This window comes from Actinomyces sp. HMSC075B09 (assembly GCF_001812395.1).
GTDB classification, from domain to species: domain Bacteria; phylum Actinomycetota; class Actinomycetes; order Actinomycetales; family Actinomycetaceae; genus Gleimia; species Gleimia europaea.
In genome coordinates this window covers 591,245-648,915 of the sequence record NZ_KV808731.1, presented here as the reverse complement: position 1 = coordinate 648,915, position 57,671 = coordinate 591,245, and the positions used below count along the sequence as shown (strand labels likewise).

Sequence of the window (57,671 nt, the reverse complement as noted above, 5' to 3'; positions counted from 1 at the left end):
ACCAGCACTACCAGCAGAGTGGTTCCCGTACCCAACTGGCTCATATCAAAGAAAACGAATCCGCCGATCAGAATTAGAATCTGCATAAGCAACACAACGATACCGGTCGAAATTGATTTACCGATCGCCCACGCCATAGGACCATTCGGTAGCGATCTGGCGCGCAACAAAACCCCGGAACTACGTTCCATCATCATCTCCGAGGTCAGCTGAATGATGATTAGCATCGAGAGTCCCGCAGTCATCGAAATGACCATGTACCTGCCGAACGAGGTCCCGATCTGCTCCATGACTTTGCCGTCTATCCCTTTGCTCACACCTAAAATCACCAGGGGTGTGAAGAATAGATTGAAGATAGCTGCGCCCAGTAGGTTTATGCGCATCTCGGCCTTCACATGCATGCCGATCATTTTCAAGAATCCAGACACTTTCACAGCGCGCCTCCCGTCGCCTCGGCTGGTTTCACTTCCGCCGCATCGTTATTTCTCTTGTCCTCGACGAGGGCAAGGTAGGCATCCTCTAACGTGGGCCGCGAGATTGAAAGGCCGGTTATAACGTCTAGATCCAGCGTTTTTACAAACGTTTCCACCTGATTGGTAGCGTGAACAAAGCGTTTGCCGTCTTGTTTCCACGTAATCTGTGCGGGTTTTGCAAGCTGGTCACTAAGTTCAGGTACGCTGGCATCCGCGATGAGCTTGCCGTCTTTGATAATGAGGATGCGCGACGCCAGTTTTTCAGCTTCATGCAGGTCATGAGTTGTTAGCACAACGGTTGTCCCAAGGTCTGCGGAGGCACTCACTATGTCATGGATCATCGCCTTCGCCTCCGGGTCGAGGCCGGTGGTTGGCTCATCGAGCAAGAGCAGGTTGGGCTTGGAAATCATTGCGGCGATGAAGTCTACGCGCCGGCGTTGGCCGCCAGATAGAGAACCCATTTTCGCTTTTCTTTTATCCCCCAGACCCTGGCTTGCCAACAGCTCGAACGGGTCATACGTGTCTGCACCGATACTTTCATGTGCGTATTGGATCCACTTCAGGTGCTCTTCGACGAGCCACTTTTCGTGATCTTTCCAGTGTTGTTGCACGAGGCCGATCCGCGTCCATTCACGGGCAGAAAAATCAGTCGGATGCTTTCCGAATACTCTTATGTCACCCTCGTCTGGCCGAATGGAGCCCATGAGGGTTTCGACGAAGGTTGTTTTACCAGCGCCGTTTGGGCCGAGGATAGCTACAACCTCTCCCCGGCTGATCGACAGGTCAATGCCACGCAGGGCCTGCACTTTCCCGTAAGCGAAATGCAGACCGTGCGCTTCTATCAAGGCAGCCATGCACCCTCCAAACAATCTATATAACTTACAGCTCTAAATATAGCACTTCTACTATCTTTGACAAGATCTCAGCTACTTTGCTTTTAGTAATTGAAACTTCTACACCTACAAACCTGCATAACCACACCTATCTAACCTCCAGCCACTCGCGCTTCCATGCCTGCTTTGCAATAGTGGAAGCATGAGTGTTCGCCGCAATAACGACGTGTTTGTCAAAACTGATTCATCAAACCCAGATGCACCGGAACTGGAAGCGCTGGGTTTGCAGTGGCTTGGTGAAGCCATGGAGTTTGGTGGAGCACACGTGGTGCCCGTCGTCAGCGTTAAAGATGGAGAAATCTCGACGAGGGCGGTGCAAAGCAGCTCGGTCACGCAGGAAGCGGCGTTCCAGTTTGGTCGAGCTTTGGCACTAACACATGCGCAGGGAGCGAACTACTACGGGCAGGCTCCCCTGGGCTGGGAAGGTCGCGGCTGGATGGGGATGGCTAACCTGTCATTCACCAGGCCCGGAGAATACTGCACGTGGGGCGATTTCTTTGCGCAAGAACGCATCTTGCCACACCTTCCAGCAGTCATTAACAATGGAGCGATTCCGCGCGGATACATGCGGGTTGTTGACCAGGTGTGCGAACGCCTTCGCGACGGCGATTTTGATGCTCCCGAGCCCGCCCTCGTCAAAACACCTGCTTCCAGGATCCACGGCGATCTTTGGAGCGGCAACGTGCTGTGGTCGCGCTCTGACCTACTTGATTGGGCGCCTGCAAATGCCGGACTCGGCACCACGCACCAAGATCTACCGGGCACCGTTGGAGTGTTGATAGACCCAGCCGCGTGCGGAGGTCACGCGGAGAAGGATCTGGCTGACCTAAGCGTCTTCGGCCAGCCCTACCTGGGTGACATTTACGCCGGTTACGAGGCCGAATCTAAACTTGAAGCCGGTTGGCAAGAACGCATTGGTTTGCATCAACTTCACATTTTGATAATCCACGCAGAGCTGTTCGGCGGTTCTTACGGGGACCAGGTGATAGCGACCTGCAAACGCTACGTATAACCGCAAGCCCCTGGGAACAAGGCGCGAAAGCGTAAGAAGCAAGCACTACTGCGAGCACTCACACGCCGTCAATCTTAAACCACTAAGACGGAGATTAGGCAATACAGACGGTGCCCTGCTCTCGCGAGCAGAGAGCTATTAGAAACGACAGGCAAACAGCTAGCCAAACATTTGAACAGACGTCAGACACTCGGGAGAAGATCCAAAACTCTGCTCAGAGGAGTGACCTGGCTCACCTTGTTTACCCATTGTTAACGCGTTAGACACTTAATTTTCACATTAGTCGTGTTCATTTCTGTCCTCCCAAGCTGGAAAACTCGTTAGAAGAACTGCACATTTTGGTCAGCAAAACACGTCTGAGCAGCATTTTTGATTTTACCTACTCAATTTGGCTGTAATCTGGGGCCCTTATCGGTTAACAAAGAGGTTTTAAAAAATGGATAAGACAATTTTCGCTCACCGCGGCGCCAGTGCCATCGCTCCCGAGAACACCATGGCCGCTTTCAAGAAAGCAGTCGAGGCCGGCGCCACCTGGATTGAGACAGATGTGGACGTCCTGAAGGACGGAACACCAATCCTCATTCATGATTCGTCTTTGGATCGCACAACGAACAGGTCTGGTAGCTACTACGACCTCACGGTTTCTGACTTGGATGACATTGACGCAGGCTCCTGGTTCTCCCCCGAGTTCGCGGGCGAAAGAATCCCCACGTTAGCGCAGCTCGTGGCATTCATGAACGAGACGGGCCTTAACGCGAACATCGAAATCAAGTCGAACGAGGCCGGAGCGCAAATGAGCCTCCAACTGGTTGACGCGATTTTAAAAGAACTCGAAGCCCTAGATGGTCCGCAGGTGATCATCTCTTCGTTCAACCACGTACTGTTGAAAATCTTCAAGGACAAGGCGCCCCAATACAGCGTGGGCGCACTGTTCGTGGCCGAAAACCTGTGGGATGACTGGAAGTCCATCCTCGAGCTCGTGGGAGCCGACTACATTCACCCTGACGACTCCACACTGACCCGCGCTCAGGTGCAGGCGTTCCGCGAGGCCGGATACGGGGTGAACGTGTGGACGGTGAATTCCCCCGCACGAGCAAATGAACTTTTCAACTGGGGCGTGACCGGTATTTTTACCGACGTCGCACACCAGATGTTAAAGAAGTAAACCCATCTAAATTCAACTACTAGAAAGAAATACAAATGGAAAGTGCAGCAGCTTCTGGAAAGAAGAGCCGCCTCCCGGCATTTTTGCGCCGCGGCAAGGCCGCCCCGTTCCTAACGGTGGTAATGGCCGGTCAGCTAACGTACTCCGCATTTGAGGCGTTCAAGGGATCGCTAATGATCCCACTGACCAACGTCCTTGGCATTTCGATTGGTCAGTTCGGTATCCTCATGGGCTGGCTAGGTATCGCAATGTTCCTTTACGTGCCAGGAGGCTGGGTGAACAACCGCTTCACCATCCGACAGCTCCTGGTCGCCTGGTCCGCGTGGCGCTGCGCTACCGCGCTCATCCTCTTCTTGATTCCCGGTCTTAACTTCAACGTAATGATCGCGATCGCGATTTCGTGGGGTGTTTGGGACGCCATCGGCTGGCCCGCAGTGGTTAACGGGGTTGCGTTTATTTCTAAGGACGAAGATCAAGAGGGTCGTGGCCTTGCAATGGGTCTGCTTGAGTCGATCCGCCGCGCCGCTGAGTTCTTGATGAACCTCATCGTTGTTGGTCTGCTCGCAGTATTTGCAGACCACGCCACCAGCGTCATGCGCATCATGGCAATCCTGTACACGGTCATTCTGATCCCGCTGATCTTCGCAATCCTTCGTTGGGTGCCTAAGAACGCTGTTGCGCAGGCTGAAAGCGAAAGCGATACGCAGAACAAGGCTGCTCTGCGCGGCCTTATTCACGTTCTTGCTCGCCCGCGCGTTTGGGCTGCTGGCATTGCCGCGCTGTGCGTCTACTGGTCGTACGTCAACCTGATCTACTCTTCCGCTCCGTACCTTTCCCTGGTGTTCAAGGCAACGGATGCGCAGGCTGGCGCGTTCGGCATTTTCAACACGGGCCTCGTCGGCATTTTCGCAGGCCTGGTAGCTGGTCTTCTTGCGGATTACGTATTCAAATCCTCCACTCGCATGATGGCCGTGGCACTAACCGTTACGGCTATTGGTTCGATCGCGATCTTCATGCTTCCGCCTACCAACATTTGGGCTGCAATGGGTCTGCTATTCATCATGGCGTTCGGCGTATTCATGGGTAAGGCAGTTATCCTCGCCCCGATTGCCGAGTTGAACCTTCCTGACGAGATCAACGGCTCCGCAATGGCTGTAGGCTCATTCCTCGCTTACGCTTCGATCCTGTGGGGCAACCCCACCACGGCTGGCCTGGTGGATCGCGCAACCGAGGCGGGTAACCCCGCGGCTGGATACCAGCAGGTGTTCATGATTACCGTGGGCGCTTCGGTTGTAGGCGCGCTTGCTGCGTGGGCGTTGGACTACACCAATAGGCGGATCGCACGCAAAGCTGAGGTAGCTGCGTAAACGACCACTTGAGTTTGTCCACTAAGAGGGGCGCTTGGCATCAGCCGGGCGCCCCTTTGCTTGCCCGAAGCCAGTGCTGATTAATATGCTGGACAATTGAATAAGCACCCAGCCGATGGGTCTCACCGAGTGGGTGCTTTGGCGCGCTCGAAGGGATTCGAACCCCCAACCTTCTGATCCGTAGTCAGATGCTCTATCCGTTGAGCTACGAGCGCATTGGTTGTTACCTGAACAAGTTTAGTGGGTATTCCGGCAAACAACCAAATCAACAGGTTGTCATACTCGCCACAGTCCAAGCGGCAGGCGAACCGTTACTTGACGATATCGATCCCCAACGTCGCCGAGGCATCCTGAACCCCACCAACATTAGTTACGTTCGTGAAACCTTTCTGCTCCATGATCGCTACAGCCTTGCCGGAGCGCTGACCGGAACGACAGTAAACGGAGTAAGCCCCATTAGGATCCAGAGAGGCAATGGCGTCCTCGAACCCCGGATCAGTAACGTCAATGTTCACCGCGCCTTCCAAGTGGCCTTCCGCATACTCTGCCGGCGTGCGCACGTCCAAGATGGTGCCAGCTTCAACAACGCTTTCCATGGTTATTCCCTCATTTTCTTTCGTTTCAGTCTGACTATCCCCAGCGCATCCAGCTAAAGCGAAGGCCGCGAGCGACACCGCGAGCGCCTGGGCAACCAACTTCTTCACGCGATTCTCCAATACACAGATGCGGAAATGGTCGTTTAACAAAAGCTTGCCGGTATTAACAACAGTTGTCTAGTTGGACATCAACGACACAACGCTGAAAAGTCGCGCATTAAATGCGAAAAGTACACCCTTTCTGTTTAGTAGCATTAAACGGCAAGTCCGGTCAGGACAACCTCCCAACCGGCTGGCCAAGAGCAAAACGCCTTTAACAACGCGCGCGCAACCGGAGGTGCCGAAGGCATGCGTTGCCGCTGTTATAAAGACGTACATATTTGCCTCAGCACGAAGTGAATAAGGAATCTCAAAGAGACTAGGAATCTTATGGTGAAGCTCAAACGCTTTGCGGGTGGGATTGCGGTAGCCGCTGCGGGCGCCCTGATTCTAACCCCGCTCACCCCGGCGCCGTCCCTGGCAACCCCAGCGGGCGACAACGTAGTAATCAACGAAGTTTACACGCGCGGAGACAGTGCCGACGGCACGCTTCGTGACTTTGTTGAACTGTACAACCCAACGACTGAAGCGATCTCGCTTGACGGCATGTCACTTCAGTACTTCAGCAAAAAGAACCTAACTGCCACGAAAGCCAGCGTCTCTCCTTTGCAAGGAACGATTGCTGCCAAAGGATACTTCTTGGTTGCTGGAAACTCGGCAGACAAGAATGGTCAACACGAAGCGTTCCAAAAGTACGATCCGGACGCTCAGGGCAACTTCAGCCTTGCCGGAAATGATGGAAGCGTCATCCTGGCAGAAGGCACTGAGGCTCTAACGGTTGCGGGAGATACTTCCGCAGACGCAAATGTAATTGACGCCTTTGGGTGGGGCGCCACAAAGGTTTTTGAGTTCGCTGCAAATGCAAACAAGTCAAAGGGTGACAAATCGTTCCAACGCGCGAACGGTGCGGACACTAATGACAACACGTCCGATTTCTCGGTATCCACTGCTACCCCGCAAAACAGCAAGGGTACGGTTACCCCTGAAGAACCTACCAACCCGCAGACACCAGAGCCGTCTGATCCGCAAAACCCCGATCCGGTAGCAAACATCGTTTCGATTGAGGATATTCAGGGCACCGGACCAGCCTCAACGATGGTGAACCAAACGGTGACCACCCGTGGCGAAGTCACCGCGATCTACCCCACCGGCGGTTTCAACGGCGCTTACATTCAGTTCAACGGCACCAACCCGGACGCTTCGGACGCGGTCTTCATTTACTCGAAGGACTTCGCTAAGCAGTTCCAGATTGGCGATTTTGTTGAGGTCACCGGCAAGGTAAGCGAATACCAGACCAAGGGTGCTACAACCTCTTCCACGCAAATCTCCGCTACCTCCTTCAAGAAGATTGATCGTCCCGAGGGTGTGGAAGCAATCCAGCCTCTAGAGCTCGAAGCGGCACCAGATACTGAGGAAGGCCGTGAAGCTCTCGAAGGCATGCTTTTGCAGATCACCAAGGCTCATACGGTTACTGATAACTACGGAACTAACCGCTACGGCACAGTGCTACTCACCACGCAGGACAAGCCGCTACGCCAACCTTCTGACGTTTACCATCCGGCAAGTAATCCCAACGAGATTGGGGCGCTCGAAGCTGCTAACAAGGCCTCTATTATCGCTCTCGATGATGGCCAATCTACGGATTACACCAATTTCAAGTACCCGAACCACCTCATTCCGGTTCCGTATTTGAACGTAAATGACCCGCTTCGCGTAGGCTCGAAGGTCACCATCAAGAAGCCGGTGGTTTTAGACTTCCGCTTCCAGTGGAACTACCAGCCAACCGAGCCGGTGAATGTTAAGGGCGTGGACAACACCGATAAGTGGATTGACATCACCAACAATGAGCGGCCGGCAGCCCCGGGTGATTTCAGCGAAGCCGGCGCTAACCTGACCCTCACCTCTTTCAACGTCCTGAACTACTTCACCGACCTGGGTGAAAACGAAGCAGGTTGTAAGTACTACCGGGATCGCGAGGCTCGGCCTGTGACCGCCAACTACTGCAATGTTCGCGGCGCATACTCCAAGGCTGCTTTCGAACGTCAGCAGGCAAAAATTGTTGCCGCTATTAACGAGTTGGATTCCTCCATCGTTGGCTTGGAAGAGATTGAGAACTCAGCTAAGTTCGGTCACGATCGTGACGAGTCGTTGAAGCAACTCGTACAAGAGTTGAACAAGGCGGCAGGTGCCGACAAGTGGACTTTTGTGCCTTCCCCTAAGGACGTTCCTGCAGACGAGGACGTCATCCGCTTGGCCTACATCTACCAGACGGCAGAGGTAACCCCCATTGGAGATTCTTCGATCCTGATGGGTAGCGAATGGTTCACGGGTTACGCTCGCGAACCGCTGGCCCAAGAATGGCAGGCACTTGACGAGGGACAACCGGTTGGCACCAAGTTCGTAACCGTTGTTAACCACTTCAAGTCGAAGGGTTCCCTTGCGAAGAAGTTCGAAAATGACGAGGACGAGTGGCAGGGCAACAACAACCTGCTCCGCATCGCGCAGGCTCAGGAAGTCACCAATTGGGTGGCCGCTCAGTTTGCCGGCAAGCCAACCATTCTGCTTGGTGATCTGAACTCCTACTCTAAGGAAGATCCGGTTCTTACCATCGAGGAGGCCGGCTACACTTCGGTTGCTGACATGTTCAACGTCCAGAATGCTTCCTACCTGTTTGGCGCACGCGTCGGCTCGCTTGATCACGGCCTCGCAAATGATCTTGCGAAAGATCTGGTGGTCGGAGCTGACGTTTGGGACGTGAACGCGATGGAGCCGCTGGCATTCGAATACTCGCGTTACAACTACAACGTGAAAGCGGATCAGCTGTTCGACCTGACTCCGTATCGTTCGTCTGACCACAACCCACTCAAGATGGGGCTAAAAACGTTCGAGAAGATGCCAGAACCCGGCGATCCCGGTGAGGACAGGGTTGTGACCCCTGCTGCGCCGGAGTTCATCAATCCGTCTGCCTCTGATCCGGCCTCGTGCACGGTTAAGCCGTTCGCAACGGTTAAGGACATGGAGGGCGTGAAGTACACGGTTACCGTGGACGGCAAAGAACTCAAGGCTAACGCCGAGGGCAAGTTCGTCTACCCCTACGGCAAGACGATCATCGTCAAGGCCGAGCCGGTAGACGGATTCACTTTCGCACCGAACGCTAAGACCGAATGGTCTTGGACCGCAATGATGAACGACAAGTGCAACACGGGTGTAAGCAAGCCACTGGCCAAGACCGGTGTGGACACCGGGTTGCTTGCCCTCTTCGCCCTCGTGCTTGCAAGTGCTGGTATGGGTGCAGTTCGCGCTTCACGAGTGAAGTGACTCCACCTCACCAGTCAGCGTTATAGCAACTGAACAAGCAGTCCCCCCGATGGTTTAACCATCGGGGGGACTCACTTATCTAAGCGGCCCGTGATTACAGGACGAGGCCGAACACCGGAACCGCCAGGGCGTAAGTCGTGATCGTGATCAGAACGATGCCGATCAGGTTCAGCCACAGGCCGCCCTTCACCATCTCGCCGATCTTCACATAACCAGAACCAAACGCGATGGCGTTCGGAGGCGTTGCCACGGGCAGCATGAACGCGCAGGTCGCAGCAAGCGCCACTGGGATGGTTAGCAGCATGACGTTCTGAGGTGCGCCATCCGTGAGGCCGATGCCCACGGCCACACCACCGATGATCGGCAGGAACGCGGCTGCGGTTGCGGTGTTGGACGTGAGTTCGGTGAGGAAGATGATGAGCGCAGTAATCGCAACAACAATGAGCAGGGTCGGCAGCACCGATAGCCCTTGCGCAACCTGGCCAATCCAAATGGACAGCCCCGACTCGGTGAACATCTTGGACAGGGCGAGGCCACCACCGAACAGCAGGAGAACGTCCCACGGGATGTGCTCGGCCGTCTTCCAGTCGATAACGCGGATTCCACGACGTGCATCAACGGGAATGAGGAACATGAGTAGCGCCGCAGTCATACCGATGCCAGCGTCAGCAATGTTGAGGCTTGAGCCGGTGATCTTCAAGATGATCGGAATGAACACCCAGGATAGTGCTGCAAGTAGGAAGATCACGCCGGTCATCTTTTCGCCGCGCGTCATCCTCCCCATCTTCTTCAGCTCGTCACCGATCAGCTCGCGACCGCCTGGAATCGTGTCCATTTCCGGCTTGAAAATGGTGGTTAGCAACAGCCAGCCGAGCGTCATAAACACCACCGATAGTGGCACGCCAACCAGCATCCACTGACCAAATCCGATGTGAATGTCGTGGTTTTCCGATAGGTATGCAACCAGTAGCGCATTGGGCGGCGTACCAATCACGGTGCCCAGCGACCCAATAGATGCGGCGTACGCGATTGCGAGCATAAGCGCCGTAGAGAAGTTCTTCTGATTCTTAAATCCGCCCACGCGATCAGCAGTGAGGGTGAGGACGGACAGGCCAATCGGTAGCATCACAACTGCGGTAGCCGTGTTGGAAACCCACATTGACAAGAATCCGGTGGCGATCATGAAGCCAGCGATGAGGCGCTTCGGGCTGGTTCCAACCGTGCGCACAACTAGCAGAGCAAGGCGGCGGTGGAGGTTCCAACGCTGCATCCCAAGAGCCAGGATGAAGCCGGACATGAACAAGAAGATTGTCGAGGACGCGTACGGAGCTGCGATGGCCTTGAAGTCGATGGTCTGGAAGGTCGGGAACAAAACCAGCGGGACAAGCGCGGTGGCTGCCAGCGGGATCGCCTCTGTCATCCACCAAACGCCCATCAGTACCGCACCTGCTGCGGTGAGCCTGAGTGGGGTCAGGCTGTAAACCGTTTCTCCATCGGTAACGGTAGCGTTCACCAGGTCCGCTCCGTTCGATGGGAAAACTAGATAGACAATGCCGGCTAGAACGACACCTAGCAGGAGTCCGATCCAGCGACGCTTCCATTCAAGAGGAGATGGCGCTGAATCGAGAATCTCCTGAGGCATCCAAGAAGAGTTCTTCGTCTGGGAGCTCATGAGTATCTCCTTCGAGTGCATCTTTGCACCCGCGTGATTAGGACAGGGATCTTCCTCGTAACTTAGAGCCCCAGACGGCCTCATCTCACGATAAGGAGCTTTACATCTCGTTTTTAGGGACTCTCGAGAACGAGTTATCGACCACGATACCCCTCGGGGTATACCAGTTCAATGATTCGAGCAAACGTTCATTACTGCTGAAACGAATCCCGCACCACCGTCCAGACGCAAGACCTACGCGCCCTCGCGTAATAAGAAAGTCTCGCGACACAGCGGTGCTTTGTCGCGAGACTTCACTTGGCGGAGCTGGCGGGATTTGAACCCGCGAGGGGCGAACGCCCCAACCTCCTTAGCAGGGAGGCGCACTAGGCCACTATGCGACAGCTCCAGACTCAACCCATCTTAGAGGGTAGGGCGATGCGTTTCCAAACGATCCACTAAATGGGGGCCAAAACCACACCCAAAGCCCCGGCCTTCTCAAGACTCTGCGCGTACGGAAAATGCGCCACTCTTTAGGCGGCGCGTAAACTTGCGAGCGCTCAGCCCCGGAAATTTTTAAGGGCCGACGAAGAAAACCCCGGCATTTCAACGAAATACCGGGGCCTGTTGCGGAGGGTAAGGGATTTGAACCCTTGGTGCCCGTGAGGACACAACGGTTTTCAAGACCGTCACCTTCGGCCGCTCGGTCAACCCTCCCGACGATTCCCTAGTGTAACCCGGTTTTACTTAAACCCTGAAACTTGCCATTTGCAAAGTGCACCACAGGCGCGGTTCCAAATTTTGTCCACATTGCGGGCATCATGGAACCATGAGAGCAATCATCAGCGCCGCGGACCAAACCCACTTTGCAAACGCCACCGGCGTGACGCAGCTCAGCGACCGCCTTTCACTGATCCACATCGAGCCTCCAAGCCCCGCACCCAACCAGGTTCGCATCAAAGTGCTCACAACCGCAGTGAACCCCGCTGACGTGTTGCAATCAAAAGGCGCTTACCCCTCGCCGCGGGGCGCCAGCCGCGTCCTCGGCCTCGAATGCGCGGGAATCATCGACCAAGTTGGCGCCGAAGCTACCTCTCTACCCGGCTGTTCGTGGATTCATGAGGGCGTAGCTGCGTGCGCACTGCTGGAAGGTGGCGGGTACGCCGACTACGCCGTTGTTGACGCCAAGCAAGTGCTCCCCATCCCCACACTGCCCGAAGCCGCGACCGCTGCCTTGCGAGCCGAGGCGAACCGAGCAAACAATATCATCCCCGCTACAGAGGAAACCTCTAACATTGCGCCCGCGAGCGCCCCGGACCTGGACACACTCGTAGCGACAATGGGCCTGGTGGAGTCAGCGGCGGCCTCGTGGATGATCTTGGAAAACATCGGCAAGCTTGCGTCAAACCCGGGCCGGTCCGTTCTTATTCACGGGGCATCAGGCGGAGTCGGTTCCATCGCTGTGCAGCTAGCTAACTCGATGGGCAATACCGTGTACGCAACCGCGGGATCACCCAAGCGGTGCAAGCGAGTGCAAGACCTTGGCGCCAGCAAGTGTTTTGACTACCACGACGCGTGGCTTGAGCAGCTGAAGAAGCTACAACCAAGCGGCGTGGACGTCATCATGGATGTACTTGGAGCAGGCGGCCTGAGCACCAATTTGAAAGCTCTCGCGCGATATGGACACCTCGCTGTTCTCGGGCTGCTCCAAGGGGCGAAAGCCGAGCTTAACCTGGGCTACCTCCTCGCCAAGAACGCCTCTATCACCGCGCAAACCCTGCGTTCCCAAACACCAAAGCGCAAGATCGAGATCCTTCAACAACTGCGCGAACACGTGTGGCCAGCTGTTGAAGTGGGCCAGATCAAGCCGGTCATAGGAGCGACCTACCCACTCGAAGAAATCGCTGCCGCCCACAAAGCGATTGCTGGGCGCGGCGACTCCACCTTCGGAAAGATCGTAATCACCCTCTAGCAAAGCCCGGCTAACTTTCCGCGCAGCCCGCGAGCAGAAAAGTGGCGGCCACCCGGATTTCCAGATGACCACCACTCATTTGACTACCTAATCAGTCTTCAGCGTCACGACGCTTAAACAGGTTGAACCCCTTGCGATCCTTGGGCGGCTCCTGCGGATGATCCAACAAGCCACGCGAGAGTGCGGACGCAAACGGCGGCCACAACGGCAACCTCGGAATCAGCAAAGCCTGCACGGCGTGATAGTTATCCGGCAAGCCCGGCAAGCTGGACTCCACAACATCATTATTCTCATCAAGCTCGCGCCTAAACTGACCCGGCTCCTCAATAACGAACTCTTCAATGAAGTCCAACCACGAGCGGTAACAGTGGTCGTAATGCTCCACCTCACCCAAGCTGGCACCGTCGTCAAGATGAGCGCGGCGCAAAGCCACCGTTGCGGCAATACCCTCCGCAGCCACCCAGTACATGTGGTTCGTAGACACCGGGTTGCCTTCAAAATCAACCGTGTACACAAACCCCGGCTTGCCGTTACGGCGCCATCCGTCAACGCGAGTGCGCTCAAACATCTCGCGCGCAAACTCCAGCAACCAATCCGGGCTTTGCCTACCCAGCGTGCGGTTAGCGGCACGAACATGCAACGCCAACCTGGACCACTCAAACTGGTGTCCAATCACTACGCCGTACGGCACTGACTTATCCAGACGTGAATGACCGTAATGCTCACGCATGGCACGCCAGTTCTCGTCGTAATGCTCGCCAATGCGCCAATCATTTCGACCGGCCTCTTCGTAAACAAACTTCAGGATTGAAGTGGCGCGGTCAATCCAAATCGGATCATTCATAACTTCTGCAACCGCGAGGTAGGCCTCGGTGGTGTGCAAGTTCGAATCCATACCGTAGTACTTCGCAACCTCAGAATAGTCACGCGAATACCGGTGGCGAACACGGTCTACGCTCTCATCCCACCAGTGCGCCTCTTGATCACGAATAACTTCCAGTAGCAGATCATGCGCTCCCGGACGGTTTGCCGCCACGCCCGAAGCCGCAGCCAACATCATGAATGAGTTCGCATACTGGGACTTCGACTCCAGCGCCTCTTCACACGGAATTCCGTTTCCATCCGCATCAAGCTCATGCTTAATGGCCGGATACCAACCACCGTGCTCCGGGTCAACAAAATACTTTCGCAAACACTTAATACCGTGATCCGCATACTTACGAGAACCGGGCAAGCCCATGAGGGTTGCAAGACAAAACACGTGCGTCAAACGCCCCGTCATTGCAAGATCAACCGGCTGAGACGTATCAATCTCGCCCTCGGATGTGACAAAACCAAAGCCAGTCTCAACCATTGCCTTACGGCCCACACAGATCAAGGCCTGCATCTGGTGGCTCAGCCAGCGGTTATGTTCAACAGACTCTATCCAACCCAAGTGAATCCCCCTGGTTTTAAAGAAGCAACATTGCTAACTCTTTGAGGTTACCCTGTCTGCGCCTAAGTTAATTCGCAAAGAGAATTTAAGTTCAAAATGAAAACCGGCCCCAACATCACCCAAATGAGACGAGGCTCACATTTTATTTCCAAATTTTCAGGAAACTCTAAGATTCATTTCAACCTACGCACAGATTCAAAACCTACTGTTAGAAATAACTTCGCCAGATCGGCTAAACCGACTGGTTGAAGGGTTCGAGATTTCATGGACTTTCCAGAGGCTAAGAAACTCGCACTGTGTTGATGGGATAGTTTAGAGCCCCGAGCAAAAGCTCGGGGCTCTAAGCATGTCCGCCACTTTCAGGGCACCTACACCCGCTATCCCTTCACGGATCCGGCCATCAGGCCGCGCACGAAGTAGCGTTGCAGAGTTAGGAACACTGCCAGCGGAATAATCATTGAAACGAACGCGCCTGCAGTCAGCAAGTGCCAGTCTTGACCACGCGAGCCAGCCATGGAAGCCAAGCGCGCAGTCAGCGGCTGGGTCAGCTCCATGCCACCCGAGAAAGTCAAACCAACCAGCAGGTCATTCCACACCCACAGGAACTGGAAAATCGCGAATGACGCGATCGCCGGAACCATCAGGGGAAGCATGACCGACACGAATGTTTTCACGTGCCCCGCTCCATCAACCTGTGCAGCCTCCACGAGTTCCTTAGGAACTTCAGCCATGAAGTTGTGCAACAAGAAGATAGCTAGAGGCAGGGCGAAAATAGTGTGCGCCACCCAGATCGATAAGAACGGGAAAGCACTCGCAACCGCAGTTCCAGAAAACACGCGCAAAAGCGGAATCAGCGCCATTTGCAGCGGCACAATCTGCAGGGCAAACACAATCACAAAAACCGTGTCACGCCCCTTCCACTTAAGCACCGAGAAAGCGTACGCCGCCATCGTCGCAAACAACAGTGGCGCTAGAGTGGCCGGAACCGTAATTACCAGGGAGTTAATGAAATATGAGGCGAGATCACCCTGCGATTTCGCTCCATACAACACCGTCTGGTAGTTCTCCAGCGTGAAATCCGGGTTAGCAAAGAATGTCCACCACCCCGAACTCTTAATCTGGGCTTCTGGCCGGAACGAGGTTATGAACAAGCCAAACGTTGGAATCGTCCAAAAGACTGCGATCAGTACCGCAACAAACGATCCAAACCTACCCGAGAGGGCGCGTTTTGCCTCCGCAGAAGCAGTCTTACGTTCGCCTCGCACTGGCTTCTTCACTTCCAGGGCGGCAGGATTTTGCGCAACATCTACAGAGCTAGGCACCACGCACCTCCTTGTTGATCAGCATTTGCCGCACGTTGTAAAGAACAATCGGAATAACAAGCACGAAAATGGCAACCGCCATCGCCGAACCGTACCCATTGTTGCCGTACGTAAACGACTGGTCATACATCATGTTCGCCAGCACCTGCGTGCCAAACTTCGCACCCGTCATCGTCTGCGTAATATCGAAGATCTTCAAGGTTGCGATCGTGATAGTTGTCAGCACCACCACGAGGGTTGGGCGAATCGACGGGACCGTGATGTTCCTAAACATCTGCCACCGGCTCACGCCGTCAAGCATTGCAGCCTCGACAATGTCATGCGGAATCGCCTTGATAGCTGCGGACAGCAACACCATTGCGAAACCAGCCTGAATCCAAATCATCACGATCAACAAGAAGATCGTGTTCAAAGGTGAATCCTGCAAGAAACGCACGGGCTCGCCGCCGAGCCCCACGATGATCGCGTTTAGCAAGCCGCGCTGAGTTTGAGAAGCACCACGGTATTCGTAAACGAATTTCCAAATGATGCCCGCACCCACGAACGAGATAGCCATGGGCATAAACAACAGCGACTTCGCTAGCTTTTCAAAACGCTTGCCATCAATAAGGATCGCATACAGCAAACCGACAACAGTGGAAATGATTGGAACGAGAAGCACCCACAAGAACGTATTGATGAACGCCTGTTTAGAGTCAGTGGCCGTGAACAACCACGCGTAGTTATCGAAGCCCACAAACTGCGTTGAACGCCTATCCATGAACGACATGAGAATCGTTCGAATAGCCGGATAAATGAGGCCGAGTGCCAACAGCAGCAGACCGGGACCGAGGAACACTGCCACACTTGCAATCGTGCGCCCGCGCCCCTTCATCCTGTCTGCCAGTGACGCCAAACCTAGCAGCACCAGCACCACAACTGCCAGCAAGATGACCGCAAAGATCATCTGGCCAATCTTTGTATTTAGAAAGTAGTCCATTGATCCTCCAAAAGCGGGACGTAACTAGTACGCCCCGCTCTTGAAAATCAGATGCTCAGCACCTGTTACTTAGTTGGCCAAGAGGCTTCGATTTCGCCAAGGACGGTCGGAATGTCCTTCTCGCCATTCAGCCACTGAGTCATTGCAGTCCAGAAGGAGCCTGCACCAACCTCGGAAGGCATCAGGTCAGAGCCATCGAAACGAGCCACCGCGTCCTTATCCTGCAACAGCTCCATTGCAAGACGCAGAATGTCAGACGTTGCGAGCGACGGGTCAACACCCTTGTTTGCGGAGGTCACGCCACCGATCTCAACACGAGTATTTGCCCACAGGCTCGAGGACATGTAGGCCTGGACAGCCTTCGTTGCATCGCGGTCATTGAACGCACCAACAAACTCGCCACCGGTCAAAAGCGGCTTCTCATCAGCAGTCATGCCCGGTAGGTAGAAAGCGAATACGTCGCCATTTTCAGAAACATCGGTGCCTTCCGGCCACTGTGCCTCGTAGAACGAAGCCATGCGGTACATGTAGCACTGGCCCTCAAGGATCGGCAGACCGCCATCATTGAACGAGGTCGTAGCGATCGAACGAGCGTCACCAATACCACCGTTTACATAGCGGTCATCGCGCAGAATTTTGCCAACCTCTTCGGTTGCCTTCTCGATAGCCGGATCGTTAAACGCAATGTCGTGCGCAACCCACTTGTCGTAAGCATCAGCACCTGCCGAGCGCAGAACTAGATCCTCAACCCAGTCGGTTGCCGGCCAGCCGGTAGCGCCACCGGACTCAATGCCTGCACACCAGGGCTTCACATCCTCGCCCTCGTGATCCTTGGCGATCTTTTCAGTCAGATCAAGGAGCTCCTGCCAAGTCTGCGGAACCTCGTAGCCACCCTCCTTGAACATGGACGGCGAATACCACACGAAAGACTTCACAGAAGCCATCAGCGGTGCGGCGTAGAACTTGCCATCAACCGTGCCGTAGGCCTTCCAATCTTCAGACCAGCCCTCGTCAACGTTCTTCTCTACCTCTGCAGGAGCCGCAATTACGTGACCATCCTTGATCATGCGCTCCAACAGGCCTGGCTGCGGGAAGATCGCTAGGTCAGGAGCATTACCGCCCTCAACCTGGACGACAACTTGGGATTCAAACTCTCCAACACCGTTGTGCTGAACATCAATGCCAGTGCACTCGGTGAACTTATCAAACGTCTGCTGAAGCTGATCGGCCTCAACCTCACGAATGGACGAGAATAGCGAAACGGATTCGCCATCGAAGTGGCCGTACTCCTCAAACGCGGAGCAATCGGTATCTCCACCAGCTTCGCCAGAAGAACCGCCGCCGCTGATGTCGCCGCCCCCACCACATGCGGACAGCAACATTGCTGTGGCCGCTGCGCCGGCTGCAAGAACGCTCCATCGAGTTCTCTTCGTCGAAATCATGCGCGATGAACGCATTTAAACCTCCAGTGTTAATCAATTGGGACTGACAAACCGCGACCTCGCACGCGATACGAAATCGTATACGCTTGTCTAAGACCTGCTTCCCAGGCCGTCCATGCATATAACCAAACGCGATAAATGTGACCTGTGCAACCACTTTGGTTCACGAACGTGCATATGTGACCATTTTGTAACCAATAGCCGCGCATTATTGCGCGAATTGCGAAACACAGGCCCCTTCTAGTGGCCCACCTCAGTTGATAGAGGTTCTTCTAAGTATCGCTTCCATAACCGCTGCCGCCCCGTCATAGTCAACCGGGCCGGTAACCGCGTTAGCGCACTGCCTTACCTGCTCGACGGCCCCACCCATAGCCACCGAATGATGCGCCCACCGCAACATCGCCATGTCGTTCGTGCCATCACCAACCGCAACACTGCCAGTTAGCGGTACCCCCAACTCAGCGCGCAACCACTCAAGACTGCCCGCCTTGGTTGTATCCGGCGCATTCACATCCATCCACGCCGTCCAGCCAATTGCGTAGCTCAGGTTCGACATATCCAGCTCGTTTACGCGCGCCTCGAAATCCTCAACACTCATTCCCGGCATGCGCACAACCAGCTTCGTAACCGGCTTCGACTTCAACCCTTCCAGATCATCAATCCGGAAATCCTCAATGAGCTCCCGCGGCGGAAACACGCGCGAAACCCGGTAGTAGGGCGAGTCATCCTCAACCGCTAAAATCGCCCCCGGCAAATGCTGTGCCACTTGGTCAATCAGCGGGCCCGGATCAAAGTAGCGCTTCGACACCACCTCGTGCTGGCCGTCCACAATACGCAAAACGATCGCGCCATTCGACGCCACTGCCCAGCCGTCGTGAATCCCCACCTCGCGAAGCACTGGCAAAGTGGCACCAACACCGCGACCCGTTGCAATCACAACGTTCGCGCCCGCGCTCTGCAGGCGTTCAATGGTGTCCACAACCGCCTTGGAGGCCCCATCAGCAGTGAGCAAGGTGCCATCAATATCGAGCGCAACCAGCAAGCTGGGCCCGGCCTCTTGCAAAGAATCTGGGAGGGCGGCGCTTGCCTGAGCAACTAAATCCTCAAACGGGATCGGCGCCAACGTTGTTGGCGGAGGCGTGAGGAGAGACTTAGCCAACTACAGGCTCCAGCTTCTGCCTACCTCCCAAGTACGGACGCAAAGCCTGCGGAACCGTGACTGAACCATCCTCATTCTGATGGTTTTCCAAAATCGCAACAATCCAGCGCGTGGTTGCCAACGTACCGTTAATCGTCGCTACGGTCTGCGTGCCCGACTCGGTACGCTCACGAATATTCAAACGACGTGCCTGGAACGTGGTGCAGTTAGACGTCGATGTCACTTCCATCCACCGGCTTTGCGTTGGCAGCCACGCCTCACAGTCAAACTTGCGAGCAGCGGAAGTGCCCAGATCACCAGCCGCCGTGTCGATCACGCGGTAAGGAAGCTCAACCTTTGCCAGCATCTGCTCTTCCCACGCGAGGAAACGAGCGTGCTCCGCTTCGGCCTCATCCGCGGTGACAAACGAGAACATCTCCGCCTTATTGAACTGGTGTACGCGGATAATGCCGCGCGTATCCTTGCCGGCCGAACCGGCCTCACGGCGATAACACGTGGACCAACCCAGGTAGCGCTTCGGAGAATCCACATCAATGATCTCGTCCTTGTGGTAGCCCGCGAGCGCCACCTCGGAAGTGCCCGTCAGGTACAGATCATCGGCAGGCAGGTAATAGATCTCGTCCGAATGCTCATTCAAGAAACCCGTGCCTCCCATGATCTCTGGCGTGACCAGCGTGGGCGTCATCATCGGAGTGAAACCGGCCTCGACCGCCTGATCCATCGCCATGCGCAAAAGAGCCAGCTCCAACTGCGCTCCCACACCCGTCATGTAGTAAAAACGAGCGCCCGAAACCTTCGCGCCGCGCTTCATATCAATCGCGCGCAGGCCCTCAGCAATCTCCAAATGATCCTTCGGCTCAAAGCCCTCAGCAGCGAAATCACGCGGCTCCCCGCCCTCAAAACGCAAAACCTCAAACGACTCTTCGCCACCCGCAGGAACGCCCGGAATCACAATGTTTGGCATAGACCAGACCAGACGTTCAGCCTTCTCGCGAGCCTCGTTGGCTTGCGCCTCCAGCGACTTCACCGAAGCGGCAAGCTCCTTCGCATGCGCCAAAACCTTCTCGCGATCCTCAGCAGAAGCCTTACCAATAGAACGAGACACAGACTTCTGCTCCGCACGCGCAGCCTCAAAATCATGAAGCGCAACGCGACGAGCCTCATCGGCCTTCAAAATTTCATCAACAAGACTCGGATCACCACCGCGCGCAATCTGCGAATCGCGAGCCGGCTGCGGATCTTCCCTAAGAGCTTTAAGATCAATCATGCTCCAAGCCTACCGCGGCATTTCAACACGGTCACATGGCCGTCCGTTTTCCAGGATCCACATCCAAACAACAAAAACCACCCGATTTGCAGATCCGGTAATGTTTACCTTGACACTTTTCGATCGGAGGTAGGAGTCATGGCCCCTAAAACTCAAACTCCGTATGTCATCTACAACCCCGCAAAAGTTGCCAAAGTGCACACCCTGCGAAAAATGGTTACCATCGCGGCCACACAAGCAGGACTAAACGAGCCCGTGTGGATTCAAACCACCGAGGAACAACCCGGAACCCTACAAGCCACCCAGGCTGTGGCAGATGGAGCCGACCTCGTGCTTGCCGCCGGCGGAGATGGCACAGTTCGTGCAGTAGCCGCCGGCCTCGCCGGCACCGGCACACCCATGGCGATACTGCCCTACGGCACCGGCAACCTCCTCTCCCGCAACCTGCACGTTCCCGCCGACAACATCCAAGAAGCCATCGACATCGCTTTCTTCGGCCTCGAAAATGAAATCGACATTGCGTGGATGAAAGTGAACGGCTTCGAAGGCGAACCCGAGATACCTCCCGAAGGCACGTACATCACCACGCAGCACAAAGAACTCCTCGAACAGCGCGGATTTAACCCACCCAGCGAAGACGAATACGCTTTCATCGTCATCGCCGGACAGGGCTGGGACGGACGCATGATGTCCGAGACCAACTCCAACCTCAAAAGCCGCGTGGGCTGGGGCGCCTACGTAGTTGCCGGAGCCAAAGCCCTCACCGCTCCAAGAATGAGGACATTCCTAGAGCTCGACGCGGGCCGCAAGTACGTGATCAACAGCCGCTCCATCCTATTCGCGAACTGCTCATCCCTAATGCTTGGCGTAGTCCTCGCGCCCGACGCAAAACTCAACGACGGCATGCTGGACGTGGCAACACTCGAAACCAGCGACGGCCTTGTAGGCTGGGCCGACCTCTTCACCAAAATCGCCGCGCAAGGAGTGGGCATAAAAAACGACGTCCTCCCAGGCACATCCGGACGGCTAGACTTCATTCAAGCTGCCACCGCTCACAGCCTCGTCAAAGACGCCCACCCCATTCAAGTGGACGGTGACCCGCTTGGCAACGCGCGAGAAATGCGCGTGCGCGTAGACCACAAAGCTCTTAGAATCCGACACGGATAACAAATTTTCGAACGTCCAAAATCTCTTAAAAGATGCGAGGAATCATGGCCAACGAAAACCCGAACAACCCTTGGCAATCACCTAACTCGCCCGGAAACAACCAGCCCGGACCAGACGCTGCCCGCCAACCCGAAACCGAAACTCCACAGCAGGGGGCACCGGAGCATGGCGCGCCCGGGAATGGGACACTCGGGTACGGAACACCCGCACACGAGGCGCCCGGGTACGCGGCACCAGGGTATGGCGCCCCAGGCTACGGCCAGCCAAACCAGGGTTACGGGGCCGGCTACGCGCAGGCCCCGTACCGGCAACCCCTAATCAAGCCTGGCACCATGATTCTGCGTCCCCAGACGGCCTCGGAAATCGTCTCCACCTCATTTGGCACGTTCCGCTTCAACGCGCGCACAACCTTCGCGATCAGTTCCATCATTGCGCTGCTCGTATTCGTCCTCGAATACCTCGTGCAATCCACCATCACCGATCTGGATCTGCTAACCACACAGAGCACCTGGGAAATCATCACCAACTACACCAGCTTCTCTGCCCAAGGCCTTGCAGGCATCATTTTGCTACTCGGGGCAGCGCCCCTCATCTTCGTAGCGATGGAAGGCGTACTCGGCCGCAAAATCAGCGCGCAACAAGCCGTTGAACTCACGCGCGGAAACCGCGGTAGCTACATCCTCCTCGCCCTATTAACATTCCTGATCCCACCACTAATCACAGCCATATCAATCGGTATTCCACTCCTCTTCATCGATCCCGGACTCTCCTCCCTAGTTTTGTTCCTCGGTATCTCAGTGGTGCTACAAATAGCGTTCTACCTGATCGCCATTCGCTTCATGTTCGCGTTCCCCATCATCCTCGTCGAAGGCCAAAAAATGAGGTCCGCACTATCGCGGTCTTGGAAGCTCACACGCGAGCGTTTCTGGCCGCTACTCGGCACTTCCCTACTTATGGGTCTGGCCCTGCTGGCAATCACCATCGCATTCAGCGTGTTCTTCGGCGTGATTAGCGGGCTGGTCATAGTTTTCGAATCTACAAAACTACTGGCCCTAGTAACCTCTATTTCCACCGCGCTAATCTACCTTCTGGTCGCGCCCCTCACCGTCTACGCTCTCACCCTCATGTACGTAGACACGCGCATTCGCAAAGAAGGTTACGACATCGAACTAGCCCGCAGCGGACAGGCAGAGGCTCTCTAACTTGAACACACTCGCGGCGCACGTAGCTCTCGCCCTCGAACCCACACCGGACGAGGCGCGCGAGCTTCTGCGCCGTGAACTCAGCAAGAGCGAATACCTGGAAGGCCGCGGACTGCAAAGCATCCTCGACTGGCTCCTTCAAAAAATCGGAACAACCGTATTCCGCACCGCAGAAGGCACCTTCAACTGGATGCTTCTTGCAATCATCGCAGTGGTCATCATTGCCCTCATCATCGGCGTTTACGCCAGAGTTGGACGCGAACAAAAGACAATCAGCGCGGCCCAGGAGCTCACCTCCCTAAGCGCCGACGAGCACCGCCGCCGCGCCCTCGACCTCAAAAACACGGACCCCACCGAAGCCCTCAAAGCGGGGTTCCGCGCCATCATCGTTCGACTCGACAAAACTGCGGCCACCGCCGCACCCGGACGCACCACAGGCGACATCACCCGCCTCATCGCCCACGAATATCCCGACCTTAAGAACGATATTTCTCGTTGCGCATCCAAATTCGACGTTGCCACCTACCGGCTCGAAACCGTTGGCACCGTCACCACACAAGACGTGGATGCCATGCTCGCCCTCGACAACGAAATCCAAAAACGCCTAAGTACGCAGGTGAGCGTATGAACGCAACCGCGCGCGGAATGACGCTCAAAACTTTCAGCAAAACTTGGCTACCGCTGATCCTGATATTCATCCTGCTGGTGCTCGTCATCACCGCCAAGGGGATTAACACGCAGGGCGAATATAGGGACTACGAACCCGAATCCCCGGGGCGAAGCGGCACCAAAGCCGTCATCGAGGTGCTTAAACAGCAGGGAATACAAACCAAAATCGCCTACAAAGACAGCGACATCGGCGCCGTCGATCGCGACACCACGCTCGTGTTACTAGATGATGGCCTGGACTGGTTTGACATTACCGACAGCCTCAAAACCAAAGCACAGCAGGCCGGGCGCGTAATCCTATTTGGCGTGCAAGACTACCGCCTCAAAGAATTTGGCCTCGACATTGACAGCTACACCAACGGCGTCGCGATGCCCGGCGTCAACGAAAACAGTAGCGCGTGCCTGCCCTACATCGGCAAAGCTAAGAACGCCTCAGTCACCATCGTGCGCGAACACCAAACCCCCGGTGTTATTCAGTGCTTCCGCACCGATAGCGGTAGCCTCCTCAGCATTTGGCCTGCCGAAGACGGCCCGGAATACATCCTCGTCTCGGACCCCGCAGCGTTTACCAACGCCAACGTGCAAAACCTCGACAATGCCGCGCTTGCCCTCACTCTTTACGGGGCCAACCCCAAAGCCGTATTCCACTACGAGCGGCCAAACATCCAGCAGCAGTCACCGGCAAACGCACCATTGTGGCAACTCCTGCCTCCGTGGGTGTTCTGGGCGGGCATGACACTGCTATTCGCTGCCCTCGCTCTCATGATTGCCAAAGGTAGGCGGCTCGGCCCGCTCGCCCGTGAACCGCTACCGGTCATCATCAGCGCCAGCGAAATTGAAGAGGCGCGCGCCAGCCTCGCCCGTGAAGGCAAACACGCCAGCTGGGCCATGTCTCTCATCCAATCGCGTGCCCGCCGTAAACTACGCCGAGCCCTCTACCTGCCTAATCGGGCCAGCGAAGAGGAACTCACCAACACTCTGGCCGCCAAACTCAACACGCCAACCAGCGAACTACACACACTGTTGTACGACGCGAACGTTTTAAACGAAAAAGAACTTACCCAGCGATCACATAAAATTGACCAGCTCATTCAGGAGGTTTCATGACCGAGCAAGATGCAAGGGAAGCCCTACTGCGCGTGCGCGCAGAAGTTGCCAAAGCCGTTGTCGGATCCGACGGCGCTGTAGCCGGCCTCGTCATTGGCCTCCTCACGCGCGGACACGTGCTCCTCGAAGGCGTGCCAGGAACCGCCAAAACCCTCCTCGTGCGCGCACTAGCTAAGTCGCTATCCATCGACACCAAACGCGTGCAGTTCACCCCCGACCTCATGCCTGGCGACCTCACTGGATCACTGCTATACGACCGCGAGACGTCACAGTTCAAGTTCCGCGAAGGCCCCGTCTTCACCAACCTACTGCTCGCTGACGAAATCAACCGCACACCTCCAAAAACCCAGGCAGCACTGCTTGAAGCCATGGCGGAACGCCAAGTGTCGGTTGACGGCGAATCGAAACCGTTGCCTTCCCCGTTCATGGTTGCAGCCACGCAGAACCCCATCGAGTACGAGGGCACCTATCCACTTCCCGAAGCTCAGCTGGACCGCTTCATGTTGAAAGTCCAGGTGAACCTACCCAGTTATGAGGAAGAAACCGAGATCCTTAACCGTCACGTGAACGGATTTGACGCCTCGGACCTAGACGCCGCCGGCATAACACCCGTTGCATCCGCCTCCGATATTGAGGCTGCAACCCGAGCCGTAGCCGCCGTCGAAGTGCACCCCCAGGTAGAGAAGTACATCGTGGACATTGCGCGGGCAACGCGCGTGGCCCCCTCCCTCTCGCTCGGCTTATCCCCGCGCGGCGCCATCGCGCTCCTGGCTACCTCGAGGGCCTGGGCGTGGTTGTCCGGACGAGACTTCGTCACCCCGGATGATGTCAAGCAGATGGCCCCCGCAACCATCACACATAGACTCATGCTTCGCCCTGAAGCCGAACTGGAAGGCGTTGAGGCCGCCTCCGTCCTACAAACCGTCATGGACTCAATCGCGGTACCACGATGACAGTTTCCAGCAGAGTTGCGGCATTAGTTGCGATCGGGATCATCCCGATCATGCTTTCGCCCACCCCTGGAACCCTCGCAACGTGGTTACTGTTCGTCATCGTCCTGACACTCGTTGACGCGATTTTAGCTCCCTCACCGCGCAAACTTCAGATAACCAGACAAGCACCTGAAACAGTTCGTGCTAATGAACGCTCCGTCTCGGTTATCCACGTGGGAGGAGCGAATCGGACGATGCGCGGGGTTTTGCGTGATGCGTGGCAGCCCAGCGCCGGAGCCACGGGAAACCGCCACAAGTTCAAGCTCTCCCCCGGCCAGTCCGAGGATTTCTCTACCGCTTTGCTTCCTACCCGGCGAGGCATCCTGAAAGCTGACGCGGTTACCGTACGTTCGTGGGGCCCGCTCGGCCTCGCCGCTATTCAAACTACGTTTGACCTGCCGGGCACAATCCGCGTACTCCCAGAGTTCCCATCGAAGCAGCTTCTGCCTGGTGCCCTAGCAAAACTGCAGCAAATGACCGGACAAATTCTTGCGCGTGCGCGCGGTCAGGGCACCGAGTTTGATTCCCTGCGCGAATGGGTCGATGGCGACGACCAGCGCTCCATTGATTGGCGCGCAACCGCACGTTCAAAGGACGTTATTGTTCGCACGTGGAGGCCGGAGCGTGACCGCCACATTGTGATGGTTATTGACACTTCGCGTATGAGCGCGCAGCGGCTGGGCAACCAAACTCGCCTCGACGTGAATCTAGATGCCGCTCTTCTGCTAAGCGCTGTGACTGCAAAAGCTGGAGATTCGATCAGTATGATAGCTGCCGATGCGGCCATTAGGGCGCAAGTGATTCGCCCGTCTCGCACAACCGTGCTGGGCGAGCTTTCATCCGCAATGGCACCTCTTGACCCTGCTTTAGTTGAAGCGAACTGGGCTCAGATTGCTGGGAAACTAACGGCTTTCGGCAACAAGATGTCGCTTGTGGTTCTATTCACCGCCCTTGACGTGACCGTGCTGGAAGAATCTTTACTGCCCGCGTTGTTGAACCTTGCGAAGCACACGCGCGTAGTGATTGCGAACGCCTCCGACCCGCAACTTCACAAAGCAGAAGAGGAAGTTAACATCGAGGACCCGTACTTTGTGGCCGCCACAGAGTTTTCGCGCGCCGAGCGGGAAAAGGCTGCCCAAGCCCTCGCCTCTGCAGGCATCACTGTGGTTGAGGCCCCGCCCTCGAAACTGTCCATGGCGGTTGTGGATCACTACTTGAATTTGAAGTCGCGCGGCCTGCTGTAGCCACACGGTTCGGATTACTCAACCGCTACTTGTTCGGGCAGTTTCAAACTTGATTCGGCCAAGTCTTGTTTCTTTTTCCCAAGAACGAGGGCGTAGATGAGGAACGCAACCCAGATGAGCACTCCGAATCCAACCTGCACCTGCCAAGGTGCTTTCGAGGCGGTGACGAAGCCTTCGGTGAAGCCGGAGATAAAGAGAGTGAGCAGGAGGCCAAAAAGCACGTGAATGGCCTGATGTCCGGTGCGGACGAAGGATTCGAGGCGGGTGCGCGAGCCGGGTTGGATTATGGCCCAGAAAAGGCCCAGGCCGGTGCCGGCAGATACGAATATCGCGGTCAGTTCTAGCAGGCCGTGAGGCAGGATCAACGTCCAGAAAGTGGTGCCGTACCCGTGGAACGTCATTAGCGCTCCCGCAATGGCGAGGCTTGCCATATTGCTAATCAGTATTTGCACAGCTCCAATCACGGTGATTCCGTACGCAAGTGTTAATGCAGCAACGTACCAGTTGTTCGACCACACCAGCATCGTGAAGTCCGCGTCAGGATCCTTCGTGTAGTACTTTTCGAAGTCTTCCTGAACGTATTGCAGGATTGATGAGGATGATCCAAGTTGCTCATGTAGTTCGGGGTGCGCGTAGATCCACCAGCCGACAGCGAGGGCAAAGAGGATGGAGAGGACGCCGGCGCTGATCCACCAGGCGCGAAACCGGTAGAGAGCGGCTGGGTAAGTGGTTGTGAAGAATTCGGCGATAGAGGTGAGGGCGCGCCGGTTTTTGCCGGCCATTTTGCCGCGAGCGCGAATGAGGAGGGCGGAGAGCTCTTTGACGAGTTGAGGGTCGGGCGCTCCTGTCCGAATCATGGACAGGTGTGTGGACGTGCTGCGGTAAAGGTCAATGAGTTCGCGAGCTTCGTCTGGGGTTAATACGGTCTTGTTTGCAAGCACTGTGAGCCTGGCCCAAGTACTTTTGTTTGCACTGACGAATGCGTCCAAATCCATGCGCCAAGATTACTAGAAGGTATCGTTTGTGTCATGGATAGTCAGGCGACGACGGTTATAACTGGTGAGGGAGTGGCGCTGGACGTGGTGCCTGCGGGCATTGGCTTGCGCATGCTGTCAGCCCTCATAGATGTGGGGTTGTCGGTTGCCATTTTGATTTGGGTTGCGGTCGCCCAGTTTAATTATTTGTTTTCTAATACCAGCGCCGCCCAGGAAGCACTGTTCATTTTGTTAGTTGTTTTCGCGGTGTTCGTGGCTCCGGTTTTGATTGAGACGGCTACGGGCGGAAAGTCTGTGGGCCGTTTTGTGGTTGGCACCAGGGTTGTGCGCTCGGATTTGCGTCGCGTTGGTATGCAGCAGGCGGCGATTCGGGCGATGGTCGGCCTGGTTGAGATTTGGGCAACGATGGGTGGTCTTGCCGCGGCCGCCGCGCTGATTGACCCAAAGAATCGTCGTTTGGGTGATTTAGCTGCGGGCACTGTGGTGATTAAGGAGCGGGTTGGCGCGCGTGCGGTTGAGGCTGCGAGTAAGCGTGCTGACGCGATTGTTCAAGCGCATGAGGCTCCCGCTACCCCCTCGTGGATTCAAAGTGCGGATTTGCGCAGGTTGCCCCCGGAGCTGGCGCGTAATGCTCGCTCGTTGTTGATGCGCGGCGCGCAGTTTGATGAGCAGGCCCGCGCCAGGCTGCTGGCGGGTATCGCGAGCGAGCTTCGCGAGTATGTTTTTCCGGGCCCGCCACCGGGGGTTGGTGACGAGGAGTTTATTGCCGCCGTACTGGCGGAGCGTACTCGCCGTGAGGCCGCCCGCCTGGAGCGTAATCGCAGGCTGGCAAGCTCTTTTTTGCGCGTCTAGTTGTTGGTACCGTTCATCAGGCCGGCTATCCACGCCCGCGCATTTACAAAGTCTTCGTCTTTGGTGCCAGCTTTAATGGTTGGGCGCTGTCCATCAACGCGCGGATAGGAGCCGATGAAGCGTACTTGCGGGCAGGTGCGGTGCAGGCCGATGAGGGCGGCGGCTACGCGTTCTTCACTGATGTGGCCTTCGATGTCGATGGAGAATTCGTAGGAGCCGAGGGGCCCTCCGGCTGGTCGTGATTCGATGCGCGAGAGGTTGACGCCACGCGCTGCGAACTGTTCGAGCATTGAGAGCAGGGCTCCGGCTTCGTTGTCGGGGAGGCGCACTTGCACGGTGGTTTTGTCGGCGCCGGTGGCGGGAGGAACGTTTCCGAGGGGAGCAACCAGGACGAAGCGTGTAACTGCGCCCCGGTTGTCTGCGACGTTGGAGTGAAGGGCGCGCAGGCCGTATCGTTCAACGGAGGTTTTCGCGCATAGTGCGGCGTCAAAACCCGGGTTTTCATCTTCGGCGATGAGTCGCGCGGCTGCTGCCGTGGAGGTGGCGGGCACGTGCACGGCATCGGGGTAGTTGGCGGCTACCCATTTGCGACATTGCGCCCACGCGTGGGGGTGCGTGCCGATGCGTTGGATTTCCGGAGTGGCGCCATCAGCGGCAGGTTTGATGGCGAGTTCGAAGGATACTTCGACTACCATTTCGGCTTCGATTACGAGGGGAGATCCATGTGAGAGCGAGTCGATGGTTGCGTTGACGCCGCCTTCGATGGAGTTCTCGATGGGCACGACGGCACGGTCCGCTTGCCCACTTCGCACGAGGTCGAGTGCTTGGGGCACGGATGTGCACGGCACCGCTTCAGCGTTTTGGGGCGCAATTTGCCACAGGGCTTGTTCGGTGAATGTGCCGAATGGGCCAAGGAAAGCAATTTTGAGTGGCTTCGTTTGCGCGCTTGGCGTGTTGGTGTGGGTGTGCACGGCGCCTCCTTTTCTCGGCTTTCACCTTATACAGTTAGTTTTGTTCTTGTTTATTTTCAGGTGGTTTTGGTGCGTTTTTTGAGGTTTGTTACGGCTTTCACTCTCGCGTTTTTGGTGGCGTCGCCATTCGCGGTGGCGCAGGAGCCGGTTCGCACGTTGTTTGTGGGCGCTGCGGGTGTTGAGGCCGGTAATGTGTCGCCGGACGTGTTGAATACTCTGGAGGAGCATGGCGCCGCGGTGATGAATCTGCATACGCGCACGTCGAGTCCGGATACGTGTCCGGTTGATGGTTGGATGTCGATGCGCACGCCTGGAAATGCGGTTGATTATGAGGGCAGACAGGCTCGCGGTGGTGTTTGCCGGCCGTTCTTAGATGTGATTGTTGAGGACGAGGCGGGCACGCCCGGCAGGGCGAAGGTGCAGGATTTTAAGCAGATAACTCGGGGCGTTAAGTGGCCGGCACAGCCGGCTGCGGGCGTTGGGGTTGGCCCGGGAGCCGCCCTGTCTCTTGCGAGCCAGAGCGGCGAGGTCGATAGTTGGTTGCCCGCGCCGGACAGGGCGGATGAGTTGGGCGCGGTTGTGTTGCAGGCTCTTCGCGAATCGCACGGGAATGTGTTTGTTGATGCGGGGTGGGCTAATGGGGGCACCAATGCTACTGATTCTTCCGGCAGCGCCTCTAACGTTGCTGGCGCTAGCGGAGCTTCTGCTACGGCTGGCCCTACGGGTTTGTCGGTAGACGAGGTGAACGCGCGGATCGAGGCGGTTTTGGCGGCGTACGCGCAGTTTGAGCGCGAGCATCCGAGTGATGTGCGCTTGGTGCTCGCTTCCGTTGGTCGCATCGAGCCCGGCCCGGCACTGCAGTTTGGCGCTGTCGTTGATCCGACCGCTACCGCCACGGGCTCGAACGTAACCGCAACCATTGGTGAAACTCCAGCAACCAGCCCCGCACCTGCCCAAGCAACAGTTACCCCCGGCCTCTTCTACTCATCGGCCACTCGTTCAGCAGGTTTGGCAACGTTGGGCGATGTGCGTGATTTGGTTACGGGCGGACCGGTCCAGGTGGAGCCAAAGTCGGTGAGGGCCGCACACGCCCAGTTGATGGATGAGGCCACCCACGCGTTGGCGGCGCGAGGTTCGTTGACGCCATTTTTTGCCGGGTGGGGTGCGTTCCTTTTGGTTGGCGTGTTAGCTGGTTTGACACATTTTGTGCGCAAGCCGGCAAAAGATCAGGCGCCGGCGTGGATTTGGCGCAATATTGCAGTGTGGAATGCGCTGGCTTTCGCGGTGGTTCCGGCGGCGATGATTGCAAATCTGGTTCCGTGGTGGCGACTTTCTACTAATCCGCTGTTGCCGATTTTGCTGGTGTTTGCCATTACGGCGGCGCTTTTGGGGTTGGCGCGTTCGTCGAGTCAGCCGGTGGCGGTCCTCGCGGCACTGACTGTGCTGTTGGTGGCGGTGGATATCGCGTCGGGGGCGCATTTGCAGCGCGATGGTTTCTTCGGTTCGATGACGCTCGCATCCCGGCGGTTTTACGGCATTTCCAACCGTTCCTACGTGATCTTGTTGGCTTCAGCGCTGATAGCAACGCTGCCCTGGATTGCGGATCGTTTCCCGCTTAAGAGGCAGGAGGCGGCGCGCGGCGTTGCCGCTATGGGAGTGGGCGTGCTGGCGATTGATGCGTTACCGTTTTGGGGCGCTGATTTTGGAGGACCTGCGGGGATTATCGCCGGGTTTGGCATTGCGTATTTGATGGTGCGTGGTATTCGCCCGAGGTGGAAGCACGCCGCGTGGTGGGTTGTGCTGACAATCGTGGCAACGATTCTTGCAGGAGCCCTGGATGCAAGGTCGGCTTCGCCCTCGCACATCGGCCTGTTCTGGAAGAACTTTGGTTCGCCAGAAACGCTCACTTTGGTAGCCGACAAGGCCCGGGATATGGCAACGACGTTCGCAGGCAATCCGCTGATTTTGGCGGCAGTCGCAGTAGCGACGGTCCTCGTGGTAGTCGGGGCGCGTTTTGCCCGCAGCCTGTTCGAAGCCCGCGAGGGCACCGAAAAGCAACCCGCAGATACTCAAAAAGACTCGCCCGAGACCGGCCAGATCCCCCCGGCCCCCTCATCGAACCCGCACTTGGAAACCCTTCGTGAAGCCACTCCCCCGGGTTTAGCCGCAGTGGCGGCCGGCATAGCGGTGGGTGCGCTAGTGGCCGTGCCAATTAACGATTCAGGTTTGCTGATTGTGGTGGACACCGTTGCGATTGCAGCGCCCGCGCTGGTGTCTATTCTTGCTCGTCGTCTACAAATTTCTCGTACGCGTTGTACGGAGAGCCCGCGGTTTGACGTATAGCTGCCTGAACTCGCTCGCGAACGGGGATTCGGTGGCGGTGTATGCGGCGCAACGTCGTGGCTTTCCAGACGTCTTTGAATTGGTCGGCGCGATGCATGTACCCCATGAGGTCGTTGGCGGTGGCGCGGTGCGTGAAGTCGCAGGGGATTTCTTGCACGGTGTAGCCCTTGACCAGAAGGTCGATGGTCATAGCTACTTCAACGCCCCATCCGGGGGCAAAAGGCATGATGTCGTTAACCGCTTTACGGGTGATGCAGCGCTGCCCGGATAGCGGCGCGTTGGCGTGCCAGCCGGTGGCGCGGCGAATTGATTTGCGGGCACGTCCAACTACAAATCCGTGTCCACCCGCTCCTTTTTGTTTGGGAAGTGTGGCGATGGCGCAGTCGCAGATCCCGCGTTGCACGGCGTCGATGAGGGAGGTTGCTTCCAGCGCACTTTCCCCCAGGTCGGCGTCGAGGAATAGCAGGTGCCTAGGTAGGCCATTGGCGAGGTCGCGCATGGCGGCAACTTTAACTCCGGTTTCAAGGGCGGAGGCTTTGCCGCGGGTAACGGAGTGCCGCACTACTACGGCTCCGGCTTGACGCGCGTGGTCGCCGGTGTTGTCTTCAGATCCGTCGTCTACAACGATGAGGAGGTCAACGCCCGGTAGCGCCCGGCACGCGCGCACGGTGTGGGAGATGCGGCGCGCTTCGTTGCGGGCGGGAATAATGACCGCAACTTTATGTTTTTCGGGTTGTTGTTTGAGTGATTCGCTGACGCGACTGGTTGAGGGGGCGGGACCGGAGTTACTCATGCGTCTAGTTTAGTCCGTTCCCGCCCCGTGGTTTAACCCGTTTTATAGGGATACTTGACGGGATACGAGGCCGGCGCGGGCGCGTTTTTCGTCGTCCGTTAGCGGCTTGGTGTCCGCGAGCGCGGCTTCGAGTTTGCGTTCGAGTTCCTTTACGGGCTCGGTGAGGGTGCCCGGGTCTACCTCGTTTTCGAATTCGAATACGGGGATGGACAGGCCCAGGGCGCGGAATGCGCCGATGAAGTGCGCGCCGGCAAGAGTGAGTTCACCTGCGGCTTGGAGACGGGCGAGGGCGGTGAAGAGCTTGTCTTCGTCTTCGAGGCGGATCCAGCGCACAAAGTGTTTGCCCATGTCGTGCCAGTAGGTGTTGGCCACGCCGGGAATGGCACGTGTGGGGATGAGTTCGGCAGAGGTTTGCGCGATGGCGGCTTCAACTTCTTCGTCGCGCTGGCCGTCAGCAATCCAGTATCCGAGGTCGTTTTGTAGCTCCATCGGCTCAGCGCTTTCGATCATGTCGGGGATGCGCGGGCCAGCGTCGCGCACGTCTACCGGTACGGGGCCGTATTCGGCTTCGCCTTGCTCGATTTTGGTTTTGCGCTCCAAGGCGGCCTTGAGTGCAACGCCGAGGTCGTGGCCGATGTCGCGGCTGGAGGAGCGGGTTTGCAAGCCGATGAGGATCTGTCCGTCTTCGCGTACGAGGGCGGGAACGGCGTTGGGAAGGATGGAGGCAAAAAGGAAGGACTCGGATCCGTATTCTTCCGTGGTCTGCGCTGCAAGGGTGGCGGCAGGGATTATTTCACGCATGGCAACGAGGTCGGCTTCGACGCTCATACCTTCAAAGGGGCGCGCGACGTGCGCGATGATGGGGCGAATCGGTTTGCCGGGCGCTACTTTTTTGCGTCGTGATTTCTTTCCCATGTGGGTCTCCTAAGTTGGTGAATGGTTTTGATCTAGCCCAAAGTTACCGGCGTGAAGCCAATAAGCAAAGCATGCGGGGCCGGCGATGTTTATCTGCTGGAATAGGGATGAAATTTTCAGTGACACCTGCCACACTTATAGGTATGCATGAAAGAGCTGGCCAACTGGCTAAACCAGAAGATTTGATTGATGTTGATGAGGTTCTATCCGCTTATTACGAGATTGAACCCGATGTAAATAACCCCGCGCAAAAGGTCGTGTTTGGCACGTCCGGGCACCGCGGCTCATCGCTTGATGGCGCGTTTAATGAAGCGCACATTGTTGCAACGACGCAGGCGATCGTAGAGTACCGCGCAAGTCAGGGTTTTGACGGCCCGTTGTTTATTGGTCGCGATACCCACGCACTTTCAGAGCCGGCTTGGCGGTCGGCACTTGAGGTGCTGGTGGCAAATGGTGTGGATGTTCAGATCGATTCGCGAGGATCGTTCACGCCCACTCCGGCGGTTTCGCACGCGATTCTCGTGGCTAACGGGGCAGGGTCTGCAAAGGGTCTGCGCACGTCCGGCCCGGGGTTGGCTGATGGCATCGTGGTTACGCCGTCGCACAATCCGCCTCGTGATGGTGGTTTTAAGTACAACCCTCCAAGCGGCGGTCCGGCAGATTCGGATGCGACGGGCTGGATTGCGAACCGTGCTAATGAGATTTTGGCGGACGGCTGGTCTAAGGTAAAGCGCGCTCGTTCGCAGGATTTGCTAGAGGACCCGCACGTACATCGTTACGACTATTTGAAGAAATATGTCGATGACCTCGAGAACGTGATCGACATTGATGCGATTCGCGAGGCCGGTGTTCGTATCGGCGCAGATCCCCTCGGCGGCGCGTCCGTGGATTACTGGGGCGCGATCGCGGAGCGTTACGGTCTGGATCTCACGGTAATCAACCCGAAGGTGGATCCGACGTGGAGGTTCATGACGTTGGATTGGGATGGGAAGATCCGCATGGACTGCTCCTCCCCGTACGCGATGGCATCGGTTCGTGAACGCATGAAGCCGGATGCGTCCGGTAAGACTCCGTTTGATGTTGCTACTGGCAATGATGCGGATTCGGATCGGCATGGCATTGTTACACCGGATGGCCTGATGAACCCCAACCATTATTTGGCTGTTGCGATCGAGTACCTGTTCACGCACCGTCCGGGTTGGGGCGAGGACACGGCGGTGGGTAAGACGCTGGTGTCGTCTGCTCTGATTGACCGCGTGGTTGAGAGCATGGGCCGCAAGCTGATTGAAGTTCCGGTCGGGTTTAAGTACTTCGTGTCGGGCCTGATGAACGGCACGATCGGTTTTGGCGGTGAGGAGTCTGCGGGCGCTTCGTTCCTTCGCAAGGACGGCACGGTTTGGACCACGGATAAAGACGGCATCTTGCTGTGCCTGCTAGCTGCGGAGATTATCGCGGTGACGGGTAAGACTCCGTCGCAATTGCATCAAGAGCAGGTGGAGCGTTTCGGCGCGTCCTCCTACTCGCGTATTGACAATGCAGCTACGCGTGAAGAGAAGGCGAAGCTTGCGAAGTTGGCGCCGGAGGACGTGGCGGCGCAGGAGCTTGCGGGTGAGGAAATCACGGCTCGTTTGGTGAACGCTCCGGGCGATGGCAACGCTATTGGCGGTTTAAAGGTGACCACAAAGAACGCGTGGTTCGCGGCTCGCCCCTCTGGCACGGAGGACGTGTACAAGATTTACGCGGAATCGTTCAAGGGCGAGGACCACTTGCAAGAGGTGTTGGAGGAAGCAAAGGAAGTCGTGAAGGAGGCTCTGGCCTAAACCTTTACGGCTTGAGAGCCGAGCAGCCTAGCGGGTCTGCTAGCGCGTTCGGTTAGTTGTAGTTCCGGGTACGTGTATTTGATGCGTACCCGGAACGTTTTTGTTGTTTTTTAGTCCTGTGAGGTCTGTGCGGACTGCTTTGCCGTAGACTGCATTTGTGTTGAATTCTTACCGCGAAATTTTGTCGATTCCGGGGGCACTGAAATTTTCGTTGGCGGGTTTGATTGCCCGTTTCCCCATGTCAATCGTCGGAATTTCGCAGATTTTGATGATTTCAACACTGTATGGCTCATATACGTTGGCGGGCCAGGTAGGGGCAACAAATATTATTGCGTTTGCTATTTGTGCCCCGTTTGTGGCGCGTTTGGTTGACCGTTTTGGGCAGGCGCGCGTGATGATTCCGCTGGTTACGGTGTCTGCTACCAGCTTGTTGGGATTGATCGTTGCGGCAGCAATGCACGCGCCGGTGGTGTACCTGTACGTTTTGACGGCTATTTCGGGTGCAACTTCGGGTTCGCTGGGTTCGATGGTGCGTTCGAGGTGGACGGTAGCGGTAAAAAATCCGGCGCAGTTGCACACGGCATTTTCGATGGAGGCAACGCTAGACGAGGTCGTGTTCATGATCGGCCCGATCTTAGCAACCATTCTTTCGGCTAACGTCAACCCGGTTGCGGGCATGGTTTTAGCATTTATCCTCGCGATTTCTGGCGGGTTCTGGCTATTGTCGCAACGGGCAACGGAGCCGCCTATTTCCACCTCAAGCATTCACGGTCCTAAAGGCTCCGTGATGGCGCAACCGGTAATGATTGCGTTGGCTCTGGTGTATGTGGGTGCGGGCGCAATGTTCGGCTCAATCGACATTTCGGTGGTTGCGTTTACCGAGTCCATGGGTCAAAAAGCGACGGCTGGCGTACTGCTTGGCGTGTTCGCGTTCGGTTCTATGCTGGCGGGCCTCCTTTATGGGGCGAGGGCAACGTCGATCCCATTGTGGAAGTTGTTTGTCGGTGGGGTTTTCCTGCTGGCAGTGGGCGTAAGTCTCACATATTTTGCGCGGACGATAATCGGCCTGGGCGTCATTTTGTTCTTCACGGGATTCTCCATTTCGCCCACGATGATTAACGTGACCGCGATGGTACAAAAGGCGGTTCCTCCACGGCGTTTAACGGAGGGCCTCACGTGGATGTCCACGGCTATGAATGTGGGTAGTTCGCTGGGTTCGGCACTGGCTGGCCGCGTGGTTGACCACAGTGGACACGTGGGCGGTTTCCACACGGCAATTGGTTTCGCGTGGGTCATGGTTACGATTTCTCTGATTGCGATTCCAGCGTTGCGGGCCACCTCGCATAAGAAGCGGGCGCGGATCCCGGTGCAGGTGCGTTCACGCCGCATGGGTCTTGGGGGTTTGTGGAAGCGCCGGCCGCGAAAGTCGATAGACTGAGGGCGTGCTTTTAACTGCTGTCACTCGGCTGGAAGACGCGTTTAACACGCAGGTAGCGCGCACGCTTTCGGATTTGGGTTGGCGCCCAGAGCTTATCGCGTACGGCGGCTTCGGAAACGCGCAGCGCGTACGCATCATTGCCAGGGCGTTGATGGCCCCTACGTATTTTGAAGAAAAGTACGAGGTTTGGGCTAACCGGCACGGTTTACCTAGCTGGTATCAACTTCATTCCCGCGCGGCAGATAGGCTTCCGCACGCGTTTGGCGAGGTGGTGAAAGACGCGATTGGCGCCGACGAGGGCGACGATACGAACACAACATCCCATATGCGCGGCGAACGCGGGTGGCGCCAGTTTGTGGACGCGCAAGTGCCGAGAGCGCCGGTGCTGGTGACGGTCGGTAGCCGAAAGCTGCTGGTTTATACGGATCGTGGCGGCTATGTGGATCTTATGGTTGAGGATCATGGGTTGGAGCCGGGTTGGCATGCGGCGACGTTGCAGGCGCTGAAGCCCGATGAGGTGGCGCAAGGCGAGAGGCGTGTGCGCGCATCACGCCCAATTGCGGTGCCGGTTCGAGTAGTTTCGGAGCAGGAACACATTGGCCTGGTATCGGATGTGGATGACACGGTGATGGTGTCGTGGTTGCCTCGCCCGCTGGTAGCAGCAAAGAACGCATTTTTCACGTACGTGTCCTCGCGCCAAGTAGTGCCGGGAATGGCGAACTTGTTGCAGCAGATTTCGCATATGCAAACGTCGAGGGGGCGCGTTGGAACGCTACCGGCTCCCGCGGTTTATTTGTCTACGGGAGCATGGAATGTGGCGCCGAGTTTGCGCCGGTTCTTGTTCCGGTCAAACTTCCCTACGGGCACGCCACTGATGACGGATTGGGGGCCTTCTCAGACGGGTTGGTTCCGTTCTGGGCGGGAGCATAAGCGTTCGCAGTTGCGTGAGTTAGCCCGCATGTTTCCGTGGGTGAAGTGGGTTCTGGTTGGCGATGATGGTCAGCACGACCCCTCGATCTATACAGAGTTCGCGCGCGAGCATCCGCAAAATGTGGCGGCGATTTTTATTCGCAGTTTGACTACGACCGAGCAGGTTTTGAATCACGGCGCGCCCGATCCGCGCGAGGAGCTGGGCCCGCTGATCGAATCTCTTGACCCAAAAATCCCGGTGGTAGTTGGCGAGGACGGCTTCGAGCTCCTGCACCGGGCAAGGGCACTTGGCATTCTTCGCTAATTTTCGCCACTCGTAATATCATCCTTTGGAACGCGTCGTCTTGTTCATTGCTTGGTGCGTAATGTTGAAGGCGGCATTATTGCCACTCGCTAGGAAGGACCTTGCGAGAACAGCTTTATCTTGAGTAAAGGGGATGAAATTGGCTATGAAACATGCGCTTACTGACGCGCTCGAGTTTGCAATTCCGTCGAAAGTCCCCACGCATTGGTACAACCTCACTGCTGATTTCCCAGAGCCGATGGCTCCGCATTTGAATCCCCAGACTCGTGAGGAACTTAAGCCAGAGGAAATGCATCCTCTGTTTTCCAAAGCGTTGGTGGAACAAGAGTTTTCCACCGAACGATGGATCGAGATTCCGCAGGCTGTTCGCGAGGTGTATGCGAGCTGGCGTCCGTCGCCTTTGGTTCGTGCGCGTAGGTTGGAGCAGGCGCTCGATACGAAGGTGAAGATTTATTACAAGTACGAGGGAGTGTCTCCCGCTGGTTCGCACAAGCCGAACTCGGCGGTTGCGCAGGCGTATTTCAACGCGCTTGAGGGCATGAAGAAGCTAACTACCGAGACTGGTGCTGGCCAGTGGGGTGCTTCTTTGTCGATGGCTTGCGCGATGTTTGGGCTTGAATGCGAGGTGTTCCAGGTTCGCTCCTCGTTCGACGCGAAGCCGTACCGTCGCATGCAGATGGAGGCGTATGGCGGCACGTGTCATCCGTCGCCGTCTACGCTAACGGAGGCCGGTCGTAAGATCTTGGAGCAGGACCCGGACACTACGGGTTCGCTTGGCATGGCGATTTCGGAGGCCGTGGAGGTTGCTCTGAAGTCAGATAGCGCCCACTATGCGCTAGGTTCGGCTTTGAACCATGTGATGCTGCATCAGACGGTGATTGGTCTGGAGGCGATTGAGCAGTTGCGTGAGGCAGGCGAAGAGCAGGCTGACGTGGTGTTTGGTTGCGCCGGTGGCGGCTCGAACTTGGCTGGCCTGTCGTTCCCGTTCTTGGGTGAGAACTTGCGCGATGGGAAGACCACGAGGGTGGTTGCGTGTGAGCCGCAGGCTTGTCCGTCGATGACTCAGGGCGAGTTCCGCTACGACTTTGGTGATGTGGCTGGCATGACTCCGCTGATGAAGATGTACACGCTCGGTCATGATTTTGTGCCGCCGTCGATTCATGCTGGTGGTTTGCGCTACCACGGTATGAGCCCGATGGTGTCTCACGCTAAGTCGCTGGGCTTGCTTGATTCGGTTGCTATTGGTGAACACGAGACGTTCGCCGCCGGCCTGGAATTTGCGCGCGCAGAGGGAATCATTCCGGCTCCCGAATCCACGCACGCAGTTGCAGGCGCGTTGAACTACATTAAGTCTGGCAAGGCACGCGATGGCGAGGTCATCGTGATTGGCCTGTCCGGTAATGGTTTGCTGGATCTTCCCGCTTATGAAAATGAGCTGGAGAAGGAACGCCAGCTGAAGAAGTAAACCGTATTCACATGTGTGGGCCAGGCATTTGCCTGGCCCACACCCATATCTACCGATCCTGTGATTCGTTGACAGAACCTTATTCAGTCCACTACTTCGATCAAACTGGGGTCGTTGTTTCGCACGTTCCCCACGGCGTTTCCAACTTTTCTAGGAACGAGGACGGGGCTGGCAATCGCATCCAGCAAGTGCCTGACCTCGGTGTCTGTTTCTGTTTCGGGGTCCAGCCACTCGCTCCACATGGAGGGCGGCACCACCACCGGGGAGCGGTCGTGGATGTGACCGACGGCGTCGGGCGCGCTACGCGTAACAATCGCGAAGGTCAGCAGCCACTGGTCTCGAGGGCCTTGCCATGCCTCGTAAATGCCGGCAAATCCCATCACCGGGTCCCCCTCCCCCTCGGACAGAAACCAGGGTTGCTTGCCGCCAGCGCCGGCCTGCCACTCGTAGTAGCCGTTGGCGGGCACGAGGCACCTGCGTCGCCGTGCAGCAGCTTTGAACGAGGGTTTGTCCACCAGGCTTTCCGCTCGCGCGTTAATCATGGGGCGGCTGGCATCGCGCGCCCAGGAAGGCACCAGCCCCCACTGGTGCGTTTGCATGCGCCGTAGCACCCGCCCGGGCTCCTCCTCGTATCTTTCAAACACGATCGGTAGTTGTTGGGAGGGGGCAGCGTTGTACGTGGGAGTAACTTCGCCTATGCGAAAGTCAGTGTCGAAGATGGCCGTAAGTTCTTCTTCCGGCGTCCACAGTACGTAGCGGCCGCACATAGATCCTCCTAACCCTGCGCGTTAGATTCCGTTGGCACCAAACAGGAGGCCTAGCGTGTAGGTGACGGCCGCAGCCCCATAGCCGATGAGGAGCTGGCGAATCGCGCGCTTCACGGGAGGTTTGCCTGACAGCACCCCCACTACACCACCCGTGAACATGAGGACCACACCAACCACGATCGCAGACAGTAGGATTCCTAGGTTTCCACTAGCGCCAAACAGGAACGGTAGCAGTGGCACCAGCGCTCCGATTGCGAAGAACAGGAATGAGGATGCGGCTGCGCCCCACGGATGTCCGATTTCCGCGTGGGATTCGGAGGGGTCGCGGTGGCGTTCCTTGGTAGATAGCAGGGAGCGGGGCGTGATGATCGAGCTCGTGGTCATTTCCGAGGCCGGTCGGTTGATCGCGTCGAAGATGATGCGTGCGTGTTCTTCGGACTCTTCAGCGGTGTCACCGCGAGCGCGGAACACGAGCTCCAGTTCGTTTTGTTGCACGTTGAGTTTGGATACTTGCACGGGCGCGTCGGTGGACGGGTCCGAGGCCTCTAGTAGTTCGCGTTGGGAGGTGACGGAAATGTATTCGCCTGCTGCCATTGAGAGGGCGCCGGCTAGCAGACCGGCAATACCGGTTGTGATGACCATGCTGTTTGGAACACCGGTAGCGGCAATGCCGAGGATGAGGGCAAGGTTTGATACCAGGCCGTCGTTGGCTCCAAACACTGCGGCGCGGAACGTGCCGGCAATGCGTGCGCGCGAGCGGGCGGCGAGGCCGCGCACAACCTCACCGTGGATGTGCTCGTCGGCAGCCATCGCGTCGGTGGCGTCTTGGTCAACGTCGTAAGACTGGCGCTGTTCTGCGCGTTGGGCGAGGGCGAGGATAAAGATGGAGCCGAACGTTGCGGCAAACCGGGCGAGGACGCGCGAGTATAGCGTGGGTTTGGGGGCGGGATGTGCGTGCTCACCAAGAAGGGAGGTCCAGTGCTCAATGTGTCGTGTTTCGGCGTCGGCAAGCGCTTGCAGGATGGCGGCTTCTTCCCCGGTGCGTCGTTGCGCTAGGTTCAAATAGGTTTGGCGTTCCATTTGCTCATCGGCAAGGTATTTACGCCAGCGTTTGATTTGTTCCTCGGTTGGCTGATTGCCAGGTGTCATGTGATTGTTCCTCGCACCGAACTTTGCACCCCAGTGCTACGAAGGGCAGTGTGGGGCTGTTCTAAAGACTGTTGAAATTGTTACGAGGGCGGTATTGCCGCCCTCGCCTCGTTATTCTTCTGTGTCTATGTCATCAACTTCTATGACCGTTACGTCAACGTACTGGTCTTGGGGTTCACCAAAGACGCGCTCTTTGACTACTCCAACGAGCTTGTCAGTGGCTGCTGCTCCGCCCTTTTTAAGGGCTTCGGAGACTCTTTCAGAGGCCTGGTCCATGCGCTCAGCTACCAGCGGACTTTGCCTGATTTTAGATGCTTGCATCTTGATTTTCTCGTAGCGTTCACGTCCTGCGCGCGTGCCGAGCACGTACCCAAGGCCGGCTCCTACAATGAATCCGAATTTTGCGCCCAAGGCTCCTCCTTATTGCATGTTTCTCAGCTAGTTTACCGGGCCAGACGGCGGGTGCGCATTTGCTGGAAGTGTTTAGAGGTGGTGTTGCCTGCGGTTTTGAACAAGCCGGGGTTTAGGGGCGCTTTATCCCTAGTTTTCCCTTAGGCTTAGGTTGTGACAGAGGTACAGATTACGACGCCCCGCGGAGTTCAGCTCGCGGGCACGTTTGTGGACCCTGTTGATTCTACGGACGCTGCGGTTTTGTTTGCGCATTCTTTCTTGGCTGATAGGCATTCGGGCGAGCATTTCGATCGTTTGTCGGCAGCATACCGGGGCGCGGGTTATGCAACTCTGGAGTTCGATTTTTCCGGTTGCGGCGATTCTGATGATGACGTGATTACGCTGGCCAGCCAGGTGGAGGATTTACATTCGGCTTCGGCGTGGCTTCGCACGCAGGGTTTTAACCGCCAGATTTTGCACGCGCATTCGTTTGGCACGCTGGTAGCTTTGAAAGCCCGCCCGCAGGCCGCTAAGGCGATGCTTCTAACCGGTATGATTACAGGCCCACTGTCGTTTGAGTGGGATCAGATTTTTTCGTCCACACAGTTGGATGATTTGGAGCGTTCTGGCCGCGCACAGATCCCAGATGATACGTATTCCAAACGCGAGTTTTTTGTGATTTCAAAGCAGACGTTGATTGATCTGTCGATGAATGAGGCAGACGACTTGCTAGATGACTTATCTGCCCCGATCCTGGCGATTTATGACGCAGACGATGAGCATTTGGGCTTGGTTGAGATGGCTCAGGAAGAGTTTGCGCGCCTGCCGGACGGCTCTCGCGTTGAGGTCCTGCGGGACGCCCGTTTTGGTGCACATGAGGGCGTAGATACGCTTCGCGACATGTCGGTGCAGTGGGCTAGCCGCCATGTTCCCGTTCGCGTAGGCTAACGCAACCCCAGCTTTAGCCCACCCCCTCGCGTGATCTATGAAAGTACGCGCGCGGTTTCCGCTTCCAGATTTTCGAGGTCACCTAGCCACGCCCTCGTTCCAAAGCTGGTGGTGCTGAGCGATGCGATGCGGTTGGAAAAGTCGATGAGCGCAGACGGGTCGGTTGTTTCTCGATTTACGAGGCCGTGAGCGCATCCCCACGCGAAGGCTCCATGGAACGTGTCACCAGCTGCAAGGGTGTCGATGGCGTCAACTGCAGGAGGGGTAACAGTCCCGGTTTCGCCAAGCCAGGCCCATTGCACGGGGTCTGGTCCGGCTGTGCGCACTACGCGTTCAATGCCGAAGCCTTTGAGAAAGGCCACGGTGTCATCGAAGTCCGTGCATCCGGGTGGCAGGAAGTCTGCGGAGATGATGGCCACGTCTATATATCCCAGCATTGTGGGTAGCCACGGTTTCCAAGATCCGCCGTCAAGGATGCGCAGATACTCGGGCTTGTATTCTTGCGCCGCGAATGGTTCTCCATCCTCGGGGGCACCGCTGGTAAGGACAGCCATCGCCAGATCGGGATTGTGTCCGTCAACAAGCACAACCTGCGGCCGGCCCATGGCTTCTAGGGTTTCCAACGCAATTTCCGGCTTTAGTGGCAGTCGCGTGTTGGTGGAGGCAACGGTGCGCGCATTGTTTTGCGCGTTAATGAGGATCGCAGACACGCTGGGGGTCAGATCTAGCTTGCCGGTGGTTTCGGGCGCCTCGGCCTCGTAATCGGTGCAGTCTACAAGCGCTACTTCCTGGGCTTCCAGGTCTTCAAGAATGAGGTGCGCGGCAGGGCCTTCACCGATTGCGGAAACGAGGAGGGAGGCCATCGCTCCTCCCGGATTCGCACCCCGATTGAGGTCGCTCGCGCTCGCGGCACGGGTGGCTGCGCGGGTGAGGTGAGAGAACGCAACGGCCGCGTTGGTTGCGGGCCCGCCCGCAGCAAGGATCTGGTCAAGTGAGGTTACTTTTTGGTTCTCGCGTACTGTGCCTGCGGTTAGTTGGGCAACGTCGAGTGTGGTGATCCCAGCGAAAAGTCCGTACATGGTTTAAGTATCTCATTGGAATAGGAGGACGCGAATATTACGCTCCTTGATAGTGGACGCAGGGGCGTGAACAATAACTCTTCTCGCTCGCTCGCCCATCGTAATAGGAAGCATGCTTCCGAAACCAGCGTTTAGAGTGTAGATTCATACACATGAACGCTCTAAACGGAAATATGTCTCCGAATAATTTAGCCTCTGACCGCGCCAATGATTCTACATCTGGGCAATTCCCCCTACCTGCAGCTCAGATTGGCGGAGTGATTAAAACTGCTCGCAAAGAATACGGATTGACGCAACAACAGTTGGCTGAACTTGCTGGAGTTTCAGATCGTACGGTGCGCACTTTGGAGCAGGGCGGACTCGGCCCAACATTGAGGTCGTTACTGGCGGTCACAGGAACCTTGGGCTTGAAGGTAGAGGTATCCAACAGGTGAGTATTGCATCCATAAGCCTTGATCAGCTCCGATTTGTAAAGCGCGCGAATGTCTACAAAGGCAACCACTTGGCTGGAACGTTGTCACGCGACTCGGAGGGAGTGGTCGAGTTCAAATACAGGGATGACTATGTGGGGGATCCCGTAGCATTTTCGTTGCCGTTGGGTGAAACCTCCACACAACAAGGTGGCGCGCTCCCCGCATTCTTCGCGGGACTATTACCAGAGGGACACCGCCTCAATGTATTGAACAGAGCAACCAAAACATCTATGAATGATGAGTTTACGATGCTTCTGGCGGTGGGCGCTGACACTCCCGGCGATGTAAGGATTTTTACGTCCGAGGCTGCGCCTAATGAAGTTCCACCACTATACGAGGACCCATCTAGATGGAGTTTTCAAGATCTAACCGAGATGGTTGACCCCTACGCAGTTCCCGGTGTTCAGCCAAAAGCATCAGCATCGATGATTAATATGCCGATTCGAACGAGACGCACGCACGCGATCCTCAAGATCGACCCGGCCCAGTACCCTCACCTCGTGCGCAATGAAGCTTTACATCTACGTCATGCTCGCGGCCTTAAAATCCCTGTAGCTAAGTCTCAGTTGGTTGTAGATAAAGAAGGCGTAGAAGGCTTACTCGTTGAGCGTTTTGACCGCCGTGTTGATGCGAGCGGACAGATTGTGCGTCTCGCTCAAGAGGACGCTTCGCAAGTTCTGCAGATTCCACCATCTGAAAAGTACAACGTCGAATCCGAAGCCGTGGTTGCGGCGCTCGCGCAACACACCAGTGCCCCTATGGTTGCTATTCGAGCTCTATATGTACAGTTCCTGTTCGCTTGGCTTACCGGAAACGGTGATGTTCACGCAAAGAACCTGTCAATTTTACGAAATCCGGAGGGCGTGTGGGAGGTCGCTCCGATGTACGACCTACCCTGCACGGCTCTTTATCGCGATTTCACGATGGCGCTCCCGATTGATGGGCAAACGAAGAATCTCCGGGGCCGTCATTGGGATGCTTTTGCAGATAATATCGGTCTGCCAATTAGAGCGGCGCGCAGCGCTCAACGTTTGGTACTAAGAGTGGCGAAGGGTATCGATTTGAGCGAATTACCATTTGATGGATCCCCGTTGCATGGGGCTCAAAGAGAGCTTTCAAGCCGGCGTCACCAAATAGAGTCACTACTCGACACTTAAGTCATCTACTAAGGGGGATAATCAATCCCTCAACGAGTTTCCATTAGGCACTTAGTCTCGGCTTTAGCGAACATCTCAGGCTGGTTGCGGGCGCTCACTGCTTGAGAGCGAATTAGTATCGCCGCCGGTAACCGGAGCTACCAGCGGCGATCATTGTCGAGTTGGAACGCGTTAGTCGTCGGTGATTCCCAGTTCGATGCTCTTACCGGGGATCGAGTCGATTAGGTTGCGCGTGTAGTCGGTGCGCGGGTTGTCGAAGATCGAGTCCGTGTCACCGGTTTCAACTACCTTGCCGTGTTGCATTACCACCACGTCATCAGCAATCTGACGGACAACCGCGAGGTCGTGGGTGATGAACAGGTAAGACAGCTCCATTTCGGCTTGGATGTCGTTTAGCAGGTGCAGGATTTGGTCTTGCACCAGCACGTCCAGCGCAGACACGGCCTCGTCAAGCACAAGGACGTGCGGGCGTAGCGCAAGTGCACGAGCAATGGCTACACGCTGGCGTTGACCGCCGGACAGCTCGTTGGGGTAGCGCCTCATCGCGGAGCGAGGGAGGGCAACCATGTCGAGCAGTTGGGCAACGCGCTCCTCGCGCTCCTTCTTGGTCCCCCAGTTGTGTACGCGCATGGGTTCTTCAACCGCGCGGTAAATGGAGTACATGGGGTCCAGGGAGCCGTACGGGTTTTGGAACACCACCTGAAGGTTGCGGCGCATAGCGAAGCGTTCCTTCTTAGAAAGCTCAGAAACGTTTTCGCCCTCAAAAATGACGTCACCAGAATCTTGCTCTAGCAAGCCCAGAATGATGTTTGCCGCAGTGGACTTACCAGAACCGGATTCGCCTACAACACCTAGCGTTGTTCCCTTGCGTAGCGTGAATGACACGTCGTCAAGCGCCTTGAAGGTCTGTCCGCGCTTACCGCGAATCGGGAAGGTCTTCACCAGGTTCTTAACTTCAACCGCAGCTTCCGTTGAGGTCGCGCCCTTACCTGCGCCCAGCAGTTCTTCTTCGGTCACCTGAATGCCAGCCTGGTGCGCGGTCATGATACGCGCGGTAGTTAGCGAGGGAGCAGCGGCAACCAGCCTCTTGGTGTAAGGGTGCTGCGGACGTTGCAGGATCTGCATGGCGGGCCCGGATTCCACAATGCGGCCGCGGTGCATAACAACGAGGTGTTCAGCGCGTTCAACGGCCAGGCCGAGGTCGTGCGTAATGAACAGCATTGCGGTGCCAAGTTCGTGGGTGAGCGACTCCATGTGGTCCAGGATGAGCCGCTGCACGGTCACGTCAAGGGCCGAGGTCGGCTCATCCGCGATGAGTAGCTCGGGACGAGCGGCCAGGCCGATAGCGATGAGGGCGCGTTGGCGCATGCCGCCAGAGAACTCGTGCGGATACTGTTTCGCAACGCGTTCGGTGTCGGGCAACCCGGCTTCAGCGAGGAGTTCATTGACTCGCTGGTGCATTTGCGAGCCTTTAACCACGTTGTTGGCTTTGAGGGCTTCACGAACTTGGAAGCCGATTTTCCAAACGGGGTTGAGGTTCGACATGGGGTCTTGCGGAACAAGGCCGATGTGGCGTCCGCGAATGCGTTCCATCTCTTTACGGCTCTTAGTGGTGAGTTCTTCACCGCGGAATTTGATGGAGCCGCCCACGATCTTGCCGGTGCCGGGCAGGAGGTTGATGATGGCATGCGCGGTAGTGGATTTACCGGAGCCTGATTCTCCTACGATGGCAACGGACTGGCCAGGGTAGATGGTGAGGTTGGCTTTCCGCACTGCGGGAACCATGCCCGTGGAAGATTGGAAGGCGACCTCGAGGTCTTTGATTTCGAGCAGGGGCTCGACGTCAGTGTTCATCTCGTTTTCCACTTCGTTTACCTCTCTCGTGACTTCGGGTCGAGAGCGTCGCGTACCACGTCACCCATCATGATGAAGCTGAGCACGGTCAGGGCGAGAGCGCCTGCGGGGTAGAACAGCACGGATGGCTGGGTACGGAGCGCAACCTGCGCCTTGTTGATGTCGCCGCCCCACGAGACGATGTCTGGTGGTAGGCCAACGCCCAGGAATGAGAGGGTTGCTTCGGCCACGATGAACGTGCCGAGCGCTACGGTTGCATAAACGATGATGGGTGCCGCAGAGTTCGGCAGGATGTGGCGCATGAGGATGGTCCACTTGGACTCGCCAAGAGCCTTGGCTGCAGACACATATTCTTCGTTCTTGACGCTCATAACCGCGCCGCGCGTGATGCGCGCAATTTGTGGCCATCCAAAGATTGCGAGGACGAGCACCACGGTCCAAGTTGCACGGTAGGAGCGGAACATCTGCATAACCACGATTGCAGCAAGTAGGAACGGAATGGCGAACACGACGTCGGTGATGCGCGAAAGTAGCGAGTCGAGCCAGCCGCCAAAGTAGCCGGCCAGAGAACCGAATGCTGCGCCCATGATGGTCACGGCAATCGTGGTAAATACACCTACGGTTACAGATGCGCGAGCGCCGTAGACAGTGCGCGCGTAGATGTCACAGCCTTGCCTGTCGAAACCGAATGGGTGGCCGCCGGATGGGGCCTCCATAGAACGCGAGAGTTCGCAGAAGTTCGGGTCCATTGAGGTGAACAGGCTGGGGAATGCGGCCAGCAGCAGAGCCACAGCAATGATTGCGGCTGAAATCCAGAATAGGGGGCGTTTGCGCAGGTTCTTCCAGGCTTCACCCCACATAGACGAGGGCGCAGAGTCATCTGCTACGGCGTCAACGGCCCCCAGGCCGGTTTCGTCTACGTCAGAGACGAAGTGTTCTTGGCCTTTTCGGTAGGTAGTTTGATTACTCATAGCGAATCCTCGGATCCAGAGCTGCGTATAGCAGGTCTACTAGCAGGTTGGCGATGATGTAGACGATCACAAGGACGGTCGTGAATGACACGACGGTTGCGGGTTCGCCCTTGATGATGGCCTGGTACATGTTGCCGCCTACGCCGTTGATGGCGAAGATACCTTCGGTGACGATTGCGCCGCCCATGAGGGCTCCGAGGTCGGCGCCTAGGAATGTTGCAACTGGAATAAGCGAGTTGCGTAGCACGTGGTTTTGAATCACCTTGCCGCGGGAGAGGCCCTTGGCGTATGCGGTGCGCACGTGGTCGGATGACATGGTTTCGGATACGGACTGCCTGGTTAGGCGAAGTACGTAAGCGAAGGACACGGCACCGAGCACGATTGCTGGCATTAGGAGGGCTTCAAACGTGGTGTTTCCACCAACCGTTGTTGGCGCCCACCCGAGTTTCACACCTATGAGGAACTGGAGGACGAAGCCGATAACGAACGTGGGCACTGCGATGACAAATAGGGAGACCACGAGAACGGTGCCATCGAAGATGCCGCCGCGACGCATGCCAGCGATGAGGCCAAAGCCAATGCCAAAAATTGCTTCAAATGCGAGTGCCATTAGGGCGAGTTTGATGGTTACGGGGAATGCGCCTGCCATCACGTCGGTGACTTCACGGCCAGAGAATGTGGTGCCGAAGTCGAGTGTGAAAATACCTTTTAGATAAAGCAGGTATTGGACGAGGAATGGCTTGTCGAGGTTGTAGCGCGCCCTCATTTGTTCCGCCACTGCCGGTGGTAGGCCGCGGTCGCCACCGAGAGCCTGGATTGGGTCACCGGGCATGAGGAACACTAATGCGTAGATAAGCAGCGTTGCGCCTATGAAGACGGGTATTAGCTGCAGGAGTCTACGTCCGATATATCGGATCATTGTGGTCTCCTTGGGTAACTGCTTACGCAGTTTTTATTTATTAGTTGTGAGTTTATGGTCTCACAGTTGCGAGCCCCGCACTCACAGGAGCGAGGCTCGGAGGGAAACCCCTCCGAGCCTACGCTACCTTATATTCGGGTAATCACTTGGTGATCTGGTAGTAAAGCGGGACGGAGTTCCATCCAAACTGTACGTTGCTTACAGCTTCGGTCGAACCGCCGGTCACGTTGGAGTACCAGAGCGGGATTGCCGGTAGCTCCTTGAAGAGGACCGTCTGAGCCTTTAGGTAAAGCTCGTTGGACTCTTCAACCGACTTGGCGCCAGCTGCCTGCTTGAGGAAGCCGTCGAATTCTGCCGAGGAGTAGTCGCCGTCATTCGAGCCAGCACCCGTGGCGTACAGCGGGGCGAGGAAGTTACCAAGACCCGGGTAGTCGGCCTGCCAGCCGGTACGGAACGCGGTCTCGATCTTGCGGTTGGTTACCTCGTCACGTAGCGACTTGAAGTCGGGGTACGGGGCGCCCTTCGCGTCGATGCCGAGCACGTTCTTGATGGAGTTCATGGTTGCGTCTACCCATGCCTGGTGGCCACCGTCAGCGTTGTAAGCGAGTTCGAAGGAGCCTTCCCACGGGGAGATTTCGTCAGCCTTGGCCCACAGTTCCTTAGCCTTCTCCGGATCGAAGTTCAGAACCTCGTTGCCTTCAACGCTCTCGTTGTAACCGTCGATTACTGGCGAGGTGTAGTCGTGTGCCGGGCTACGGGTGCCCTGGAAGATGGTGTCGGTGATCTCCTCGCGGTTGATTGCCATGGAGATTGCCTGACGACGCAGGACGCCTTCTTCACCGCCGAAGTGCGGGAGGCGCTCCGGGATGGTGAAGGACTGGAAGATAGCGGACGGCTGGTTTACAGCGCGGTCACCAAGTTCGCTTTCGAAGCTGGAGAATGCCGAGTCGGGCACTGCGTCAAGGACGTCCAGGTTTCCACCAAGGAGGTCGTTGTAAGCCGCGTCCTGCTGGGCGTAGAACTTGATCTCAACGCCACCGTTCTGGGCCTTGCGCGGACCGTCGTACTTCGGGTTCGGCTTCAGCATGATCGACTCGTTGTGCTTCCAGTCGTCACCGGACTCTAGCAGGTAGGGGCCGTTACCAACCGGAGCTGCGCCGAATGCTGCAACCGCGTCGGCGTCGCCAATACCTGCTTCAGGAAGCGGGTAGAACGCGGAGTAGCCCAGGCGGAGCGGGAAGTCAGCTTCAGGCTGGGAAAGCTCAACGGTGAACGTCTGGTCGTCAACAACCTTTAGACCCTCGAGGCCGGCAAAGTCAGCAGGAGCCTCGCCGCCCTCCGGGTAGCCTTTGATGGGCTCGAAGAAGTAGGAGGAAAGGTGCGACTGCGCTACACCCTGATTCCAAGCGTCAACGAACGACTTAGCGGTAACGGGAGAACCATCAGAGAAGGTCTCGCCTTCCTTAATCTTGATCGTGAAGTTCTGAGAATCTTCAGTCTCGATCGATTCGGCGAGGTCGTTCTGCGCGGCGCCGTCTGCATCGTAGTAGACGAGGCCTGCGTAGATCAGGTCAACAATCTTGCCGCCACCGGTTTCGTTGGTGTTGGTCGGGATGAGCGGGTTCTGCGGTTCGGAGCCGTTTGCTACAACAACACCGCCACCGGACTCACCCTCGGGCGCGTTCGCGCCGCCGTCACCGGAACCGCCGGAGCAGGCGGTCAGCGCAAGTGCCGCCACCGCAAAGGGGGCGACTAGGCGCAAGTATGAACGTTTCATTTTTCCTCCGTAAAGTCGGATAACGATGAAGGGCGAAATGTCGCGCTTCATTTGCGTTGAACTTTAGCAGGATGCGGTTTTTTGAAATCTGAGCGTTCTAAGTCTGAGACGCTTTATTGTTAGCATTTCGAAACCAAAAGGACACTTTTGCGCTGTATGTAGGGGATTGTAATTTTTGCCGGCTGTAGATTTTTGTGACGTACGCTTACTATTTCGAAATTCTCGTTCCAGATAGCGAGACGCTTCAAATGCTTGTGTTCTGGCTATTTTCTTTAGGATAGAAGCATGAAGGGAAGAAAATCCGGGTTCTCAAGCGAAGAACTGGCAGGTCGCGTAGCGGCGTTGCCGGTAATAACGTTCCCAGAGGAACTTCCCGTGTCGGCCAGGCGCGAAGATATTGCACAGGCCATTGAGAATCACCAGGTAGTGATTGTTTCGGGCGAGACCGGCTCGGGTAAAACCACCCAGCTTCCCAAAATTTGCCTGCAACTCGGCCGTGGCATTAGAGGAATGATTGGACACACCCAGCCGCGCAGGTTGGCAGCTCGAACAGTTGCAGACCGGATCGCTGATGAGCTGGACACTAAAGTGGGCAAGCGGCCCGGTGACGTGGTTGGTTACCAGGTGCGTTTCACGGACGAAGTTGGCCCCACCACCCTCGTAAAGCTGATGACGGACGGCATTTTGCTGGCCGAGGTGCAAAATGACCCGAACCTGGATAAGTACGACACCATAATCATTGACGAGGCGCACGAGCGTTCTCTAAACATCGACTTCCTGATTGGCTACCTGACGCGACTGTTGCCAAAGCGACCAGACTTGAAGGTAATCATCACGTCCGCAACGATCGATTCGAACAGGTTTGCAGATCATTTTGCAAAAGCACTGGGAAAGCCGGTTCCGGTTGTGGAAGTTTCGGGACGTACCTACCCCGTGGAAATCCGGTATCGCCCGTTAGAGCAGTCCGATCCTCCCTCGAATACTGAGGCTACGGACGACGCCCCGGTGTCAGTTAAGGGCTTAGTTTTAGAGGACGCGGATGCGCCGCTCGCCCTCCTCGGATACGGCATGGGTGAAGACATCGATTACCTAACGGGCATATGTGAAGCCGTTGAGGAGCTCATCGATGAGGGGCCGGGTGACATCCTCGTGTTCTTGCCCGGCGAGCGCGATATTCGCGACGCTACGCACGCGCTCTCAGATTCGCTGGGCCCGCGCTATATTCACGCCGGTGATGCGACGGACAAGAGTCCGGCTAACGGGGTGGAAGTGCTCCCCCTATATTCGCGCCTTTCAGCCCCGGAGCAGCAGCGCATTTTCAAGCCGCACCCGCGGAGGCGAGTTGTGCTGGCCACCAACGTTGCGGAAACATCGCTGACCGTGCCGGGAATCCGCTATGTGGTGGACCCGGGTTTGGCCCGCATTTCGAGGTATTCGAACCGCACTAAAGTGCAGCGTCTGCCCATCGAACCAGTGTCGCAGGCGTCTGCAAACCAACGTTCGGGCCGATGCGGGCGCGTGAGCGATGGCGTGGCGATTCGCCTTTACTCGCAAGCAGATTTCGAGGCGCGGTCGCGCTACACAGAACCCGAGATTCTGCGCACATCGTTAGCTTCCGTTATTTTGCAGATGATTTCGCTAGGGCTCGGCGCGGTAGAGGACTTCCCGTTCCTGGATGCACCGGCCTCTAAGGCCGTGCGTGATGGTGTCGGTCTGCTAGAAGAAATTGGAGCGGTAACCAGGCGTTCCCCTCGTGATCCCCTGCGACTCACTCGTGTTGGACGCCAGTTGGCTCGCCTGCCTATCGACCCGCGCCTGGGGCGCATGCTGATCGAAGCGGATCGAGAGGGCGTGGCCTCGGAAGTTTTGATTATTGTGGCCGCGCTATCCATGCAGGATGTCCGCGAGCGCCCGGAGCAGTTCAAAGAGGATGCGGATAGGGCGCATGAGCGCTTCTTAGATCCGGAGTCTGATTTCATCACCTACCTGTCGCTCTGGCGATATTTGCGTTTGCAGTCGCGTGAACTTTCGGGCACTCAGTTTAGAAAGATGTGCAAGCGCGAGTTCCTGCACTTCTTGCGGTGGCGTGAGTGGCAGGACGTCGCTGGCCAGTTGCGCGATCTGGCGCGTCCCCTCGGTTTGAAGGTGGACGCGCTCCAGATTCCGTCACGCAAAGAGGTTCGCGATCAAGAGCGCGAGGGCGGAGCGGTTGATGCTGCGGCGCGCGCAACCACGGCGTTGACCGCGCGTACATCCGGCCGTAACAGCGAACAGATTCACAGGGCCCTGCTGGTTGGTTTGCTATCTAACTTGGGTTCGTGGGATCAGACCAGTCAGGATTATCAGGGGGCGCGTGGAACGCGATTTGTGGTCTGGCCGGGCTCTGGTTTGGCGCGCAAGCACTATGACTGGGTGATGGCTGCGGAGCTGGTAGAGACGTCACGTCTGTTCGCTCGCACGGTCGCGAAGATCCAACCCGAGTGGGTGGAGAAGTCAGCCAAGCGTTTGCTGAAGCATTCGTATTCGCAACCGTACTGGTCCTCCAAGATGGGGGCGGCGATGGTGCGCGAGAAGGTGATGCTGTACGGCCTCACTCTGGTAGCTGATCGGCCCCTGCTACTCGCAAACGTGCCGCATGGAGCGAAGGTGGAGGCGCCAACGAACGCCACCTCGATTGCGGCCCGGGCCGGAGTTACCGGCGGCGAGTTGGGTGGGTCCCCCCAGCAGGTGGCTCGCGAAATGTTTATCCAGCACGCCCTCGTGGATGGTGAGTGGAATGCGCACCATAAGTTTGTGCGCAAGAACAGTGAGCTGCTGGCAAAGATTCACGAGGCAGAAAAGAAGCTGCGCCAGGGCGGCACGGTTTCGGATGATGCGATTTTCGCGTTTTATGACGAGCGAGTGCCGCGTGAGATCGTGTCAGCTGCACATTTTGATGCGTGGTGGCGCCGTCAGCGCGATAAGCGGTTGCTGGAGATGGAGCGCGCGGATGTGCTTCCGGGTGCGCGCGAGGTGGATCAGCGCGGCTATCCGGCTAAGTGGCATCAAGGGGACATCACTTTGCCGCTGCATTATGAGTTCGATCCGGGTTCGCCCCGCGATGGGCTGACGGTTCGCGTGCCTGTGGCGGTGTTGCCGCGTCTGCACGATGCGGGCTTTGAGTGGTTGGTTCCGGGTATGTTGGAAGAGTTGCTCACGGCCACTATCCGCGCTTTGCCTAAGCAGTTGCGCGCCCAGCTTGTGCCCGCGCCCGATGTTGCGCGCGAGCTCGCCACTTGGATCAAGCACAACATTTGGATGTCCGAGGATGCGTCGAGCCCCTCATCTGGGCAGGTAAACTCGGACGAGCGGGTTATCGCTTCGAGTGGGAACTCGTCAGGTTCAGCTGTGTCTGCCGCGAGCTCGCCGGAGTCTGCAGGCGAGGACGAGGTGGACCCTCGTTCGCTTGAAGCTTCGCTTGGAAGGCTTGCCGCCTGGGCTTCAAAGTCGGGCACAGCGAATCAGAAGTCGATTGCGAAGATGAAGCGGGCGTCCGCGCGTTCTTCCTCGCAGTCACAAACGGATCCGGCAGCCAAGCGCAAACCGGTATCCCCCACGGATCAGCAAACGCAGAACCAGCAGTCGGATTTGCCCAAACAGCCGCAGGCCGGCCTCGAAAATCAAGATAAACCGCGAGTGAAGCGGATTCCGGGTACTCAAGCTGGCGAGTTCCTCCCCCACTATTTTGATGCGTTTGTACGCGCTACGGACGCAGTTAAGGGCGTCTATGTTCCACGTGAAACATGGGACGATTTAACGCTACCTTCGCATGTTACGCCCATGTTCGTGGTGGTCAATGCGCAGGGTCGCGAGTTGCGCTCCGGTGAAGATCTGACGTGGTTGCAAAAGCAGTTGAGCGGGCAGTCGCAAAAGGCGGTTCGTTCGGCAATGCGCGAGGCTTTGGATCAGGCGATGAAGGAGTCGGGTGCAAAGTCAGAGCCGTCTAAGCGCACTAAAAAGGCGTTTGCGGGAGTGCAGGCATCCCCGAAGGGGCGCGCGTCGGAAGGTACGGCTACTTCGGGGGATCAACCGACCCCAGGTGTTTTTGCGTCGGTCCCGGAATTGGATGGTTTGTCGGATTGGCCCGTTGTTGAAGGAGGTGCTCTGCCCCTCAGCGTGGATGCGCGCACGCAGGCAGGACTTTCTGTTCGGGCATTCCCGGCGTTGGTGCCGCAGGGGTCAGCGTCTGAGCCGTCCGCTGGCGTGCGAGTTATTGCGGAGCGCACTCAGGCCGATGCCAGCCATAGGGAGGGTCTGGCTCGTCTGGTTCTGGCGCACACGCGTTTGGCAACGGCCCGGGTGTCTACTCGTTGGACGGGCCGGGAGGCACTGATTCTGGCTAGCGGCCCATACCCGGATACGGAAAGCTTGGTGGCGGATGCACAGTTAGCAGCTGTGGCGTCGCTAATTGATGAGTACGAAACTCCTGCGGTGCAGATACGCTCCAAGGCTCAGTTTGAGGCATTGGCCGGGTGGGTGCAGGATCGGATTGAGGATCGCACCTATCTGATTTTGGGTTGGGCCGTGGAGGCGTTCGCCGAGTTTGGCGAGCTTGACCGCGCGGTTCGTTCGGTGTCTTCGCCGGCGATGGTCAGGGTGCTGGCGGATGTGCGCGAACATTCGAATAGCTTGGTGTTTGAAGGGTTCTTAACGCGCGTACCTTTTGAGTGGTTGCAGCACGTGGCGCGGTTTGTGAAGGCTGACCGTTTGCGGGTAGAGAAGACTTCGCAGTCCGCGAGCGTACTTGCACGCGATGAGGGGCTGTGGCGCTCCGTTAAGGATGTGGAGGCTGCATTGGTGTCTGCCCGGGCGGCACTTCCAGTTCACGAGGTGACCCGAGCTGCGCAGTTGGATGAGGCCCTGTGGCTGGTGGAGGAGCTTCGCGTGTCCCTGTTCGCTCAGGAACTTGGCACCTCACGAAAGGTGTCACTGAAGCGCCTGTACGCCATGTTGCGCGCGTGAAGTCCCTCGCGGCCCAAAAGGACAACTACTTACGCGTTTGTTTCTGATGCCTCGCGCGCGTACTCCACGATGTAGTCGGCAACGGATTCGATGACGTCGAGGGTGTCCTCAAAGTCTTGTTGGGTGCCGTACCAGGGGTCAGGAACGTCAAGTTCTCGCCTGCGCGCGCCGGCAAGCGCCGGGTCCATTGCGCGAAACATGCGCAAATCAGTTGAACGCTGGTCCCCCACCTGCGGGTTTTCGATCACGTCAATGTGGGTGTGTGCGGCCAACCGTTCGACTGCCGCATAGTGGTTTGACGTCATTGCGAGCACGAGGTCACAATCTTTGAGGTCTTGCGCAGTGATCTGCCTGGCGAAGTGATTGGAGATGTCATAGCCAGCGGCTTTTAGAGTGCGCTGGGCTCGGTAATCAATGGGGTTACCGTGTTCCTCGTCAGAAATACCAACCGAGGTAGCTACGGCATCGAGGCCAGCGGCTTTAAAGTGCTGATTTAGCACAACCTCGGCCATGGCGGATCGGCAAATGTTTCCGGTGCAAACAAAAAGTACTCGAAACGTCATAGGGCTCAGCCTATCAACGTAACGACAAAGCGAAAACCGCAGTTGAACGCGTTAGACCGTGAATAAGTGCCGGCATCGAGCAGGGGTAGCGTGCACTAAACCTGGGCTCTTGCACGATCAGTGAGCATTAGCGTCGCGTTGAAGATTCCCTGACTACGAGTTCAAAACCAACTCGTTCCTCACCGCAATCGGTGTTCCCGAGTTCAATCAGTTCCATGAGCGCCTTCACGGATTGCCTCGCAATAGCAACCTTATCCGGACTGATCGCGGTTAGAGATGGAAGAGTATAGGACGCCACGTCCGTGTCATCCCAGCCCGTAACCATCACATCGTCAGGCACATGCGCGCCAATGTCGGCCAATGCACGCACTGAGCCCGCCGCAGCAATGTCATTGAGAGCAATGATCGCGTCTGGTAATTCATGAGTAGTGAGCCAGGACGTTAAGGCACCGTGCGCGTCCTCGTATGTCCACGGAGATTCCACCACACAATCAGGGGTCAGGCTCAGTCCCTTTTCTTCAAGCGCTTTTTCAATACCGCGTCGGCGTTGAGGCCCTGGCCCAATTGTCATCACTGTTTCAGAGGAACCTACAACAACGAACCTTCTCGCCCCGCGCTCCAATAGATGTTCTGTAATCGCCTTGCCGGCTGCTTCCCCATCAACTGCAAAGTGAGGGACGCCAACATCAGAGATCTTCTCACCCAGCAGAACCAGAGGCACGTCAATCTTGGGTAGCTCTTGCCCGGTGAGGACGATCGGGGAATAGATCACTCCATCAACTACGTCTGGTCGGAACCCTTCAAGGGATTTCAGTTCCCGGTCCCGCATGCCTTCGGTCTCGGTGATGAGTAGGGTTAGGTCGTACTTTTGAGCTTCTTTTTGAATGAGGTGTGCTAGTTCCCCAAAATATGGCCAAGAAATGTTTGGTACGGCCAGCGCTATCATGCCGGTACGCCCAGACCGGAGTCTTTGAGCAGCGATATTTGGCCTGTAACCAAGTTCCTGAATGGCGTCCTGCACTTTCTTGCGGGTCTGTTCAGAAACATGCACGTAGTTATTAACAACGTTTGAAACAGTTCTTTGCGAAACGCCGGCAAGCGCCGCAACGTCTTGCATGTTTGGTGGTCGCAAGCCCTAACTCCATCGCCATTTGGAAATAGTGAAACTACAAAATAAGGATCAAATACAAGTTTACAGACAGTGCCCGTGATCCCCATATTGCGATTTACATGTAGGGTGCCCACCGGTTTAAACCGGTGGGCACC

The 57,671-nt window shown here is 56.8% G+C and carries 45 protein-coding genes and 3 tRNA genes (1 of these 48 cut by a window edge); 21 read left to right on the top strand and 27 right to left on the bottom strand.

The genetic code is table 11. The features are described from left to right. Positions 1-434 carry the 5' portion of an ABC transporter permease gene (locus HMPREF2854_RS03760; RefSeq protein ID WP_070619121.1) on the bottom strand. It extends 409 nt beyond the left edge of the window, so only the first 434 of its 843 coding nucleotides appear in the window; it begins with the start codon at positions 432-434; its stop codon lies beyond the left edge, outside the window. Then, positions 431-1,327: an ABC transporter ATP-binding protein gene (locus HMPREF2854_RS03755; RefSeq protein WP_070619118.1), complete on the bottom strand. Its 897-nt coding sequence runs from the start codon at positions 1,325-1,327 to the stop codon at positions 431-433. The genes HMPREF2854_RS03760 and HMPREF2854_RS03755 overlap by 4 nt, the downstream gene beginning before the upstream one ends. 181 nt (positions 1,328-1,508) lie before the next feature. On the opposite strand from HMPREF2854_RS03755, the gene HMPREF2854_RS03750 reads away from it, so the two are divergent. From HMPREF2854_RS03750 to HMPREF2854_RS03740, 3 genes are all read left to right on the top strand, one after another. Next, positions 1,509-2,378, top strand: coding sequence for a fructosamine kinase family protein (locus tag HMPREF2854_RS03750; RefSeq protein WP_070619116.1), 870 nt, complete (start codon positions 1,509-1,511; stop codon positions 2,376-2,378). A 436-nt stretch (positions 2,379-2,814) separates the two neighbouring features. Then, positions 2,815-3,543 carry a glycerophosphoryl diester phosphodiesterase gene (locus tag HMPREF2854_RS03745; protein ID WP_070619113.1) on the top strand — a complete coding sequence of 243 codons (729 nt, stop codon included), beginning with the start codon at positions 2,815-2,817 and terminating at the stop codon, positions 3,541-3,543. A 35-nt stretch (positions 3,544-3,578) separates the two neighbouring features. Next, entirely contained in the window at positions 3,579-4,910 is a 1,332-nt protein-coding gene (locus tag HMPREF2854_RS03740) for an MFS transporter (RefSeq protein ID WP_070619110.1), read from the top strand. A gap of 139 nt (positions 4,911-5,049) precedes the next feature. Here HMPREF2854_RS03740 and HMPREF2854_RS03735 read toward each other — a convergent pair. Together HMPREF2854_RS03735 and HMPREF2854_RS03730 are read right to left on the bottom strand one after the other, a co-directional pair. Beyond that, positions 5,050-5,125, bottom strand: a tRNA-Arg gene (locus HMPREF2854_RS03735). A gap of 96 nt (positions 5,126-5,221) precedes the next feature. Continuing rightward, on the bottom strand, positions 5,222-5,614 hold the full coding sequence (locus tag HMPREF2854_RS03730; protein ID WP_070619107.1) for a rhodanese-like domain-containing protein: 393 nt from the start codon (positions 5,612-5,614) through the stop codon (positions 5,222-5,224). 321 nt (positions 5,615-5,935) lie between these two features. On the opposite strand from HMPREF2854_RS03730, the gene HMPREF2854_RS03725 reads away from it, so the two are divergent. Beyond that, positions 5,936-8,923: an ExeM/NucH family extracellular endonuclease gene (locus HMPREF2854_RS03725; protein ID WP_083309362.1), complete on the top strand. Its 2,988-nt coding sequence runs from the start codon at positions 5,936-5,938 to the stop codon at positions 8,921-8,923. 94 nt (positions 8,924-9,017) lie between these two features. On the opposite strand, the gene HMPREF2854_RS03720 is transcribed toward HMPREF2854_RS03725, so the two are convergent. The 3 genes from HMPREF2854_RS03720 to HMPREF2854_RS03710 all read right to left on the bottom strand — a co-directional run bounded on the left by HMPREF2854_RS03720 (position 9,018) and on the right by HMPREF2854_RS03710 (position 11,291). Continuing rightward, positions 9,018-10,595, bottom strand: a complete 1,578-nt coding sequence (locus tag HMPREF2854_RS03720; RefSeq protein WP_070619104.1) for an SLC13 family permease — start codon at positions 10,593-10,595, stop codon at positions 9,018-9,020. Positions 10,596-10,893: 298 nt separating this feature from the next. Further along, positions 10,894-10,983 (bottom strand) — tRNA-Ser (locus HMPREF2854_RS03715). Positions 10,984-11,204: 221 nt separating this feature from the next. Then, positions 11,205-11,291: transfer RNA gene (locus HMPREF2854_RS03710), tRNA-Ser, on the bottom strand. A 112-nt stretch (positions 11,292-11,403) separates the two neighbouring features. On the opposite strand from HMPREF2854_RS03710, the gene HMPREF2854_RS03705 reads away from it, so the two are divergent. After that, on the top strand, positions 11,404-12,546 hold the full coding sequence (locus tag HMPREF2854_RS03705) for a zinc-binding dehydrogenase (protein WP_070619100.1): 1,143 nt from the start codon (positions 11,404-11,406) through the stop codon (positions 12,544-12,546). A 91-nt stretch (positions 12,547-12,637) separates the two neighbouring features. On the opposite strand, the gene HMPREF2854_RS03700 is transcribed toward HMPREF2854_RS03705, so the two are convergent. The 6 genes from HMPREF2854_RS03700 to serS all read right to left on the bottom strand — a co-directional run bounded on the left by HMPREF2854_RS03700 (position 12,638) and on the right by serS (position 20,150). Further along, the gene (locus HMPREF2854_RS03700; RefSeq protein ID WP_070619098.1) at positions 12,638-13,981 is read right to left on the bottom strand and encodes an AGE family epimerase/isomerase; all 1,344 of its coding nucleotides are present in this window, start codon (positions 13,979-13,981) and stop codon (positions 12,638-12,640) included. Positions 13,982-14,358: 377 nt separating this feature from the next. After that, positions 14,359-15,303: a carbohydrate ABC transporter permease gene (locus HMPREF2854_RS03695; RefSeq protein WP_070619603.1), complete on the bottom strand. Its 945-nt coding sequence runs from the start codon at positions 15,301-15,303 to the stop codon at positions 14,359-14,361. After that, positions 15,296-16,282 (bottom strand): carbohydrate ABC transporter permease, encoded by a 987-nt coding sequence (locus tag HMPREF2854_RS03690; RefSeq protein ID WP_070619094.1) that lies wholly within the window; start codon positions 16,280-16,282, stop codon positions 15,296-15,298. Before HMPREF2854_RS03690 ends, HMPREF2854_RS03695 begins: the two co-directional genes overlap by 8 nt. Before the next feature lie 65 nt (positions 16,283-16,347). Further along, positions 16,348-17,739: an ABC transporter substrate-binding protein gene (locus HMPREF2854_RS03685; RefSeq protein ID WP_102218161.1), complete on the bottom strand. Its 1,392-nt coding sequence runs from the start codon at positions 17,737-17,739 to the stop codon at positions 16,348-16,350. Positions 17,740-17,977: 238 nt separating this feature from the next. Next, on the bottom strand, positions 17,978-18,883 hold the full coding sequence (locus tag HMPREF2854_RS03680) for an HAD family hydrolase (RefSeq protein WP_070619090.1): 906 nt from the start codon (positions 18,881-18,883) through the stop codon (positions 17,978-17,980). Further along, positions 18,876-20,150: a serine--tRNA ligase gene (gene serS / locus HMPREF2854_RS03675; RefSeq protein ID WP_034508618.1), complete on the bottom strand. Its 1,275-nt coding sequence runs from the start codon at positions 20,148-20,150 to the stop codon at positions 18,876-18,878. The genes HMPREF2854_RS03680 and serS overlap by 8 nt, the downstream gene beginning before the upstream one ends. A 138-nt stretch (positions 20,151-20,288) precedes the next feature. Here serS and HMPREF2854_RS03670 point away from each other — a divergent pair, with 138 nt between their 5' ends. Genes HMPREF2854_RS03670 through HMPREF2854_RS03645 form a run of 6 tightly spaced genes read left to right on the top strand, consistent with a single transcriptional unit; the run spans position 20,289 to position 26,531 of the window. After that, positions 20,289-21,317 (top strand): diacylglycerol/lipid kinase family protein, encoded by a 1,029-nt coding sequence (locus HMPREF2854_RS03670; RefSeq protein ID WP_070619087.1) that lies wholly within the window; start codon positions 20,289-20,291, stop codon positions 21,315-21,317. 44 nt (positions 21,318-21,361) lie between these two features. Further along, entirely contained in the window at positions 21,362-22,519 is a 1,158-nt protein-coding gene (locus HMPREF2854_RS03665; RefSeq protein ID WP_070619084.1) for a glycerophosphoryl diester phosphodiesterase membrane domain-containing protein, read from the top strand. Position 22,520: 1 nt separating this feature from the next. After that, the gene (locus HMPREF2854_RS03660) at positions 22,521-23,147 is read left to right on the top strand and encodes a hypothetical protein (protein ID WP_070619079.1); all 627 of its coding nucleotides are present in this window, start codon (positions 22,521-22,523) and stop codon (positions 23,145-23,147) included. Further along, positions 23,144-24,295, top strand: coding sequence for a DUF4350 domain-containing protein (locus HMPREF2854_RS03655; protein WP_070619076.1), 1,152 nt, complete (start codon positions 23,144-23,146; stop codon positions 24,293-24,295). Before HMPREF2854_RS03660 ends, HMPREF2854_RS03655 begins: the two co-directional genes overlap by 4 nt. Beyond that, complete coding sequence (locus HMPREF2854_RS03650) at positions 24,292-25,248, top strand: AAA family ATPase (protein ID WP_034508603.1); 957 nt, start codon at positions 24,292-24,294, stop codon at positions 25,246-25,248. Before HMPREF2854_RS03655 ends, HMPREF2854_RS03650 begins: the two co-directional genes overlap by 4 nt. After that, positions 25,245-26,531: a DUF58 domain-containing protein gene (locus tag HMPREF2854_RS03645; protein ID WP_070619073.1), complete on the top strand. Its 1,287-nt coding sequence runs from the start codon at positions 25,245-25,247 to the stop codon at positions 26,529-26,531. Before HMPREF2854_RS03650 ends, HMPREF2854_RS03645 begins: the two co-directional genes overlap by 4 nt. Positions 26,532-26,545: 14 nt before the next feature. On the opposite strand, the gene HMPREF2854_RS03640 is transcribed toward HMPREF2854_RS03645, so the two are convergent. Next, positions 26,546-27,472, bottom strand: coding sequence for a stage II sporulation protein M (locus HMPREF2854_RS03640; protein ID WP_186822479.1), 927 nt, complete (start codon positions 27,470-27,472; stop codon positions 26,546-26,548). Between the two features lie 87 nt (positions 27,473-27,559). On the opposite strand from HMPREF2854_RS03640, the gene HMPREF2854_RS03635 reads away from it, so the two are divergent. Continuing rightward, positions 27,560-28,378 (top strand): RDD family protein, encoded by an 819-nt coding sequence (locus tag HMPREF2854_RS03635; RefSeq protein ID WP_070619067.1) that lies wholly within the window; start codon positions 27,560-27,562, stop codon positions 28,376-28,378. Here the strand turns inward: HMPREF2854_RS03635 and pheA are convergent. Then, the gene (gene pheA, locus HMPREF2854_RS03630) at positions 28,375-29,349 is read right to left on the bottom strand and encodes a prephenate dehydratase (RefSeq protein ID WP_070619064.1); all 975 of its coding nucleotides are present in this window, start codon (positions 29,347-29,349) and stop codon (positions 28,375-28,377) included. The two genes, HMPREF2854_RS03635 and pheA, sit on opposite strands and share 4 nt — an antisense overlap. Positions 29,350-29,418: 69 nt before the next feature. On the opposite strand from pheA, the gene HMPREF2854_RS03625 reads away from it, so the two are divergent. Continuing rightward, positions 29,419-31,692, top strand: a complete 2,274-nt coding sequence (locus HMPREF2854_RS03625; RefSeq protein WP_148130885.1) for a hypothetical protein — start codon at positions 29,419-29,421, stop codon at positions 31,690-31,692. On the opposite strand, the gene HMPREF2854_RS03620 is transcribed toward HMPREF2854_RS03625, so the two are convergent. After that, positions 31,625-32,485: a glycosyltransferase family 2 protein gene (locus HMPREF2854_RS03620; protein ID WP_070619058.1), complete on the bottom strand. Its 861-nt coding sequence runs from the start codon at positions 32,483-32,485 to the stop codon at positions 31,625-31,627. The two genes, HMPREF2854_RS03625 and HMPREF2854_RS03620, sit on opposite strands and share 68 nt — an antisense overlap. Positions 32,486-32,527: 42 nt before the next feature. Beyond that, on the bottom strand, positions 32,528-33,400 hold the full coding sequence (locus HMPREF2854_RS03615) for a DUF5926 family protein (protein ID WP_070619055.1): 873 nt from the start codon (positions 33,398-33,400) through the stop codon (positions 32,528-32,530). 143 nt (positions 33,401-33,543) lie between these two features. On the opposite strand from HMPREF2854_RS03615, the gene pgm reads away from it, so the two are divergent. The 4 genes from pgm to HMPREF2854_RS03595 all read left to right on the top strand — a co-directional run bounded on the left by pgm (position 33,544) and on the right by HMPREF2854_RS03595 (position 39,357). After that, positions 33,544-35,220 carry a phosphoglucomutase (alpha-D-glucose-1,6-bisphosphate-dependent) gene (pgm, locus tag HMPREF2854_RS03610; RefSeq protein WP_070619052.1) on the top strand — a complete coding sequence of 559 codons (1,677 nt, stop codon included), beginning with the start codon at positions 33,544-33,546 and terminating at the stop codon, positions 35,218-35,220. Between the two features lie 157 nt (positions 35,221-35,377). After that, positions 35,378-36,658, top strand: a complete 1,281-nt coding sequence (locus HMPREF2854_RS03605) for an MFS transporter (RefSeq protein ID WP_070619049.1) — start codon at positions 35,378-35,380, stop codon at positions 36,656-36,658. Positions 36,659-36,662: 4 nt separating this feature from the next. Beyond that, positions 36,663-37,892: an App1 family protein gene (locus HMPREF2854_RS03600; RefSeq protein WP_261666646.1), complete on the top strand. Its 1,230-nt coding sequence runs from the start codon at positions 36,663-36,665 to the stop codon at positions 37,890-37,892. A gap of 133 nt (positions 37,893-38,025) precedes the next feature. After that, positions 38,026-39,357, top strand: a complete 1,332-nt coding sequence (locus tag HMPREF2854_RS03595; RefSeq protein ID WP_070619045.1) for a TrpB-like pyridoxal phosphate-dependent enzyme — start codon at positions 38,026-38,028, stop codon at positions 39,355-39,357. An 83-nt stretch (positions 39,358-39,440) separates the two neighbouring features. Here HMPREF2854_RS03595 and HMPREF2854_RS03590 read toward each other — a convergent pair whose 3' ends face one another. The 3 genes from HMPREF2854_RS03590 to HMPREF2854_RS03580 all read right to left on the bottom strand — a co-directional run bounded on the left by HMPREF2854_RS03590 (position 39,441) and on the right by HMPREF2854_RS03580 (position 41,684). After that, positions 39,441-40,124 carry an SOS response-associated peptidase gene (locus HMPREF2854_RS03590; protein WP_070619042.1) on the bottom strand — a complete coding sequence of 228 codons (684 nt, stop codon included), beginning with the start codon at positions 40,122-40,124 and terminating at the stop codon, positions 39,441-39,443. 21 nt (positions 40,125-40,145) lie between these two features. Next, positions 40,146-41,273 (bottom strand): VIT1/CCC1 transporter family protein, encoded by a 1,128-nt coding sequence (locus tag HMPREF2854_RS03585; RefSeq protein WP_034508565.1) that lies wholly within the window; start codon positions 41,271-41,273, stop codon positions 40,146-40,148. A gap of 111 nt (positions 41,274-41,384) precedes the next feature. Beyond that, positions 41,385-41,684 carry a YtxH domain-containing protein gene (locus tag HMPREF2854_RS03580; protein WP_070619039.1) on the bottom strand — a complete coding sequence of 100 codons (300 nt, stop codon included), beginning with the start codon at positions 41,682-41,684 and terminating at the stop codon, positions 41,385-41,387. A 153-nt stretch (positions 41,685-41,837) separates the two neighbouring features. Here HMPREF2854_RS03580 and HMPREF2854_RS03575 point away from each other — a divergent pair, with 153 nt between their 5' ends. Beyond that, a complete protein-coding gene (locus HMPREF2854_RS03575; protein ID WP_070619036.1) occupies positions 41,838-42,611 on the top strand; it encodes an alpha/beta hydrolase in 774 nt (257 codons plus the stop codon). 35 nt (positions 42,612-42,646) lie between these two features. Here HMPREF2854_RS03575 and HMPREF2854_RS03570 read toward each other — a convergent pair whose 3' ends face one another. Continuing rightward, on the bottom strand, positions 42,647-43,690 hold the full coding sequence (locus HMPREF2854_RS03570; RefSeq protein WP_070619033.1) for a PfkB family carbohydrate kinase: 1,044 nt from the start codon (positions 43,688-43,690) through the stop codon (positions 42,647-42,649). Between the two features lie 257 nt (positions 43,691-43,947). Between HMPREF2854_RS03570 and HMPREF2854_RS03565 the strand changes: the two genes are divergently transcribed. Continuing rightward, complete coding sequence (locus HMPREF2854_RS03565) at positions 43,948-44,124, top strand: helix-turn-helix transcriptional regulator (protein ID WP_261666645.1); 177 nt, start codon at positions 43,948-43,950, stop codon at positions 44,122-44,124. Next, entirely contained in the window at positions 44,121-45,320 is a 1,200-nt protein-coding gene (locus HMPREF2854_RS03560; RefSeq protein ID WP_070619030.1) for a type II toxin-antitoxin system HipA family toxin, read from the top strand. The genes HMPREF2854_RS03565 and HMPREF2854_RS03560 overlap by 4 nt, the downstream gene beginning before the upstream one ends. A gap of 171 nt (positions 45,321-45,491) precedes the next feature. Here HMPREF2854_RS03560 and HMPREF2854_RS03555 read toward each other — a convergent pair whose 3' ends face one another. From HMPREF2854_RS03555 to HMPREF2854_RS03540, 4 genes are all read right to left on the bottom strand, one after another. Beyond that, positions 45,492-47,174: a dipeptide ABC transporter ATP-binding protein gene (locus HMPREF2854_RS03555; RefSeq protein WP_070619027.1), complete on the bottom strand. Its 1,683-nt coding sequence runs from the start codon at positions 47,172-47,174 to the stop codon at positions 45,492-45,494. A 17-nt stretch (positions 47,175-47,191) separates the two neighbouring features. Next, on the bottom strand, positions 47,192-48,145 hold the full coding sequence (locus HMPREF2854_RS03550) for an ABC transporter permease (RefSeq protein ID WP_070619025.1): 954 nt from the start codon (positions 48,143-48,145) through the stop codon (positions 47,192-47,194). After that, a complete protein-coding gene (locus HMPREF2854_RS03545) occupies positions 48,138-49,064 on the bottom strand; it encodes an ABC transporter permease (protein ID WP_034508547.1) in 927 nt (308 codons plus the stop codon). Before HMPREF2854_RS03545 ends, HMPREF2854_RS03550 begins: the two co-directional genes overlap by 8 nt. A 142-nt stretch (positions 49,065-49,206) precedes the next feature. Beyond that, positions 49,207-50,841: a peptide ABC transporter substrate-binding protein gene (locus HMPREF2854_RS03540; protein WP_070619023.1), complete on the bottom strand. Its 1,635-nt coding sequence runs from the start codon at positions 50,839-50,841 to the stop codon at positions 49,207-49,209. Between the two features lie 285 nt (positions 50,842-51,126). Between HMPREF2854_RS03540 and hrpA the strand changes: the two genes are divergently transcribed. Beyond that, positions 51,127-55,842, top strand: a complete 4,716-nt coding sequence (gene hrpA, locus HMPREF2854_RS03535) for an ATP-dependent RNA helicase HrpA (protein ID WP_070619020.1) — start codon at positions 51,127-51,129, stop codon at positions 55,840-55,842. Between the two features lie 29 nt (positions 55,843-55,871). Here the strand turns inward: hrpA and HMPREF2854_RS03530 are convergent, their stop codons facing one another. Both HMPREF2854_RS03530 and HMPREF2854_RS03525 read right to left on the bottom strand, forming a co-directional pair. Next, positions 55,872-56,405, bottom strand: a complete 534-nt coding sequence (locus tag HMPREF2854_RS03530) for a low molecular weight protein-tyrosine-phosphatase (RefSeq protein WP_070619018.1) — start codon at positions 56,403-56,405, stop codon at positions 55,872-55,874. Positions 56,406-56,532: 127 nt separating this feature from the next. Then, a complete protein-coding gene (locus HMPREF2854_RS03525; protein ID WP_083309359.1) occupies positions 56,533-57,537 on the bottom strand; it encodes a LacI family DNA-binding transcriptional regulator in 1,005 nt (334 codons plus the stop codon). Between the last annotated feature and the right edge of the window lie 134 nt (positions 57,538-57,671).

Coding starts and splice junctions, on each gene's coding strand:
- HMPREF2854_RS03620 (WP_070619058.1), bottom strand. CDS start 32,485: ATGAGTAACTCCGGTCCCGCCCCCTCAACCAGTCGCGTCAGCGAATCA.
- hrpA (WP_070619020.1), top strand. CDS start 51,127: ATGAAGGGAAGAAAATCCGGGTTCTCAAGCGAAGAACTGGCAGGTCGC.
- HMPREF2854_RS03615 (WP_070619055.1), bottom strand. CDS start 33,400: ATGGGAAAGAAATCACGACGCAAAAAAGTAGCGCCCGGCAAACCGATT.
- HMPREF2854_RS03635 (WP_070619067.1), top strand. CDS start 27,560: ATGGATAGTCAGGCGACGACGGTTATAACTGGTGAGGGAGTGGCGCTG.
- pgm (WP_070619052.1), top strand. CDS start 33,544: ATGCATGAAAGAGCTGGCCAACTGGCTAAACCAGAAGATTTGATTGAT.
- HMPREF2854_RS03690 (WP_070619094.1), bottom strand. CDS start 16,282: ATGGACTACTTTCTAAATACAAAGATTGGCCAGATGATCTTTGCGGTC.
- HMPREF2854_RS03685 (WP_102218161.1), bottom strand. CDS start 17,739: ATGCGTTCATCGCGCATGATTTCGACGAAGAGAACTCGATGGAGCGTT.
- HMPREF2854_RS03740 (WP_070619110.1), top strand. CDS start 3,579: ATGGAAAGTGCAGCAGCTTCTGGAAAGAAGAGCCGCCTCCCGGCATTT.
- HMPREF2854_RS03745 (WP_070619113.1), top strand. CDS start 2,815: ATGGATAAGACAATTTTCGCTCACCGCGGCGCCAGTGCCATCGCTCCC.
- HMPREF2854_RS03530 (WP_070619018.1), bottom strand. CDS start 56,405: ATGACGTTTCGAGTACTTTTTGTTTGCACCGGAAACATTTGCCGATCC.
- HMPREF2854_RS03720 (WP_070619104.1), bottom strand. CDS start 10,595: ATGAGCTCCCAGACGAAGAACTCTTCTTGGATGCCTCAGGAGATTCTC.
- serS (WP_034508618.1), bottom strand. CDS start 20,150: ATGATTGATCTTAAAGCTCTTAGGGAAGATCCGCAGCCGGCTCGCGAT.
- HMPREF2854_RS03540 (WP_070619023.1), bottom strand. CDS start 50,841: ATGAAACGTTCATACTTGCGCCTAGTCGCCCCCTTTGCGGTGGCGGCA.
- HMPREF2854_RS03755 (WP_070619118.1), bottom strand. CDS start 1,327: ATGGCTGCCTTGATAGAAGCGCACGGTCTGCATTTCGCTTACGGGAAA.
- HMPREF2854_RS03725 (WP_083309362.1), top strand. CDS start 5,936: ATGGTGAAGCTCAAACGCTTTGCGGGTGGGATTGCGGTAGCCGCTGCG.
- HMPREF2854_RS03595 (WP_070619045.1), top strand. CDS start 38,026: ATGAAATTGGCTATGAAACATGCGCTTACTGACGCGCTCGAGTTTGCA.
- HMPREF2854_RS03545 (WP_034508547.1), bottom strand. CDS start 49,064: ATGATCCGATATATCGGACGTAGACTCCTGCAGCTAATACCCGTCTTC.
- HMPREF2854_RS03570 (WP_070619033.1), bottom strand. CDS start 43,690: ATGTACGGACTTTTCGCTGGGATCACCACACTCGACGTTGCCCAACTA.
- HMPREF2854_RS03705 (WP_070619100.1), top strand. CDS start 11,404: ATGAGAGCAATCATCAGCGCCGCGGACCAAACCCACTTTGCAAACGCC.
- HMPREF2854_RS03665 (WP_070619084.1), top strand. CDS start 21,362: ATGGCCAACGAAAACCCGAACAACCCTTGGCAATCACCTAACTCGCCC.
- HMPREF2854_RS03650 (WP_034508603.1), top strand. CDS start 24,292: ATGACCGAGCAAGATGCAAGGGAAGCCCTACTGCGCGTGCGCGCAGAA.
- HMPREF2854_RS03670 (WP_070619087.1), top strand. CDS start 20,289: ATGGCCCCTAAAACTCAAACTCCGTATGTCATCTACAACCCCGCAAAA.
- HMPREF2854_RS03555 (WP_070619027.1), bottom strand. CDS start 47,174: ATGAACACTGACGTCGAGCCCCTGCTCGAAATCAAAGACCTCGAGGTC.
- HMPREF2854_RS03550 (WP_070619025.1), bottom strand. CDS start 48,145: ATGAGTAATCAAACTACCTACCGAAAAGGCCAAGAACACTTCGTCTCT.
- HMPREF2854_RS03645 (WP_070619073.1), top strand. CDS start 25,245: ATGACAGTTTCCAGCAGAGTTGCGGCATTAGTTGCGATCGGGATCATC.
- HMPREF2854_RS03585 (WP_034508565.1), bottom strand. CDS start 41,273: ATGACACCTGGCAATCAGCCAACCGAGGAACAAATCAAACGCTGGCGT.
- HMPREF2854_RS03655 (WP_070619076.1), top strand. CDS start 23,144: ATGAACGCAACCGCGCGCGGAATGACGCTCAAAACTTTCAGCAAAACT.
- HMPREF2854_RS03750 (WP_070619116.1), top strand. CDS start 1,509: ATGAGTGTTCGCCGCAATAACGACGTGTTTGTCAAAACTGATTCATCA.
- HMPREF2854_RS03590 (WP_070619042.1), bottom strand. CDS start 40,124: ATGTGCGGCCGCTACGTACTGTGGACGCCGGAAGAAGAACTTACGGCC.